At 61.2% G+C, this 44,474-nt stretch carries 41 protein-coding genes (1 of these 41 cut by a window edge); 20 read left to right on the forward strand and 21 right to left on the reverse strand.

What is annotated here, in order from left to right; translation table 11 throughout:
- Positions 1-137 carry the beginning of a DUF1501 domain-containing protein gene (locus ACILSE_RS08640; protein ID WP_395716973.1) on the reverse strand. 1,318 nt of this gene lie to the left of the window's left edge, so 137 of the gene's 1,455 nt are visible here — the first part of the coding sequence; its start codon is at positions 135-137; the stop codon falls past the left edge of the window.
- 59 nt (positions 138-196) lie between these two features.
- Here ACILSE_RS08640 and ACILSE_RS08645 point away from each other — a divergent pair, with 59 nt between their 5' ends.
- The 3 genes from ACILSE_RS08645 to ACILSE_RS08655 all read left to right on the forward strand — a co-directional run bounded on the left by ACILSE_RS08645 (position 197) and on the right by ACILSE_RS08655 (position 3,385).
- Positions 197-1,036 carry an alpha/beta hydrolase gene (locus ACILSE_RS08645; RefSeq protein WP_395716974.1) on the forward strand — a complete coding sequence of 280 codons (840 nt, stop codon included), beginning with the start codon at positions 197-199 and terminating at the stop codon, positions 1,034-1,036.
- Between the two features lie 145 nt (positions 1,037-1,181).
- Positions 1,182-2,081 carry an FAD:protein FMN transferase gene (locus tag ACILSE_RS08650; RefSeq protein ID WP_395717013.1) on the forward strand — a complete coding sequence of 300 codons (900 nt, stop codon included), beginning with the start codon at positions 1,182-1,184 and terminating at the stop codon, positions 2,079-2,081.
- Positions 2,082-2,086: 5 nt separating this feature from the next.
- A complete protein-coding gene (locus ACILSE_RS08655) occupies positions 2,087-3,385 on the forward strand; it encodes a M20 family metallopeptidase (protein ID WP_395716975.1) in 1,299 nt (432 codons plus the stop codon).
- Between the two features lie 3 nt (positions 3,386-3,388).
- On the opposite strand, the gene ACILSE_RS08660 is transcribed toward ACILSE_RS08655, so the two are convergent.
- From ACILSE_RS08660 to argC, 7 genes are all read right to left on the reverse strand, one after another.
- Positions 3,389-4,525, reverse strand: a complete 1,137-nt coding sequence (locus ACILSE_RS08660) for an LptF/LptG family permease (protein WP_395716976.1) — start codon at positions 4,523-4,525, stop codon at positions 3,389-3,391.
- Positions 4,526-4,596: 71 nt separating this feature from the next.
- A complete protein-coding gene (gene murI / locus ACILSE_RS08665; protein ID WP_395716977.1) occupies positions 4,597-5,409 on the reverse strand; it encodes a glutamate racemase in 813 nt (270 codons plus the stop codon).
- A gap of 75 nt (positions 5,410-5,484) precedes the next feature.
- Positions 5,485-6,384, reverse strand: coding sequence for an ornithine carbamoyltransferase (argF, locus tag ACILSE_RS08670; protein WP_395716978.1), 900 nt, complete (start codon positions 6,382-6,384; stop codon positions 5,485-5,487).
- A gap of 90 nt (positions 6,385-6,474) precedes the next feature.
- Positions 6,475-7,716, reverse strand: a complete 1,242-nt coding sequence (locus ACILSE_RS08675) for an aspartate aminotransferase family protein (protein WP_395716979.1) — start codon at positions 7,714-7,716, stop codon at positions 6,475-6,477.
- Positions 7,717-7,755: 39 nt separating this feature from the next.
- Entirely contained in the window at positions 7,756-8,604 is an 849-nt protein-coding gene (gene argB / locus ACILSE_RS08680) for an acetylglutamate kinase (protein ID WP_395716980.1), read from the reverse strand.
- Positions 8,601-9,890 carry a bifunctional glutamate N-acetyltransferase/amino-acid acetyltransferase ArgJ gene (gene argJ / locus ACILSE_RS08685; protein ID WP_395716981.1) on the reverse strand — a complete coding sequence of 430 codons (1,290 nt, stop codon included), beginning with the start codon at positions 9,888-9,890 and terminating at the stop codon, positions 8,601-8,603. The genes argB and argJ overlap by 4 nt, the downstream gene beginning before the upstream one ends.
- 5 nt (positions 9,891-9,895) lie before the next feature.
- A complete protein-coding gene (gene argC, locus ACILSE_RS08690) occupies positions 9,896-10,945 on the reverse strand; it encodes an N-acetyl-gamma-glutamyl-phosphate reductase (protein ID WP_395716982.1) in 1,050 nt (349 codons plus the stop codon).
- 138 nt (positions 10,946-11,083) lie between these two features.
- Between argC and ACILSE_RS08695 the strand changes: the two genes are divergently transcribed.
- Genes ACILSE_RS08695 through ACILSE_RS08710 form a run of 4 tightly spaced genes read left to right on the forward strand, consistent with a single transcriptional unit; the run spans position 11,084 to position 15,404 of the window.
- Entirely contained in the window at positions 11,084-12,769 is a 1,686-nt protein-coding gene (locus ACILSE_RS08695; RefSeq protein ID WP_395716983.1) for an AAA family ATPase, read from the forward strand.
- Positions 12,759-14,045: an adenylate/guanylate cyclase domain-containing protein gene (locus ACILSE_RS08700; RefSeq protein WP_395716984.1), complete on the forward strand. Its 1,287-nt coding sequence runs from the start codon at positions 12,759-12,761 to the stop codon at positions 14,043-14,045. The genes ACILSE_RS08695 and ACILSE_RS08700 overlap by 11 nt, the downstream gene beginning before the upstream one ends.
- 11 nt (positions 14,046-14,056) lie before the next feature.
- Positions 14,057-14,665: a recombination mediator RecR gene (gene recR, locus ACILSE_RS08705; protein ID WP_395716985.1), complete on the forward strand. Its 609-nt coding sequence runs from the start codon at positions 14,057-14,059 to the stop codon at positions 14,663-14,665.
- Between the two features lie 19 nt (positions 14,666-14,684).
- On the forward strand, positions 14,685-15,404 hold the full coding sequence (locus ACILSE_RS08710) for an RDD family protein (RefSeq protein WP_395716986.1): 720 nt from the start codon (positions 14,685-14,687) through the stop codon (positions 15,402-15,404).
- Between the two features lies 1 nt (position 15,405).
- Here the strand turns inward: ACILSE_RS08710 and ACILSE_RS08715 are convergent, their stop codons facing one another.
- Entirely contained in the window at positions 15,406-15,777 is a 372-nt protein-coding gene (locus ACILSE_RS08715) for a metallopeptidase family protein (protein WP_395716987.1), read from the reverse strand.
- 5 nt (positions 15,778-15,782) lie between these two features.
- Positions 15,783-18,374, reverse strand: a complete 2,592-nt coding sequence (locus tag ACILSE_RS08720) for a M1 family aminopeptidase (RefSeq protein ID WP_395716988.1) — start codon at positions 18,372-18,374, stop codon at positions 15,783-15,785.
- Positions 18,375-18,459: 85 nt separating this feature from the next.
- On the opposite strand from ACILSE_RS08720, the gene ACILSE_RS08725 reads away from it, so the two are divergent.
- Entirely contained in the window at positions 18,460-19,848 is a 1,389-nt protein-coding gene (locus ACILSE_RS08725) for a DUF1501 domain-containing protein (RefSeq protein ID WP_395716989.1), read from the forward strand.
- A 6-nt stretch (positions 19,849-19,854) separates the two neighbouring features.
- Positions 19,855-20,379: a heavy-metal-associated domain-containing protein gene (locus ACILSE_RS08730; RefSeq protein WP_395716990.1), complete on the forward strand. Its 525-nt coding sequence runs from the start codon at positions 19,855-19,857 to the stop codon at positions 20,377-20,379.
- Positions 20,380-20,388: 9 nt separating this feature from the next.
- On the opposite strand, the gene ACILSE_RS08735 is transcribed toward ACILSE_RS08730, so the two are convergent.
- Entirely contained in the window at positions 20,389-21,789 is a 1,401-nt protein-coding gene (locus tag ACILSE_RS08735) for a sulfatase (RefSeq protein WP_395716991.1), read from the reverse strand.
- 72 nt (positions 21,790-21,861) lie between these two features.
- On the opposite strand from ACILSE_RS08735, the gene ACILSE_RS08740 reads away from it, so the two are divergent.
- From ACILSE_RS08740 to ACILSE_RS08750, 3 genes are all read left to right on the forward strand, one after another.
- Positions 21,862-22,602 carry a fatty acid desaturase CarF family protein gene (locus tag ACILSE_RS08740; protein WP_395716992.1) on the forward strand — a complete coding sequence of 247 codons (741 nt, stop codon included), beginning with the start codon at positions 21,862-21,864 and terminating at the stop codon, positions 22,600-22,602.
- A 48-nt stretch (positions 22,603-22,650) separates the two neighbouring features.
- Positions 22,651-23,241: a hypothetical protein gene (locus ACILSE_RS08745; RefSeq protein WP_395716993.1), complete on the forward strand. Its 591-nt coding sequence runs from the start codon at positions 22,651-22,653 to the stop codon at positions 23,239-23,241.
- 101 nt (positions 23,242-23,342) lie between these two features.
- Complete coding sequence (locus ACILSE_RS08750; protein WP_395716994.1) at positions 23,343-25,325, forward strand: amidophosphoribosyltransferase; 1,983 nt, start codon at positions 23,343-23,345, stop codon at positions 25,323-25,325.
- A 57-nt stretch (positions 25,326-25,382) separates the two neighbouring features.
- On the opposite strand, the gene ACILSE_RS08755 is transcribed toward ACILSE_RS08750, so the two are convergent.
- The 4 genes from ACILSE_RS08755 to ACILSE_RS08770 are packed head-to-tail and all read right to left on the reverse strand — an operon-like array spanning position 25,383 to position 28,905.
- Positions 25,383-26,420, reverse strand: coding sequence for an SAM-dependent methyltransferase (locus ACILSE_RS08755; protein WP_395716995.1), 1,038 nt, complete (start codon positions 26,418-26,420; stop codon positions 25,383-25,385).
- A 15-nt stretch (positions 26,421-26,435) separates the two neighbouring features.
- The gene (locus ACILSE_RS08760; RefSeq protein ID WP_395716996.1) at positions 26,436-28,049 is read right to left on the reverse strand and encodes a sialate O-acetylesterase; all 1,614 of its coding nucleotides are present in this window, start codon (positions 28,047-28,049) and stop codon (positions 26,436-26,438) included.
- A 46-nt stretch (positions 28,050-28,095) separates the two neighbouring features.
- The gene (locus ACILSE_RS08765) at positions 28,096-28,308 is read right to left on the reverse strand and encodes a hypothetical protein (RefSeq protein WP_322280786.1); all 213 of its coding nucleotides are present in this window, start codon (positions 28,306-28,308) and stop codon (positions 28,096-28,098) included.
- Between the two features lie 42 nt (positions 28,309-28,350).
- A complete protein-coding gene (locus ACILSE_RS08770; RefSeq protein ID WP_395716997.1) occupies positions 28,351-28,905 on the reverse strand; it encodes an ion channel in 555 nt (184 codons plus the stop codon).
- 84 nt (positions 28,906-28,989) lie between these two features.
- On the opposite strand from ACILSE_RS08770, the gene ACILSE_RS08775 reads away from it, so the two are divergent.
- Positions 28,990-29,937 carry an efflux RND transporter periplasmic adaptor subunit gene (locus ACILSE_RS08775; protein WP_395716998.1) on the forward strand — a complete coding sequence of 316 codons (948 nt, stop codon included), beginning with the start codon at positions 28,990-28,992 and terminating at the stop codon, positions 29,935-29,937.
- Positions 29,938-29,958: 21 nt separating this feature from the next.
- On the opposite strand, the gene ACILSE_RS08780 is transcribed toward ACILSE_RS08775, so the two are convergent.
- On the reverse strand, positions 29,959-31,089 hold the full coding sequence (locus ACILSE_RS08780; protein WP_395716999.1) for a hypothetical protein: 1,131 nt from the start codon (positions 31,087-31,089) through the stop codon (positions 29,959-29,961).
- Positions 31,090-31,278: 189 nt separating this feature from the next.
- On the opposite strand from ACILSE_RS08780, the gene thrC reads away from it, so the two are divergent.
- Together thrC and ACILSE_RS08790 are read left to right on the forward strand one after the other, a co-directional pair.
- Complete coding sequence (thrC, locus tag ACILSE_RS08785; RefSeq protein WP_395717000.1) at positions 31,279-32,649, forward strand: threonine synthase; 1,371 nt, start codon at positions 31,279-31,281, stop codon at positions 32,647-32,649.
- Positions 32,650-32,687: 38 nt separating this feature from the next.
- Positions 32,688-33,257, forward strand: coding sequence for a hypothetical protein (locus ACILSE_RS08790; protein ID WP_395717001.1), 570 nt, complete (start codon positions 32,688-32,690; stop codon positions 33,255-33,257).
- Between the two features lies 1 nt (position 33,258).
- Here ACILSE_RS08790 and argA read toward each other — a convergent pair whose 3' ends face one another.
- The 3 genes from argA to ACILSE_RS08805 form a co-directional block, all read right to left on the reverse strand.
- On the reverse strand, positions 33,259-34,587 hold the full coding sequence (argA, locus tag ACILSE_RS08795) for an amino-acid N-acetyltransferase (RefSeq protein WP_395717002.1): 1,329 nt from the start codon (positions 34,585-34,587) through the stop codon (positions 33,259-33,261).
- Positions 34,584-34,862: a hypothetical protein gene (locus ACILSE_RS08800; protein ID WP_395717003.1), complete on the reverse strand. Its 279-nt coding sequence runs from the start codon at positions 34,860-34,862 to the stop codon at positions 34,584-34,586. Before ACILSE_RS08800 ends, argA begins: the two co-directional genes overlap by 4 nt.
- Positions 34,863-34,955: 93 nt before the next feature.
- Positions 34,956-36,329 carry an MFS transporter gene (locus tag ACILSE_RS08805; protein WP_395717004.1) on the reverse strand — a complete coding sequence of 458 codons (1,374 nt, stop codon included), beginning with the start codon at positions 36,327-36,329 and terminating at the stop codon, positions 34,956-34,958.
- Positions 36,330-36,398: 69 nt separating this feature from the next.
- On the opposite strand from ACILSE_RS08805, the gene ACILSE_RS08810 reads away from it, so the two are divergent.
- From ACILSE_RS08810 to ACILSE_RS08825, 4 genes are read left to right on the forward strand one after another with little or no spacing between them, the layout of a single operon-like run.
- Positions 36,399-37,214, forward strand: coding sequence for a carbohydrate kinase family protein (locus ACILSE_RS08810; protein WP_395717005.1), 816 nt, complete (start codon positions 36,399-36,401; stop codon positions 37,212-37,214).
- A 22-nt stretch (positions 37,215-37,236) separates the two neighbouring features.
- Positions 37,237-37,965 carry an N-acetylmuramoyl-L-alanine amidase family protein gene (locus ACILSE_RS08815; protein ID WP_395717006.1) on the forward strand — a complete coding sequence of 243 codons (729 nt, stop codon included), beginning with the start codon at positions 37,237-37,239 and terminating at the stop codon, positions 37,963-37,965.
- Between the two features lie 3 nt (positions 37,966-37,968).
- Entirely contained in the window at positions 37,969-38,883 is a 915-nt protein-coding gene (locus tag ACILSE_RS08820; protein ID WP_395717007.1) for a hypothetical protein, read from the forward strand.
- Positions 38,884-38,923: 40 nt separating this feature from the next.
- Complete coding sequence (locus ACILSE_RS08825) at positions 38,924-40,237, forward strand: PQQ-binding-like beta-propeller repeat protein (protein ID WP_395717008.1); 1,314 nt, start codon at positions 38,924-38,926, stop codon at positions 40,235-40,237.
- Positions 40,238-40,241: 4 nt separating this feature from the next.
- On the opposite strand, the gene ACILSE_RS08830 is transcribed toward ACILSE_RS08825, so the two are convergent.
- Positions 40,242-42,428 carry a M60 family metallopeptidase gene (locus ACILSE_RS08830; protein WP_395717009.1) on the reverse strand — a complete coding sequence of 729 codons (2,187 nt, stop codon included), beginning with the start codon at positions 42,426-42,428 and terminating at the stop codon, positions 40,242-40,244.
- A gap of 19 nt (positions 42,429-42,447) precedes the next feature.
- Positions 42,448-43,047, reverse strand: coding sequence for a helix-turn-helix domain-containing protein (locus ACILSE_RS08835; protein WP_395717010.1), 600 nt, complete (start codon positions 43,045-43,047; stop codon positions 42,448-42,450).
- A gap of 115 nt (positions 43,048-43,162) precedes the next feature.
- Here ACILSE_RS08835 and ACILSE_RS08840 point away from each other — a divergent pair.
- Positions 43,163-44,474, forward strand: a 1,312-nt coding sequence (locus ACILSE_RS08840) for a homocysteine S-methyltransferase family protein (protein ID WP_395717011.1), incomplete at its 3' end; no start/stop codon positions are given.

The raw sequence follows: 44,474 nt of genomic DNA on the forward strand, positions 1-44,474 counted from the left end.
ATCGCATCCGCCATCTGCGCCGCGAAACCGCCCCGCGTCAGCAGCGATCCCAGCGCCGCGCCACCAAGACCCAGCGCCGTCTTGCCGAACAGGGCGCGGCGGGTCAGGTGCAGGCGGTTGGCGTCGATTGGATGCATCAGCATTGATCTCTACGAGTGACAAATCACCGCCTTTCCTTCATCATGCCGCTGTCTCCATGAAACCGCTGCTTTTCATCCTCTTCCTTGCCGCAGGTCTGCGGGCCGCCGAGCCGCTTGAACTCAAGCTCTGGCCTGATGGTGCTCCGGGAGCCATGCTGCCGCATTCCAAGGCCACCGAGGACTTCATCCGCACCAAGGCCGGCAAAAGCACCATCACGGACATCCACGAACCGACAATCGCGATCTACCGTCCCGAAAAGCCGAACGGCACCAGCGTCATCGTCGCCCCAGGCGGCGGCTACGTTTTCCTCTCCGCCGTTCATGAGGGCACCCAGGTCTGCGAATGGCTCAACACCCTCGGCGTCACCGGCATTCTCCTCAAATACCGCACGCCCACCCGCGACGAGGTCGCACCGCATGAAAAACCCGTCCAAGATGCCGCTCAGGCGATCTTGCTCGTCCGAAAGCACTCGGAAGAGTGGGGACTCAATCCGGCTCGCGTCGGCCTCCTCGGCTTCAGCGCAGGCGGGAACTTGCTCGCGCACATCGCCTGCGATCGCGTCACCAAAAGCGAGCAGCCGAACTTTGGTGTCATGATCTACGGCGGAGGTTTCGTGGATTTCAAAGAGCCCACCAAGCTCAAAGAAGGCTTCACTGTGCCTGCGGATGCTCCACCCATGTTCCTCGCCTGCGCCCACGACGACGGCCAGAATCCGCTTGCGGCGACAGTTCTCTACCTCGAATACAAGAAACACAGTATCCCCTGCGAGCTCCACCTCTTCGCCAAAGGCGGTCATGGCTTCGGCATGCGAAAGTCTGGAAACCCTATCAACGACTGGCCGCAACGCTGCGCGGATTGGATGAAGGCGATGGGTTGGCTTGCGCCCGAGTCATGATACTAAGGGGTCATTTTCTCAAAATCTTCGCTCATGTGCTGTGTTTTGGCGGCACCAATTTCATACTATGAATGCATCAGCCTTCCGTCCCGCCCAAAGCCGCCGTCGCTTCTTCGCCCTCGCAGCCGGGACATGCGGAGCGTGGATGACCAATTGTTCCCGCCAAGGCGGTGTGCGTAGGTTCTCCCAGTCCTCGAAAGCGCTTGGGGCGACAGTGACGATGACGGTCCTGCATGGGGATGAACGAGCAGCCGGCGCGGCGTTCGACGCGGCCTTCGCGGAATTGGAGCGCATTGAGTCTGTGATGAGCCTCTACAGACCGGAGAGCCAGATTTCGCGTTTGAATCGCGAAGGCGTGCTCGAAACGCCAGATGCCTCGTTCGTCGAGGTGCTGCGTTTTGCCGCTGAGGTCGCCGGGAAATCCGCCGGAGCCTTTGATGTGACGGTGCAGCCGCTGTGGGCGCTCAAAGGCGCAAAACCGGACGCGGCCACGCTCGCGCTCGTGGAATGGCGGAAGATCGAATTCAGTGAAAAGCGCATCAAACTCGCTCCCGGCATGGCGATCACGCTGAATGGCATCGCGCAAGGATTTGCCGCGGACGCGGCGATGCGCGTGATACGTGCTCATGGAGTGGAGAATGCCCTGATTGACGCGGGTGAGTTCAGCGCGCGCGGCTTGAACGCGGAGAACGCCCCGTGGCGCATCGGTATTCAACATCCACGACAGCGCGATGCCTTTGCCGCGCTCACGCAGCTCGAAAACCGCTGCCTGGCCACCTCGGGCGACTACGAAACGGCTTTCAGCGATGATTTCAGACGCCATCACATCCTCGATCCTCACACGGGCGAGTCGCCTGGCGAACTGGCGAGCGTTTCGGTGCTGGCACCGACGGCGATGACCGCCGATGCGCTCTCCACGGCGCTTTTCGTGCTCGGTGCTGAACGTGGACTGGATTTCCTCCGCCATTATCCGGACACCGACGCTTTCTTGATCCTCAAAGACGGTCATGAGTTGCGGACAAAGAACTTTCCCGTCTGCGTTTAAGCCTCATGAAATCCATCGTTTCCGCTCTTTTCGTCGCTTCCTCGCTCTTTGCCGCCGACGTGGCCTCGCTCACGAAAGCGGAGCTGCCGTCCCTGGTGTCGCTCTACAAGGAGTTGCATGCCAATCCCGAGCTTTCGATGCACGAGGTCGAAACGGCGGCGCGCATCGCCAAAGAACTGCGCGCGGTCGGATTGGAAGTCACGGAGAAGGTTGGTGGGAATGGCATCGTCGGCGTTTTGAAGAATGGCGACGGGCCGGTGATCCTTGTGCGCACGGATTTGGACGCGCTGCCGGTCAAGGAGCAGACTGGCGCGCCTTATGCGAGCACGAAGGTGGTGAAGGACGATCTTGGCCGTGAGGTGAATGTGATGCACGCCTGCGGGCACGACATCCACATGACCAGTTTCGTCGGCACGGCGCGCGTCCTGGCAAAGACACGCGACCAATGGAAAGGCACGGTCGTCATGATCGGACAGCATGCCGAGGAGCGTGTGCTCGGCGCGCGTCTCATGCTGCGCGCGGGGCTTTTTTCCAAGTTTCCAAAGCCGGACAAGGCCCTCGCGCTGCATTGCGCCTCCGACATGGCGCATGGACAGGTCGGCATCGTCGAAGGCTATGCGCTGGCGAATGTGGATAGCGTCGAGATTGTCGTCAAAGGCGTCGGCGGCCACGGCTCCATGCCGCATCTGTGCAAGGACCCCATTGTGCTGGCCTCCCAGATCGTGCTGGCCTTGCAGACCATCGTCAGCCGCGAGGTCAAGCCTGGTGATCCGGCCGTCGTCACCGTCGGCAGCATCCATGGCGGAACAAAGAGCAACATCATTTCCGACGAAGTCCGCCTCCAGCTCACGCTGCGCAGTTACAAGACCGAAACGCGCAAGCACCTCATCTATTCCATCAAACGCATCGTGAAAGCCCAGGCCGAGTCGGCCAACATGCCGGCCGAAAAGATGCCGGAGGTCATCGTCTCCGATGATCAAGCCCCGGCGCTCTACAACCAACCTGCTCTCTGTGCCGAGGTGCGCCAGCACATCGGCGCGGTGCTCGGCGCGGAGAACGTCCTCGCCCGCGAACCCGTGATGGGAGCCGAGGATTTCGCCGAATATGGCCTGACCAAAGAAAAGGTGCCGCTGTGCATGTTCTGGCTCGGTACCCAGCCGCCTGAGGCCGTGGCCGAGGCCAAAGCGAAGGGCACCACGCTTCCCTCGCTGCATTCTCCGTTCTTCAAACCGATCCCCGGACCCAGCATCGAAACCGGCGTGAAGGCGATGGCCTCGGCGGTGATCGGATTGATGAAGCCGTAGCCGCTACTTCCGGCTCAGTTTGTAGAATAACCAGCCGCCGATGCCCAGGAAGAGGACGTTCGGCACCCACATGATGAGATGGGGCATCGCTGCGGGCGTGTCATTCAAGGTGTCGGCCAGAATGATGAACACGAGGTAAACCGTCGCCGTGGCAAGGCTGAGCGCGAAACCAGAGGAGGTCTCACGTCTTTGGGCGGTCACACCGAGCGGGACGCCCACCAGCGCGAAGGTGAAACACGCGAGCGAAAAACTGTAGCGCTTGCTCAGCTCCGTCAGCGAAAGCGAGCGCGTCACATCCGTGAGATGCTCGCCGGTAAACGTGTCCTTCCATGTCCGCACCTCCTCAGCGAGCGCGGAGGTGGACTTCATGCTCGCGTTCACGCGCACCGCGTCCTTCTGCATGTCGGAGAGAGGAAACTCGATGGGGAACTCTGCAAGGGTGAGGGGTTTTGGCGCGACAGGCTGACCTTCCGCAGGCTGCGGCGGGAGGTGCTCAATTCCCACGTTTTTGAGCAGCATCGTGAAGTCCAGCTTTCCTTCGACCGTCTGGATGGTTCCGCCTTCGGCGCGGATGTAGCTGGCCGCGTTGCCATTGTTCTCGAGCTTGATGATGTGCAGATCCTTGAGCTCCTTGTTGTCGCGTTTGCCGGTGTAGATGCGATAGCCTGGCACACGTTCCAGCACCTGGCCCTCCTGGAACAAGGTTTCAGGATTCTTGACCGCCACCTGGTAAAACAGCCGCTTCATGTGGTCCTTCGCGGCGGGCGCGAGACTGACATTCACCCAAAGGCAGACGGCGCTGAGCGCGATCGCCAGCGCAAACACCGGCGCGCAGATGCGTGCCATCGACATGCCGGTCATGCGCAGCGACACCAGTTCGTTGTCGGCGGAAAGACGGCCAAAAACCAGCAGGATCGCCGTCAGAAAAGCCCATGGGATCGTGAAGATGAGTGAGAACGGGATCACCATTGCCACGAACTCCAGGATGACCGAAATCGGCAGCTCCGTGTTGCCGAGCAGCTCGTCGAGCTTCTTGTAAACATTTCCCAGCACCATCACGCCACTGAGCAGCGCCACGCCGATCAGCGTGGCGGAGCCAACCTGGCGGCCGAGGTAGCGGTCAAAGATGCGGGGAAACATGTGCGCGCGAGGCTAGCGAGATGTCAGCACACGGCAAGTAGAGCGGGCATCGCTGCCAGCATTTATGCACGCTATACCACGGCCTTCCGAACCTTGCCGAAGTCGGTGCCGAGGAAGCGCTTCGCGAGGTTCTCGGCCTGCTCGGAGTGGTCGGTTAGATAAATCTCGAGCGAGGGCTTGGATTTCGTCGTCCGCAGCAGGACGGACTGTTCGAGCTTCGCCTTCACATGCGCGGCGCAGGTGCTGGCGGAGTCCACGAGGCGCACTTTCTGCCCAAGCATGCGCTTCAGCACCGGCACGAGTAGCGGGTAGTGCGTGCAGCCGAGCACGAGGGTGTCGATGCCCTTGTCGAGCATCGGTTTCAAATACTCCCGCAGCACGGACTTGAGCGCCGGATGATCCGTCCAGCCCTCTTCGACAAACGGCACTAGCAACGGCGTCGCCCGCGCCTCGATCATGATGTCCGGCCGCCGCATGGCGATCTCGTGCTGATACGCATGACTCCGAATTGTCCCCGCCGTGCCGATGATGCCGACGCGTTCGCAATTCGGCTCCGAAAGGGTCGCCTCGACCCCTGGCCCAAGCACGCCAATCACTGGCACGCGAAACGTGGCCTGCAAAACCGGCAGCGCATGTGCCGTGGCCGTGTTGCACGCCACCACGACCACCTTCACACCGTGCGAGACGAGAAACTGCGTATCCTCCATCGAGAATCGCCGGATCGTGTCCGGCGATTTCGAGCCGTAAGGCACGCGAGCGGTGTCGCCAAGATAGATGATGGACTCGTTCGGCAACAGGTCCCGCAACGCCCGGACGACTGTCAATCCACCCACTCCGGAGTCAAAGACGCCGAGAGGGCTGTTGGCAGTGACGGGAGTGCTCATGAAATGACGAATGATGAATGATGAAGGGCGAATCAATGACGAAATCCAAATTCATCATTCCTCATTCTGGTTTCGTCATTTTCTCGTGATCTGCACGATCACCGCCTTCTGCGCATGCAGGCGGTTTTCGGCTTGGTCGAAGATGACGTCGGCGTTGGCTTCCATGACTTCGTCGGTGATTTCCTTGCCGCGGTAGGCGGGGAGGCAGTGCATGACGATGGCGTTCGGTTTGGCGTGCTTCAGCAGCGCGCCGTTGATCTGCCAGGGCTTCAAAATTTCGATACGGTCGGCGCTTTCGGCTTCTTTGCCCATGCTGACCCACACGTCGGTGTAGAGCACGTCGCACCCTTTCACGGCCTCGGCGGGATCATCGACGATGCGGATGGTTCCAGCGGGCACGTTGCGCATGAAGCTCTCCTGCGGCTGGAAAGCCTTCGGAGCGCCGATGACGAGCTCAAAGCCGAGTCGGGCCGATGCCCAGATCCACGAGCGGGCCACGTTGCAATCGCCATCGCCGAGGAAGCAAACGCGTTTGCCGGCCCAGCCGCCGAGGCGTTCCTGGATGGTCTGCAAATCGGCCAAAATCTGGCAGGGATGCTCGTCATCGGTCAAAGCGTTGATCGTGGGAATGCCGCTGAGTTTGGCGAAATCGACCACGTCCTGCTGGGCAAAGGTGCGGATGACCGCGCCGTGAATCATGCGGCCCAACACGCGAGCGGTGTCCTTAATGGGCTCACCGCGACCGAGCTGGATGTCCGCACCGGAGAGGAACATGACCTGCCCGCCGAGCTCGCGAATGCCCACCTCGAAGCTCACGCGGGTGCGTGTGGATGATTTCGTGAAGATCAGCGCCCACTGCTGCCCCGTGAGCACCTGCGGCGACGACGTGCGGTCCTTTTTCAGCACGCAGGCAAGGTCGGCGATCTTTTCGATCTGCTCCTTGGAGAGTTCTTCGATGGACAAAAGATGATTCATAAAGCGGGGGGGGCGTAGTGCGAAGAGCCAAGGGTCAAGAGTCGGAGTCACTTCCGTCCTTTTCGTCCCTTTTGTCCTTCGCGGGAGGGTTCACAAAAGCGCATCCAGCACACTTTTGAAAATGGAAAGTCCTTCTTCGGCGTGCGCGGCCGTGATGTTCAGCGGCGAGAGCCAGCGCACAACGTTCGGGCCGGCGGGGGTGACCATCATGCCAGCATCGAGGAGCTTTTGCGCGAGGAAGATGGAGGCAGGTTTGTTACCGGCCGTGGCTTTGAAGGCCTCCGCGTTGAGTTCCCAGCCAATGAAGAGGCCGAGCTGGCGCACTTCTTTGATGAGCGGGTGATTCCACGCGCGTCCGGCAGCGGCAATGGCCGCGCCACGGGTCTTGGCGTTGTCGCAGAGTTTTTCGTCGAGGATCGTCCGCAGCGTGGCAATGCCGACGGCGCAGGCGAGCGGCGAGCCGCCGTAGGTCGTGCCATGCGTGCCGGGGCCGAGCACTTTGCCCGGTTCGCGGCGGTCATTGATCCAGAACGAGCCGAGCGGGAAGCCGCTGCCGATCGCTTTGGCCCAACTGATGCCATCGGGCTGAATTTCATCGCCGGGGATGATGCTGCGCCAGCCAGCCATCTCGCCCGCACGACCAAAACCGACCTGCACTTCGTCCAAAAGCAGCAGCAGATCCTTTTCGCGGCACAAGGCCTGCGCTCCGCGCAAAAACTCGGCAGTGACTGCATTCACGCCGCTCTCGCCCTGCACGGGCTCGACGAGGATGGCGACCGTTTTGTCCGTGATCGCGGCTTTGAGAGCTTCGAGATCATTGAACGGCACATAAACGAATCCGGGCGGCAGCGGGCCAAAGCCGCCGTGGATCTTTTCCTGCGCCGTGGCGGTCATCGCGCCGAAGGTGCGACCATGGAAGCTGCCGGTGAAGGTGATGATCTCAAAGCGACCGCCGGTCTGCTGACCGTATTTGCGGGCGAATTTGATGAGGCCCTCGTTCGCCTCCGCGCCGCTGTTGCAGAAGAAGCACTTCCCGGGAATCTGAACGCATTCCTCGACGATGAGACGCGCCAGCTCGGCCTGCTTGTCGATGCAATACCAGTTCGACACATGGATCAGCGTGCTCGCCTGCTCGGCGAGCGCCTTCACCACCGGCGGCGGGCAATGCCCCAGCGGGCACACGGCCACACCGCCCGCAAAATCGAGATACTTCTTCCCATCGCGATCCCAAACATACGCGCCCTCACCTCGCACCGGCCACACGTCATAACGGCCGTAGTTGCCGAGCACGTATTGCGAGAGCCATTGGGTTTCAGGGGGCGTCGTGGACATGGAAGTATGGAGTCGTGGAGTGATGTTTGAAGGTGGCGGCTACAGATGAATCTCCGTGCCGATGCCGCCATCGGTGAAGATTTCGAGGATCAAGGCATGGGGCAGACGGCCGTCGATGAGGTGCACTTTGCCGACGCCGCCGCGCAAGGAATCGAGGGAGCTGTCCACTTTCGGAATCATGCCGCCGCTGATGACTTTTTCGGCTTTCAGCTTGGCGATGCTGGCCTCGTCGAGGCTCGGAATGAGCGTGCTGTCGTCTTTCGGATCGCGCATGACGCCGCGCACGTCGCTGAGGAAGATGAGCTTGGTGGCTTTGAGGCGTTTGGCGAGGGCGCAGGCGGCGAGATCGGCGTTCACGTTGAGCGTTTTGCCGCTGGCGAGTTCACGGGCGACGGGTGACACGACGGGAACGAACTCGCCAGCCACCGCAGCCTGGATGAGGCCGAGTTTGCAATCGCTCACCTCGCCGACCCAGCCGAGGTCGCCCTTCATTTTCTCGCCGAGGAAGACTTCCGTGCCGGGAATGCCGACGGCTTTGCCGCCGAAGGCATTGATCTTGTTCACGATCTCCGGGTTGATCACACGGGCGAGTGTCTCCTCGACAATCTTGATCGTCTCATCATCCGTGACGCGCATTCCATTGATGAATTTGGCCTCGAGGCCGGATTCGATCATCGCTTTCGAGATCGCCTTGCCGCCGCCGTGCACGATGACGGGATTGATGCCCACGGCTTCGAGGAAAACGACATCGCGCAGGAACGAATCGACCTGCACCGGGTCCTCCATGGCACTGCCGCCGACTTTGATGAGGAAGGTGCAGCCGCGGAAGGACTGCATGTAAGGCAGTGCTTCGAGCAGCACCGCGGATTTTTGGATTTGGTCGGTCATGCCAGTCCTTTTTGGCGTTTCGCGTGAATGGCGGCGGAGTATTCGGCGCTGTTGAAGTCCACGTATTCCTCGGAGAGGTCGCTGGTGTAAACGGTGTAGCCGCTGGTGCCGCTGTTGAGGTCGATGGTGACGGTGAACTTCGGCTCCTTCACGACCTTCTCCATCTCGGTGACAGGCGTTTTGGTGGCAAGGCCGCCTTTGCAGGCCAGCAGGCCGCCGAAGTAGATGTCGATGAGCTCCTCGCGGATCTTCGCGCCGCTGTAACCGACAGCGTGAATGATGCGGCCCCAGTTGGGATCGCAGCCGTGGAAGCTGCATTTCACGAGCAAGCTCTTCGCGACGGTTTCGGCGACCTTGCGGGCATCGCCGAGGGTGCGGGCATTGCGGACGCGGATCTCGACGAACTTCGTCACGCGTTCGCCATCGCACACGATCATCTTGGCGAGCTCGAGCATGACTTTGTGCAAAGCGCAGCGGAAGAGCTCGGCCTCGGGCGTGTTGCGCTTGATGGTGGGCACGTTGCTCTGGCCGTTGCTCATCACGATGACGGTGTCGTTCGTGGAGGTGTCGCCGTCGATGGTGATGCAGTTGAAGCTCTTCTCGACCGCGTAGCGCATGCTGCGCTTCATCTCGTCCTTGGCTACTTTGGCATCGGTGGTGATGAAGCAGAGCATGGTGGCCATGTTCGGGCAGATCATGCCGGCACCTTTGCAGATGCCGCCGATGCGGAAGCTGCCATTTTTGCCCACGGGCACCTCGACGGCGAAGGTCTTCGGCCGCGTGTCGCTCGTCATGATGGCACGCATGGCGTCGTCGCTGCCCTTGTCGTTCAGCTTGGCGACGGCGTCGGGCACTTTGGGAAGGATGCGCTCAATCGGCAGCGGCATGCCGATGATACCCGTGGAGCAAACAAGCACCTGGCGCATCTTCACACCGATCTCCTCAGCCACAGCCTTGGTCATGGCCTTGGCATCCTGGATGCCTTGGATGCCTGTGCAGGCGTTCGCATTGCCGCTGTTGGCGATGATGGCACGTGTGTCGCTCTCCTTGATGTGCTGCTGGCACACGCGGACGCAACCAGCGCGGACCTTGTTCGTCGTGAAGACGGCGTCGGTGACAGTCGGGCTGTCGGAAACAATGAGCGCGAGGTCGAGACGGGTCGCCTCGGGATTTTTGATGCCGCAGGTCACGGCGGAGGCGCGGAAGCCCTTCGCGGCGGTGACACCGCCTTCGACGATTTTAAATGGCACGCGGCATTCGCGCTCTTCGGTGACTTTGGCAGGCATAAGGATCAGATGTTGAGAAGTCCGGCGGTCGTTTCAAACCCGCAAATGAGGTTCATGTTTTGCACAGCCTGTCCGGAGGCACCTTTGCCGATGTTGTCCTCGGTGCTCATCAGGATGAGCTGACCGGCACGGGCGTCGTAGGCCCAGCCGATATCGACGAAGTTGGTGCCGGTGACGTTTTTGGTGTCTGGAGACTGGTTCACCCCCAGCAAACGCACGAAGGGCTGCGAATCATAGGCGGCATGCAAGGCCGCGCCGACCTGCTCGATCGTCGCGCCGGGCTTGAGCTGCGCAAAGGTCGTGGTGCAGATGCCGGAGTGCGTGGGCATGAGATGCGGGACAAAGGAAAGCTTCACTTCGCGACCTGCGGCGAGACCAAGTTCCTGGCCGATTTCGCTCAGGTGGCGATGCATCGGCACGGAGTAGCTGCGCACGCTGTTTTGAACCTCGCAGAATAGCAGCGGAATGCTTTCCTTCCGCCCGGCACCGCTCGCACCGCTCATGCTGGCGACAGCGAGAGGCGAATCGGCAAGCAATCCGGCCTTAAGCAGCGGAATGAGCGGCAAAAGAATGCTTGTCGGATAGCAGCCCGGGCAGGCGATGAGCCGTGCTGTCTTGATTTGATCCGCACGGACCTCAGGAAGCGCGTAAACCGCCTCGTCGAGAAACTCGGGCGCCGGATGCGCATGGCCGTAAAACTCCTCATACAACGCGGCGCTGCGCAGACGGAAGTCGGCGCTGAGGTCGATGACCTTCAAGCCGAGTTCGAGCAAGGGTTTCGCATACTCCGAGGCCACGCCATGCGGCACGGCGAGGAAGGCGATCTCTGCACCGGCGGCTTTGAGCGCATTCGCATCCGGGGCCGTGAAGGTGAGCGAATCTGCCACGCCGACACCGCGGAAGCGCGGGAACTCCTTCGACAGCGCCTTCGCCGCGAGCGAGCGCGAGGTGACGGCGACGAGCTCCACATTCGGGTGACGCAGCAGCAGGCGTAGCAGTTCTGCTCCAGAATAACCACTGGCTCCAACGACGGCGACTTTGACGGGTGCGGACATATTTGCGGGGGGGGGGGGCGGAGTATGGGATGTCACCCGTCCCGCGCAACCCTGAAAAAGGGCCGATTTCCATGCTGCCAGGGCATGCATCGTGCCGCTTGTCAGCGGGCCTCGCCTCGCGCACTGTCGGCACCCCCAATGAGCGACTCAACGCCTGAAAATCCCGAAGCCGACAAGCCGAAGACGCCCGCCACGCCGGAGGAGGTCACGCGCAAGCTGGAGGACTTCATCAAAAACACGCTGGGGGGGCAGGTGTTGTTCACTCGGGTCGAAGGTCCGGGGATTCGCCGCCCACAGGAAAGCGGAGATGAAAAAGACACCGAAGCACCCGAGGAGGACAACAGCGCCGCGTTTGAGTTCACCTACAAACCCGCCGACATCAAAGCGCACCTCGACCGCTTCGTGATCCGGCAGGACGAGGCGAAAAAAGTGCTCGCCACCGCGGTGTGTGATCACTACCACCATGCGCGCATGCTGCGCGAGGATCGCGAGTCCGACCGGCCCGGCCCGCGTCTCGAATTCTCGAAGCAGAACGTCATCATCATCGGCCCCACCGGCGTGGGAAAAACGTACCTCGTCAAACACATCGCCGATCTCATCGGCGTGCCGTTTGTGAAAGCCGACGCGACCAAATTCAGCGAAACCGGCTACGTCGGCGCGGATGTCGATGATCTGGTGCGTGACCTTGTGGCGAAGGCGAATGGCGACATCGAGCTGGCCGAGCACGGGATCATCTACCTCGACGAAATCGACAAGCTGAGCAGCGGCCCGGAGAAACTGGGCCGCGACGTGAGCGGCCGCGGCGTTCAAACCGCGCTGCTAAAGCTCATGGAGGAGACCGAGGTGCCGCTTTACGCCCCCAACGACATTCGCAGCCAGATGCAGATGATGTTCGACACACGCAAAGGCCGCACGGGCCGCGAGGTGGTGAACACGCGCAACATTCTCTTCATTGTCAGTGGTGCATTCAGCGGACTCGACAAGATCATCGAGAAGCGCACGAACCGGAAGTCCATCGGCTTTGTCGCCGCGGATACGAAAGCCACCGCGCCTGAGCACCTGTTCCGCGAAGTGCGCACAAAGGACTTCATCGACTACGGCTTCGAGGCGGAGTTCATCGGCCGCCTGCCGGTGCGCGTCGTGTGTGATCCGCTCAGCGCGGACGACATGTTCCAGATCATGAAAAACTCCGAGGGCAGCCTCATCCGCCAGTATGAGCGCGAGTTTGCTGCTTATGGAGTGAAGGCCGTCTTTGAAGACGACGCACTGCGCGAGATCGCCAGCCGTGCCGAGGAGGAAAAAACCGGCGCACGCGGCCTCGTGACCGCCTGGGAGCGTGTGCTGCGTGATTTCAAATTCGAAATGCCCAGCCTGGGTCTGCCGGAGCTGCGCATTGACGGCGAACTGGCGAAGGATCCCGAATCGGTGCTCGCCAGGTGCCGTAGTGATGCAGCGAGCCTCGCCGTCGAACTTGGCGTCGCGCATGCGGGCGAGATCAAAGCCTACACCGAACGTTTTCAGCGTGAGCATGGCTTTCTGCTGGATTTCGACGCCTCGGCCATCGCCGCAATCGCCGCCAGGGCGCAGCGCGAGGGCATGAGTGTCGAGACGATGTGCGCGAAGCTCTTCAAGGACTATCCCTTCGGTCTGAAGCTAGTCACCCGCAGCACAGAGGAAACGCGCTTCGCGATTTCTGCTGATGCGATCGCCAATCCCGACAAGTTTGTCAGCGAGCTTGTCGTCAGCGCCTGCCGCCAGCATCCTGAAGCCACGACTTCTAAAATCATCGACATCACCCCCGACTCTACTGCCCATGAATCGTAACCACGCTGCCGCCATGTTCATCGGCGTGCTCGTCTGCATCCCGCTGCTGGCCCTTTATCATTTCGGCTTCTTCAAAAGCACGGCCGAATGGTTCGCGGCGCTTTACGCTCGCGGGTTCATCCTGCCGCAGGGCGGTTTGAAGCAACTGGTCTGGCTTCAATACGGTTATTACACCGTGCTGGCCTTCGTCAGCGCCTGGGTGTGCATCGAGATGCTCTCGCAGTGGCGGCGCTTCGCGTTTTTGCTCGGCGGCACGTTCCTGACAGCGACGCTGGGCTGCATTCTGGCGATGAGCGGCGTTTTGTTCGAGCCTGTTTCGGGCTCGCTTGCGCTGTGGCTTGCCGGGATCGCCGGAATCGCGGTCGGAGGATCCGTGGATGGGTATCGCCGTCATGTGATGCGCGAGTATTTCGTCGGCAGACTGTCCACGCGGCTCTTTGAAGAGCTGGCTGACCAAAACACGCCCTCAAAGCTGACGGAGCGCCGGGAGATCACCGTGCTGACCTGCCGCCTGCTCAATCACGTCGAGATCGCCACCAGCGTGGAGCCAAGGTTCTTCGAGGAGCAGGCCACCTACTTCCAGCGCAGCGTGTCGGAGTTCCTCATCGCCCGTGGTGCCTACCTGGACGACTGCGACGCGCGTCAGGTGCGCGTGTTCTTTGGCTTCCCGCTCACGGACGAGCATCATGCGGTGCACGCCGTGCAGGTGGCCGCCGTGCTGCGGGCGCATCTGACAGCGCTGGCACGCGAGATGGAGATGCGTTTTGGCAAAAAAGCGCAGTTTGGCGTGGCCTTCGGCAGCGGACCTGCCGTCTGCGGTCTGTATGGCGCGAGCCATTTTGAAAGCTTCAGCGCCGTGGGCGACGTCATCGACTTCACCACACGACTCTGCAATCTGAACTCCGAATACGGCAGCAAGGTCCTGCTCAGCGCGCGCACCTATACGCTCGTCAAAGACACCGCCGAGGTGCGGCCGATGGAAATGGTCAGCGTCTCCGGCTCGAACCAGATGAGCGAGGTCTATGAACTGCTGGCCGAAAAAGGCACGCTCACCGAGCAGGAGACCCGTGCTCGCGACGCCTTCTGGCAGGGGGTGGTGCAGTATCGTAAAGGCGACCTGCAGCAGGCGCTCGAAAGCTTCAAGAACGCGGCCATCGAAGATCGGGAAGATCCGCCGCTCAAATACTTCATGGAGCGCGTGGAGGCGGCGATTCAAGAAAAGGCCGCGCCTGAGAAGGAAACGCCCAAACATTCCCGCAAGCTCGCCGCCATCTGATATCACCCGCCGTGCGCATCGATTATCCGCCTGCCATCCAGCGCCTCGTGGCCCAGCTCAAGGCGTTGCCCGGCCTCGGCCCCCGCAGCGCGGAGCGCCTGATGCTCTGGCTGCTTCAGATGCGTGAGGAAAGAATCTCCTTGCTCATCCAATCGCTGGGGGAGGCGAAGGAGCGCATCGTCGCATGCGGCGACTGTGGGTTTTTCATCGAGAATGACAGTGCCTGCCTTCTTTGCCACGATCCGCGCCGCCAGCGGAAGCTGCTCTGTGTTGTCGAACAGGCCGCGGACGTTTTGAGGCTGGAGCGCAGCGGCGCGTTTCAGGGGCTGTATCACGTCCTTGGTGGCCGTCTCTCACCACTCGACAATGTCACGCCCGAAGACTTGCGCATGGACTCGCTGCTGCGGCGAGTGGACGAACTCGGGGCGGAGGAGGTCATTCTCGCGCTCGGTTCCGATGTCGAGGGCGAGGCGACGGCCAGTTACATCGCTGATTTGCTGCGTCCTTCCGGAATTGCAGTCACCAGGCTCGCGCAGGGCATGCCTGCGGGTGGCGGGCTCGACCATGTGGACGAGCTGACACTGTATCAAGCCTTGCACGGCCGGCGGAGGCTGGGCTAATTACCGTTTATTCGCTCTCATGAACCACCACATCGCACGCAACGGCCAGCAGCTCGGCGTCTTTGCCGAGGAGGAAATCCAGCCGGGCCTCGTCACCGGCCGCTTTTTCCCGGACGACCTCTTTTGGACCGAGGGAATGGCCGACTGGCAGCCGCTGGGCTCGAAGTTCAGTGCTCCGGCCGCGGCTTCCACGCCAGTGTTCTCGGCCGCCGCTGCCGCGCCATTCAATCCTTACACCGCGCCGCAGGCGAACATCGTCACGCCGGCGATGATGCCGCGGCTCAAGCTCGCTTCCCGCGGAGCGCGACTCGGCGCGGCCATCATTGACACGCTCATTGTCATGTTTGCCATCGCGGTGCCTGTGGTGATCGGCGTGATGCTGATGGGGCAGGCGGAAAAGTCCGGCGGAGATGATGTGCCGGTGGCCGCGATTTCCTTCTTCGTGCTCGCAGGCGTGGTCATGCTCGGCCTGCTCGTCTGGAATGCCGTGTGGCTGACGAAATACGGCCAAACCATCGCCAAACGCATGCTGAAGATCCGCGTCGTCTCGTTTCCAGACGGCCAGAACGCCGGTTTTGTGAAGGCGTTCCTGCTGCGCGCCGTGGTCAACGCCATCATCAACCAGTTCGTGCCGCTCTACGGCATCGTCGATGCGTGCTTCATCTTCCGTGAGGACCAGCGCTGCCTGCACGACCTCATCGCCGACACCACGGTGGTCGAGTGCGAGCCAGGCACCTGATTCACTCCAGCCCCAGCGCCGCCACCTGGTCCTCGTCGAGGCCCAGGTAGTGTCCCAGCTCGTGGAGGAGCGTGATGCGCACCTCTTCGCGGAACGTCTTCAAATTGCCGCCGCAGTCATCCCACAGATTGTCGAGGAACAGTCGGATGCGCGGCATCTCGTCCGGCGCGGAGGGCAGGGGATCGCAGCGCGCGTTGCCCTCGAACAAGCCGAGAAGATCGGGGTCTAGATCCGTCTCGATGTCGAGCAGCACGGCCATTTCCGCGAACTCAATCGTGCAATCCGCCGCCTCGTCACGAATCACCGGCGGCAACGAGGCGAGCGTGGACTTCACGACGCTGGCGGCGATGGATTCGAGACGTTCAAAGCGCATGCAGGTCACTTCTTCGCCGTCTGCGGCTTCTTTTTGAGGGCTTCGATCTCCTTCGCCTGGTCTTCGCTCTTCTTTTGGAGCTGCTGCACGCGGTCCCAGAGGTTTTTGAGGTCGGCCGGGCTTTCGAGGGAGGCGCGGATGTCTTGTGCGGCTTTCGCGGCGGCTTCGCGGACCGGGTCGATGCGGTCGCCGCCGCTGATGGCGAGAGTGAGGTCGAGCAGGCCGAGCGCTTTCGGATCACGCAGCGTGCCGAGCGCCTTCGCGGCGGCGATGCGCCAGTCGCGGCGTGGATCGCTGAGTTTTTCGCCGAGGAAATCACGCACGGCATCGCGGTTCGTGTTGGTGGGGCGGCGAGTCAGGAAGGCGAGTGCGTCGAAGGCGGTTCCGATGTCCCGACCGCGCAGGTCGTGAGGCTGTTGCAGTCGTGCGAGCACGAGCGGGGCGGCGGATTCGTCGTCATGAGCGCGCAGGGCCTTGATGGCGGCGAGTTCGAGCGTGCTTTGATAGCTGGTGCCAGCGAGATGCTTCTTCAGCGCCGCGCTGACTTCTGCTTCGCCCGGACGCGCGCCCCAGGTTTCGATGATGGCGGCGAGGATGTCGGGGTTTTTCTCGGTCTGGGCCATTTTCCACAGCGTTTCGCGGCTTTCGGGCGTGTGAAGGCTGGCAAGCGCGCGGACGACTTCGCGCCTCGCATGGGCGTGTTTTTGATTCGCGCTGCTTTGGATGAGTTCGGCTCGTGACTCGGGCTCTTCGAGCTTCGCGAGCATTTTGGCGGCCTCGGCGCGCACGGCGTGAAATGGGTCTTCACGGAGAATCTGGCCGAGTTTCGCGATGTGGGAGTGATTGAGGTTCCGCACGGCCAAAAGTCGGCCGATCATGTCGGAGGACAGTTGTTTTTCCAGCATCGGTCCCGGCGGCGTGAAGGCGATTTTCGCCAAAACGGTGTAATCCGGGTCGATGCGGACGAGTACCGGCTGCGCTGGCAGCGTGAAGTGAAAATCCTCGACCTCCTGGCTAACATCCATCGTGAAACGCAGCGGTTCCTTCTGGCCGGCCATGGCGAAACTCACCGGCAGCGGCACGCGGAAGAGGCGCACCTGCTCGCTGAGTTTCTGTGTCTGCCGCACGGTGATTTTCGCCATTTTGGCGGCGGAATCCCATGTGTAATCGACTTTGAACTCCGGCACACCGCCGTGGTGCAGCCACTGGTCGAAAAACTGGTCGAATGAGAGGCCGCTGACCTCCTCGATGACATCCTGAAGGTCGTCCGTGCTCACGATGCCGCTGCGATGGCGCTCGAGGTAGGTTTTCACGCACTTGCGGAACAAATCCGCGCCGAGCTGGCTGCGCAGCATGTGCAGGATCCACGCGCCCTTCGGGTAAACTCGGTTGTCGAACTGCTGCATCGGATCGCTGTAATCACGCCAGACGGTGGGGCGCATGTCATTCGCCCCGAAAACTTCCTGCGCTTCGAGCCAGAGCGAATACTTCATCGCGTCCGCGCCGAGCTTCTGTTCTTCGTAGAGGATGGTATAATAGCTGGCGAAGCCTTCGTTGAGCCACAGATGCGACCAGTCACGGCAGGTGACGAGATCACCGAACCACTGATGCGCCGTTTCGTGCGCGTCCAGGCGGTGCAGCGTGCGCAGTTCCTCCGTGTCGGAGTTGAAGAGCATTCCAGCGGCTTCGAACGTGCAGCTCGTGTTCTCCATGCCGCCGGCGATGAAGTCGAGGCAATAGACCTGCCAGTATTTGTCCCACGCGAAGGGCACACCGATCTCCTTCTCGTAGAAGTCGATGATCTTCCGCGTGTCGGCGAAGGCGTTCGCTGCCTGCTTTTCATGCGAAGGCGGCACCAGCAGCGCCAGCGGAAGTTTTCCGGCCTTGTCCTCGAGCTTGTGGAAGTGACCGGCGGCCAGCGCGATGAGGTAATTCACATGCGGCTTGTCCTGCAGCCAGTGAAAGGTCACGAGGCCGTTCGGGCCGGGCTTTTCACTTTGCAGCGTGCCGTTCGAGACGGCGGTCATGCCCTTTGGCACATGGCAGATGACCTCGCTGGTGAAGCGTTCGTTTGGGTAATCGTAGCTCGGAAACCAGAAGCGGTGCAGCTCCGCTTCCCCCTGGCTCCAGACCTGCGTGTCCCCCTGTTTGTAGCCCATTTCGGGCGTGCGGAAATAGAGACCGTGCTCCGGCTGCGCGGAATGCTTGATTATGAGCGTGACCTCCGCGTCGGGCGCGACGGCGGAGGCGAAGGTGATGACGAGTTTTTCATGCGTGACCTCGTGCTCGGCCACTTTCGCGCCCTCCGTCTTCACTTCCGCGATGTTCAAATCGACGGCATCGAGTTCCAGCTTCTCCAGCGGCAGCGCGATGGGTTTGAACTTCATCGTCGTCGTTCCCGCGACGGTGCGCTTCGCGAAATCCGGCGTCACATCGAGTTTGATGTGCATGATGTCAATTCGGCGGTCGCGCGCGTATTTGCGGCCTGCGACGAGCTTGATCGGCTGCGGCAGCAGATGCTTCTCACAGTGGCGGCAGTCGAAGGAATCGGCCGAGGCGAAGGAAATGACGGCGAGGAAGGCAAGAACAGGGCGCATGATGAGCACGAGCATCTTGAACGCTGCGTCGAAAGGCAAGCGCAAAGCGGAAGGAGAGGCGGTCCGGCGTCGTATTGGCCCCGTCATGCTTACTTTCTCCGACCAGGGCCACGGATCGTCACGCCTCCAGCGGCGTGACTTTCTGCGCATCGGTGGTCTGGGGCTGGGCGGGCTCGGGTTGGGCGATTTGATGGCGGCTTCGCAGAAAAAGCTGATCAAGGACAAGTCGGTCATCTTTCTCTTCATGCACGGCGGGCCGTCGCAGTTCGAGACTTTTGACCCGAAGATGGACGCGCCGTCGGAAATCCGCAGCGTGACGGGAGAGATCAAAACGGCGCTGCCGGGCATCACCTTCGGCGGCACTTTTGAGCGGCTGGCGAAGCTGGCAGACAAGTTCAGCATCGTGCGCTCCTTCGTCACCGGCGACGCGGTGCACGACATCAAGACCATCGTCGGCAAAGACACGCTCAAGGCCAACCTGGGATCGCTTTATTCGCGTATCGCCGGTCCGCTGCGTCAGGGCAGCGCGATGCCGACGAATGTGGCGCTCTTTCCGCAGGCCGTGGACGCGAAGACGGGGCCGGTGATCAAGCAGTTCGGCGATTTCACCTCCAGCGGCGAACTGGGTGCGACATTTCAGCCGTTTGTGCCCGGAGCGAGCGGCGGAGCGCAGGCGGACATGACGCTGAGCATGCCGATGGTCCGGCTCGACGACCGTCGCGCGCTGCTGGCCTCGCTGGATCAATGGAAACGAAAGATGGACGGCAGCGCGACAGTGGGAGGCATGTCGGAATTTCAAACGCAGGCCTTCGACGTGCTGCGCCGTGGTGTTTCGGACGCGTTTGACCTTTCGAAGGAAGATCCGCGCCTCATCGAGCGCTACGACACTGCCCCGCTGCTGCCCAAGGACCGCATCAGCACCGAGTGGAGAAACCGCGAGCACTACGCCGACAACGCGGCCACGCTCGGCAAGCTGCTTCTCCTTGCGCGCCGCCTTTGCGAGCGCGGCTGCGGCTTTGTCACCGTGACGACGAGCTTCGTGTGGGACATGCACGCGGACATCAACAACGCCCCGGTGCGCACTGGCATGGATTATGTCGGGCGTCCGTTCGATCATGCGGTGTCCGCATTGATCGAGGACATCGAGGCACGCGGACTGGGCGAAAAAATCATGCTGGTGTGCTGCGGCGAGATGGGCCGCTCGCCCAAGCTCAACGCCAAGGGCGGCCGCGATCACTGGGGCGGGCTCGCGCCGCTCATGATTTACGGCGGCGGGCTGAAAATGGGCCAGGTCATCGGTCAGAGCGCCCGCAACGGCGGCGAGCCGTCCTCCCAGCCGGTCACGATTCCTGATTTGATCGCCACGATCATGCACACGCTCGTGGATGTGGCCGAGGCGCGTGTCACGGACGGGCTGCCGGCGAACCTCCTGAACCTGCTGTCCCGGGGCGAGCCGATCCGCGGCCTTGTTTGATTTTCCATGCGTCACATCATTCCCGCTTTTTTCCTCTCCATTTCATGGCTGACGGCCGCAGAGCCGGTCACGCGCACGTTTTACGTCTCCGGCATTGAGTGCGGGAGCTGTGTTTACATGGTGCAGCAGTCCGTGGCGGAAACGAAAGGCGTGGAGGATGTCACCGTCGTGCAGATCATCGACAACTACGCGAACGTCACCTTCGATCCTGCGGTGGTCACCGACCACCAGATCGCGCAGGCTGTGCGCGAGGCGTATCCGCTGCATGGCATGCCGTATCTGGCGACGCTGAAGCTGCGAGTGGCGGATTACGCGAAAAACTCGGCAAAGGTGGACGGCTTGTTCGCGGCGTGGAAGGGCTTCTTGAAACTGGAAGTCATCGACAAGGCCAAGGGAGAGCTGGAGGTGCATTTTCTGCCGCTGGAGGCGGACGAGAAAAAGGCGGGGCCCCAGGGATGGAAGTTCACGCAATGGGCCGAGGCGGCCAAACGCGACGGCATTGAATTCACTTTGGAGCAGGAGGGGCGGTGAGCAGAGGGATCATTCCTCCGTCTTCTTTTTCTTCCCCTTGCCCTCGCCTTTCTTGTTACCGCCAGCGGTTGGTTTGACCTCTTCCTTTGGCAGGGCGGCACCGAGTTTTGACTTTATGTCGCTCATGCCAGCTTCACCAGCGAGGTTTGTCCACTCGTAAGGGTCCTTGGAGTGATCGTAGAGCTCCTCACTGCCGTCGGCGTAGCGAATGTAGCGCCATTGCGCGTCACGCACGGCATGGTTCCCCTTTCCGTGTGTGCAGACGGCCACGCCCTCCCATTTTGCCGTTGGATCCTTGAGCAGCGGCATCAGGCTCGCGCCTTTGACATGTTCCGGCACGGGCAGGCCGGTGAGTTCGCAGATCGTGGGGTAAATGTTCGTGTAATCGACCGGCGCTGCGGTCTTGCTGCCCGGTTTTGTCACGCCGGGAGCCACGATGGCCATGCTGGTGCGTGTGGCCTCCTCCCAGAGCGCAAACTTTCGCCAGTGCTCCTTCTCGCCGAGGTGCCAGCCGTGGTCCGTCCACCAGACAATGATCGTCTTGTCCTTGCGCGGGCTTTGATCGAGTCCGTCGAGCAAACGGCCCACCTGGTCGTCGAGGAATGAAATGGTCACGAGATAAGCCTGCACGCCTTTTTTCCACTGGTCGCCTTTGATGACGGCGGCGTGATCGCCCTCGGGGCCGGCCATTTTCACGCCTGCTTTTGGCACGTCATCGAGGTCATGCTCTTTAGTCACTGGCAGCTTGATGTCGGCGAGCGGGAAACGGTCAAAGTATTCCTTCGGCACATACCAGGGCAGATGCGGCTTGATGTAGCCGAGGGCGAGGAAGAGCGGTTTGTCGGTCGGAGCATTCTTGAGATGGTCGATGGCCCAATCAGTGGCCTTGTGATCGCCCATGTCGCTCGGTTTGGCATTCACCGGACCCCAGTCGAAATGACCGCGACCCAGGCCGGTCATGTTTTCCTCATGTTCCGGGATGCCTGGGAACAATCCGGCCCACTTTGTCCACGAATCAGCGCGGCCCTCGGCATTGAAGTTGTGGTAAATCTTCCCGCCGCCCAGGGTGGTGTAGCCGTTGGCGAGGAAATGACGGTTGATGGTGATCACATCCTTCAGCACGCCCTGTGCTGGATCGCCATTCGTGTAGATGCCGGTCTGCCACGGACGCAGGCCGCTCATCAGCGCCGCACGCGAGGGATTGCAGGCCGGCGCGGCGCAGTGCGAGTTCGTGAATGCCGTGCCGCGTGCCACAAGGCGGTCGATGTTCGGCGTTTTCGTCTGCGGATGGCCGCCGAGGTAGCTCGTCCAGTCGTTCAAATCATCGACGGCGATAAAAAGAACGTCCGGCTTCGAACCTGCGGCGCAAACCGGGATCGCAAGGAGCACGAGGGCGATTAGAGGCTTCATGGTGCGCGCTGGAACGTGAGGATGTGCAAGGTCTTGCACCCCTTCTATCAGTCTCCAAGACATGCGCTCAAGATGGCGGACGAACGCCATCTTGGATTGCTGCTGAAAGACGCCGGAGGCCTTCCCGGTCGATCACCCCAAAAAGTTGGTCGGGGTGTAACCTTCCCGACTGCTCTCCTGAATAAGGAGATGTTCACCATCTTACCCATGACCGAAACCATCTCCCTCATTCTGCAAGGCCTTGTTGTTCTCCTGGCTGTCGATTTTGCTGCTGGAATCGTTCATTGGGCCGAAGATGCCTACGTCAGAGAGAACACACCCTGGCTTGGTCGTTGGGTCGGAATTCCAAACATTTTGCATCATCACCTGCCCCGGCACATGACGCGAAACACCTGGTGGCAGAGCAACAAAGTGTTGATGATCGCGATGGGCATAATGTTGGTCATCGCCGGATTGCTGGACTGCCTCACATGGCATGCATGGCTTTTCGCGATCGTGGGTGGAAACGCGAACGAGGTCCACAAGTGGTCTCATCGCACACATAGAGAAAACGGAAAGATCATCACCTTTTTCCAACGCTTGCGTCTGCTGCAAACCGCCCAGCATCATGCGGTTCATCACACGAATCCCAAAGACGTTCGCTACTGCCCCGTCACCAACATGCTGAACCCCGTGCTCGATACATTGCGGTTCTGGAGCGTCCTCGAATGGCTGCTGGCCTGCATGTTTGGCCTGCGCCGCCAGCCTGACACGTCCATTCCCGGCCAGGGTGTCGTGCCTGAATGGATCAACGAGATCCGGTATGCTCGCTGAAGCATCGATTGAATGAGATGTCAGGCTGGCTTCCGCGTTTAAGCAAATGTGATCTCTCACCTCCTCCGCTCCACCCTGCATGGCTGTCTCGGCTTCGGCCTGGTCAGCGTCGCCGCTTACTCGATCTGGGCCTTCGTGCCACGCATCGCGGGCAGCGAGGCCGGCATGTATGCGCTGATCGCGCTGGTTTATCTCGGTGGTGCGGGCTTGGCGCTGTGCGGGCTGTTGCATGGGGAAGGCCGGCTGGGCCGCTTCTACCGCATGTTTTTGCCCGCGTTCTTCGGATATGCGCTGCTGTGGAGCTTGGCGTGGTTTTTGATCAAAGATCCGCCGGGAATGAAGTTGCGCGAGTGGCTTGGTGCGGCGGCTGGAACGCTGTTTTTCTCCTGGGTGTGCTGGAAATCGCTGAAAAAGCCAGCTGGCTTCTGGATCGCGGCGTTCATTTTGTTCGCGCTGCACACAGCGGGCTATTTTATCGGCGGGAAGTGGATGTATGGCGTTCTCGGCAGCGGGATCGAGGGCTGGACGAAGCCGCAGGTCGCCATCGCGGCAAAGCTGGGCTGGGGGCTGTTTCACGGCCTCGGTTTTGGCGCGGGGATCGGTTTTGCTCTGGGCTGGTGGCAGCGGAGGGCGCGCTGATGCGTTGTGAATAACAATCGATGCGAAAATCCGTGCAGAGAAAGTCATTCCGCCGGTTGCACTCCCCGCGTGACTAGCCATGTATGGGCGCTCCTTCCTGAATGAGCGATCCGATCCGGCACGAGTGCGGCATAGCCGTGGTGCGGCTGAAAAAGCCGCTGGGCTACTACTATCAAAAATACGGCAACGCGCTTTACGGCCTCGACGCCCTGCAGGCGCTCATGACAAAGCAGCGCAACCGCGGCCAGGACGGCTTCGGCATCGGCTGCTGCAAGCTCGGCATGCCGCCCGGCCTGCCCTACATGTTCCGCGAGCGCAGCACGGAAAGTGTGGAACGCATCGGCCAGGTGTTTGACGAGATGCGCAAAGACATGAAGCGCATAGCCCGCCGCATTGACAAGCAGCGCAAGGACGAGCGCGACCAGGAGGGCAAGGACTTCGTGCCCTTCGAAGAGGATCCCGAGGCCATCAAGCGCGAGTTTGAGATGGCCGGGGAGATTTATATCGGCCACCTGCGCTACGGCACCAGCGGTGACTTCGGCAAAGGCGCGCTGCATCCCTACATGCGCCGCACGACGTGGCCCACGCGCACGCTCATGGTGATGGGAAATTTTAACCTCACCAACACTCGCGAGCTCAACGAGATCATGATGAAGCGCGGGCAGCATCCCGTCTTCGGCACGGACACGCAGAGCGTGCTCGAGGAGATGGGCTTCCAGCTCGACGAGGCGCACACGCGGCTCTACCACTCCATCCGTGACGCGGGTGTGCCCGGGGTCGAGATCCCCGCGCACATCAGCCAGCAGCTCGATGTCACCCAGGTCGTCCGTGATTCCGCGAAGCTCTGGGACGGCGGCTATGCCATCATCGGCGTCATCGGCAACGGCGATCTCTTCGCCATGCGCGATCCCAGCGGCATCCGCCCCTGCTGCTACTACGAGAACGACGAGATCTTCGCCATCGCCTCGGAGCGCGTTGCTTTGATGTCCGTCTTCGGTGTGACCGAGGACGACGTCAAAAAACTGCCGCCTGCGCATGTGGCGGTGGTCAAGGCGGACGGCACGATGACCATCCAGCCCTTCACCGAGCCGCGTGAGTTCAAGCCCTGCTCCTTCGAGCGCATCTACTTCTCCCGTGGGAACGACTCCGTCATCTACAAGCAGCGCAAGTCGCTCGGAGAGCAACTCGTGCCCCAGGTCGTGAAGGCCATCGACAACGACTTCGAGCACACCGTGCTCAGCTTCATCCCGAACACCGCAGAGACGGCCTACTTCGGTTTCCTCGACGGTCTGCGCAAGGCGCGCCGCGTCATGGTGAAAGAGGCGCTCGTCGAGATGCTCAAGGACGGCAAGTTTGACGCAGAGGACGAGGCCCGTCTCGACGATCTCGTGCTGCGCAACTGGCCGCGGGCCGAGAAGATCGCGCTCAAGGACATCAAGATGCGCACTTTCATCGCGCAGGAGACCGGGCGCGACGCGCTCGTCTCCGGCAGCTACGACATCACCTACGGGGTCGTCACGCCGAAGGACAACCTCGTAGTGATCGACGACTCCATCGTCCGCGGCACCACGCTGAAGAAAAGCCTGCTGCGCATCCTCGCCCGCACCAATCCGAAACGCATCATCGTCTGCTCCACCGCGCCGCAGATCCGCTATCCCGACTGCTATGGCATCGACATGGCCGAACTGGGCAAGTTCATCGCCTTCCAGGCAGCCGTCGCCCTGCTCCGGGAGCGCGGCATGTCGCACATCGTGCAAAAGACCTACGACGCCTGCAAACTTGAGCTGAAAAAGCCGAAGGAGGAGATGCGCAACGCCGTGAAGGCCATTTACGCCCCGTTCACCGACGAGGAGATCTCCGCTAAGATCGCCCAGATGATCAGCCCTGAGGAAACCTCGTGGCATGGTGCGGTCGAGGTCATCTACCAGACCATTCCTGGACTCCATCAGGCCTTGGGAGCCGAGTTTGGCGATTGGTATTTCAGCGGCGACTATCCGACGCCCGGAGGCTATGCCGTTGTGAACAATTCGTTTGTTCTCTACTGCGAGGCCAAGGGTGGTCGTGCGCACGAGGCGCTGCTGTAAGCCGAAGGGCAGGGCTCCGGCGTTGCCCGATACGGCAAGGCGGCAGCCTTGCGCTTCTCAAACAACCCCGAACGCGCACACCTCGTTCTTGTTTGCGCACAGCCGCAGCAGATGAAACTCCGCGCACAGTGGAGGTGCCTCGCGTTTCAGCGTCTCCAGCAGCGCATACTCGTCTTGTCCTTTGAATTTGATCGTTACGATGAAGTTCCGCATGCGCCTCTCCCGCAGCCATTCGAGCAGGAGGTCGATGCTGCGCTGAGGCGCTGCGATGACATCGCACACCAGCCAGTTCACGGTCTGCGGCGGCTTGTATTTGAAGGCATCGGCCGTTTCAAAGCGCAGACGCGGATTGCGCATCAAATCCTCCCGCAATTCAGAGCGGTCCACGGCGATGACATGCGCCCCACGTTGAATCGCGACGTAGCTCCAGCTTCCGGGGGACGCGCCGAGATCAACGCAGGTCTGCCCGCGCTCGATGAAGCGGCCGAGGCGCTGCTCGGACTCGACGAGCTTGGTGAAAGCGCGCGAAGGAGCGCTTTTATCATCCGCCAGCGGCACTTCGCCGCGTGGAAACGATGAAATCAAATGGCGGTGCGCATGTGCCTGCGGCGCGATGCTTGCGGAGAGCCAGCCGGTTTCGGGGGAGGTGAGCAAGCACTGCAGGAGGGAGGTTTCGGGGTCGAACGGAGCGATGATGTCGGATGAGTCGTCATCTCTCACCAACGACCGCAGCAGATGTCTGCGCCGCTTCTTCAAGCGCTCGACCAAGCTCGCGCGAATCAGCTCGCACCGGTTCACACCCGCCTTTCCCTCGCCATACTGCGGCCAGAGATGCAGACGCCATGGTTGATCGTCTGGGAAATGACCGGCGATGGCGTCGATGATGCGGTCCGCCCACGCATTGATCGAAACGGCGGTCATTTCGACCGCATCCGGCAAAGTCTGCCGTGCAAACGCAAGCCAAAGGCCGTCGAGCTTTGCATCCGAGGCGATGCCGACGCTTTCGATCTCACGTTGCATCGCCTCCGGCGCGCCACGACGCAATTCATCCGCGAGGAACGGGATTGAATCGGGATCGGCGAGGAAAAGATGCACGCGTGGCTCGTTCGATCATGGTTTCGCAGGCACGTTTTCCTTGAAGGGCGAGACGACACCGAGCGTGGACGGCAGGAAGTCGTCCGTGCGGAAGCACGAGGCTGGCAGGCCTTCCGCGTTCATGAGATTCGCGCCTTCGGGCCAGCTCGCCCATGCGTAACGCACGCCGACGGGCTGCGGCACGGATTCGCTCCAGACGACAACTTCATTGCCTTCGATCTTTGCCTTGGCCCAGACCCATTTTTTGTCCGCGCCGGCGATCTGGAAGTGTTTCGGCTCGCCACCGTCGCGTGTTTTCAGTCCTGTGCCGGTGTGGGTGAACTGGATGCGCACCTTGTCGGCTTGGATGACAGAGGACTGGTAAAGCGGGCCGCAGTATTCGGCGCCTTCCTTGCCGTAGTCCTTCGCCAGCGCCCACAGCGCGAGCCGCCGGCCGACCTCCTGCTTGTTTTTCGGATGAATATCGTTTTGCTCGCCGATGTCGTTGATGATGGCGATGCCGCATTTGTCGAGCGTCTGCGCGGTGAGCGTCTGCGCCTCCTGAAGTTCGGCCCAGGTGTCGGCGACACCCGGATCCTTCGTCACCGGCTTGCCGTTGCCGAAATTCGCGAGCTGCACGATGTAGAATGAAAACGCGTCCGTCCATTGCTTGCGCCAGTCGTTGATCAGAGTGGGCAGCAGTTCCTGATATTGGAAGGCTCGCTTCTGGTTCGACTCGCCCTGATACCAGATCGCTCCCTTGATGCCGTAAGGCACGAGCGGGGCGACCATGCCGTTGAACAGCACGCTGGGATGATGCGGTGTCTTGGCCGGGTCATCGGGCGGACGCGGAGCCTGCGGCTTGGTCTTCTTTTTGTCGGCGGGCAGTTTGGCGTTTTCCTCGTCCATTTTCTTTACCAGCGCCTGCCAGTCGGTCTTGCGCTTCTCGAACGCGGCCTGCTCCTTCGCGGCGTCCCATTTGCCGACATGATCCTTCCAGTCGGCGAGCAAATCCTGCGCACATGGGCGCTCGGCGAGGGAATCATGGCTCGTCCACGCCTCGATGCGCGTGCCGCCCCAGGAGGTGTTGATCAGGCCAACAGGGACTTTGAGCACCTGATGCAGATGACGGCCGAAGAAGTAGCCGACGGCGGAGAAGTCGCCCACGTTCCCGCTTGTCGCCTCCTTCCATGCGCCTTTGCAATCGGCCTGCGGCGTCATGCTGGGACTGCGCTCGACATTGAACATGCGGATGTGCGGATGTTTCGCGGCGGCGATCTCGACCTCGGCGTTCCCGGCCTGTTTCACGGTCCATTGCATGTTTGACTGGCCGGAGCAGATCCACACCTCGCCGACGAGCACGTTCTTGATCGTGATGGTGTTTTTGCCCATGACAACGAGGTCGGCTGGAGTGGCGTTCGCGTTCATCGGGTTCAGCGTGATCGACCATTTGCCGTTCGGGTCGGTCACGCTGTTGTGTGACTGGTCGCCAAAGGTCACTTTCACGTCCTCGCCGACCTCGCCGGTCCCCCAGACGCGCACGAGCTGCTGTTGTTGCAGGACCATGCCGTCGGTGAAGATGGACGGCAGCTTGACCTCGGCCCGCAGGGTGGTGGCGGCGAGGAGGAGGCAGAGTAGGTGGCGGTTCATTTCAAAATGTCGTGTTCGGCCAGGTGTCGGGCAAGTAAGCCAAATGTCACAGAAGTGTGCTGTCGTCGGCTCGCTCGAGGCGGCCGATCTTCTTTTTGATTGTCTCCAGCAGCACGGTCATCTCGTGAACGCAGCGGAAGCATTCCTTCTGCGTCTCCTCGTCCGCCAGGCCGGGCACGGCGGGATGAATCTTCATGAACTGAAGGGCGATGTTTTTGCAGGCTTCGCGGATCTGGGCGATGGCGGCGGGGCGTTCCATGCCCGCAGCCTAAAGCGTGCCGCCGTCCGTGCAAGACGCTGATCAGTCCTCGTGGCGCTTCCGTACGCGGAGCGAGTCCTTCAGGCTCACAAAGTCGGACAGCAGGAAGATCACGGTGAAAAAGGCCAGCAAGATCTCCATCATCGTCACCAGCTTCGCAGGAATGGTCAGAGGCGTCACGTCACCGAAGCCGAAGAAGGAGAAGTTCAGCACGCTGAAGAAGAAAAACTCAAAGATCAGCTCCGCGCGGCCCCAGGTGGCCTCGATGGAGCTAAAACTCGCCGGTTCAGCCGTCTCCAGGCACCAGAAGTCCAGCGCAAAGCTCAGTGTGATCTGCGCCATGTTCACACCCATGAGCCCCAGCACCTTGTGGTAGGCCATGTTGTCCCGCGTGGCCATGAGGATGTGCGTGAGGTTCTCCACGAAGAAAAACACCGTCTTCGCAAACGCCACCGTCAGCACCACGAGGCAGAAGGCATGCGCGCCCAGCCAGTTCTGAAACCACAGTGCCTGCAAAAGCACTCCCACAATGATGATGACCGTGACCTCGCCGCCCTGGCGAATGATTTGCCCGATGATGCGCGGCTCGTTGCTCATGTCTTGGATTTGAAACGGTCCGCCGCCTTCCGTCGAGCGTAATTTCGTCGTTCGCCATTCCGCATTCGTCATTTACTCTCCTTCATGCCCGTCGTCTCCACCACGCTCCGCTACTCCACCTTCATCCTCGCCATCGCCGGTGTGCTGGCGATGGGCGTGGTGCTGCAAAAAATCCGCAGCCAGGAGTCGTCCATCCCGCCTCCGCCGGTGAGTCCCCCGAAAAAGGATGCCCCGGATGACATCGCCGCCACTGGCATTCTGGAGGCACGCGGCGAAAACGTCGCCATCGGCGTGCCGGTGCCAGGGCTGGTCGAATCCGTCAAAGTTGAGGTCAATCAAACCGTCAAGGCCGGCGATCCTCTGCTCATCCTCGATGATCGTGAGCTGCGCGCATCGCTGTTGAAGCAAAAAGCCGCCATCGCCGTTGCCGACGCGAACCTGGTCGTCGCGCAGGCCCAGCTCGCGAAGGTGCAGGACATGCTCGACCGCCTGAAATCGGTGCCCGACCAGCGTGCCATCAGCCAGGATGACCTGCGCAATCGCACCAACGACGTTCTCGTCGCCAAGGCGCAGCAGCAGGCCGCTTCGGCGCAACTCGCCGCCGCCAAGGCCGATGTGGAGCAAACGCAGCTCCTCATCGACCGCTTCACCGTCAAAGCGCCGCGTGACGGCACCATCCTCCAGGTGAACATCCGTGCTGGCGAATACGCCTCGCCGCAAAACAAGCAGCCCGCCCTCGTGCTGGGCGACATCCAGACACTGCACGTGCGCGCCGATGTCGATGAGCAGAACGCCATGAGAATCGCCCCCGGCAAGGACGCCAGCCTCTACCTCAAAAGCGACTCCACCAAAAAATACGCTATCAAGTTCGTCCGCGTGGAGCCCTACGTGATCCCCAAGGTCTCCCTCACCGGTGCCAGCACCGAACGCGTGGACACCCGCGTGCTCCAGGTGATCTACGAACTCGAAAAACCGAAGGGGGACAGCCTTTACGTCGGCCAGCAGGTGGATGTGTTTATCCCGAGAAAGTAGTCCTGCCTCGATAGGCCTTGCTTACGGTTTGTAGGGCGTGGTGAGGTAAAGCTTTGGCAGTTGAGTGAGGACATGTTTGTCATCAGGATCGTCACTCAAAAAGTTGTTCATCGTCGCATCCGAGCCCCATTGTGCGACGACCGTATCCTTGCCGTGAACTACCCGGATGACGGCTCCTCGATACTTTGTTTCAGTGGCAGCCCGTCGTTTGTCCTTGGGCGGGAGTTCGTCGAGATCATCGGCACGGTTGTTGTAGTGGGACTCTGGCTTCGGCGTGCGAAACTCGTGTTGCTGCACACCAGCACTGCGCAATTGCACCTTCTGTGCCCCTTCACCGAGAATGTAATAGAGGTTTTTGATCTCGGTGATGCCGAGGAGCGTCCATTCCACTGTGACCTCAGTTGGCAGCGCGGAGGTATTGCGGAGTTCGATGCCATAGCACCATGTGTATCCGTTGCGCTTCATCGGCGTCTCGACCAGTCGTCCCAAAAGGTTGAGACTGCGCGGTTGCTTCGCGGCCTCGCCGGCACGGTCCATGTCCAGCTTGAACAAGCGGGCCTGTTCCTCCGCGGTTTCGCCCATTTTATTTCGTGGCACCTCTTTTTTCACCGGCGCATCGGCTTCCATTTTCTTCAGCTCTTTCCGGCCCTCGATCTCATCTTCCACCATCTTGAGCTGTTGCAGGAACGCCAGGTCGTGATTTTTATCATCCCCCCCGTTTTCACGGCTTTTTGAGGGGGTGACCAGGCGCACATTCGCAATATCAAGTGACATGCGCGGCGCCAGCTCCAGGGGAACGATGTGCTCGAATACGGCCTGCTTGCCGCTGTCGCGACCGCGTGTGATGAAGCCTGTGAAGTTATGGTCTTCATCATAGCACCCCAATGCCGAGGCCTCTTTCCACATCTGCACCAGATTGCCGGTTAACGCGGCCCGGTGCGTGCCGCCGATATCCGGCAAAAAATCCAGAGCTCGTTTCACCAGTGCTCCGCCATCCGGGCCGCCGGTTTTATAGCTCCGCTGCATTGAGGTGAGAATGCGCATGAGTTGTCCGCGGGTTTTGGCCAGGCCCTGAGGGTCGGCCTTCGCAGTCAACCCCGGCGGTTTAAGCAATGCAGCCAGTGCCTTGGCCTGAGGATTGTTTACAGCCATGGTGGGACTTATTCCTCCAAACACAAGCAATGCCGCCATTGCGAAGGGAGCACTATTTTTCCGGCCAATAACACGCATTTCGAGACACTGACAGAGGGCAGAAATTCTAACAAGCCTAAATCATGCGGGACGGATTACTTGAGCAACGTCAAATCCATCACAGAATGCGCGCCCCGATTGATTCCGCCCATGCATTACATTTCCACCCGCGGCCAGACGAGGCCGCATACGTTCTCTGAAGCCGTTGAAGCCGGACTGGCGCCGGATGGCGGGCTGTTTTTGCCGGAGAAACTGCCGGGCATCGCCGACAAGCTGCCTGCATGGTCAAAGCTGACCTATCCGCAGCTCGCGGCGGAGTTTTTTACGCTCTTTGCGCCGGAGATCAGCAACGCGGAGTGGCATCAGCTCACGGCGGAGGCTTATCGGCGCTTCGATTCGCCGGATGTGGCCCCGCTGAGGAAGATCACGGACAAAACCTACATCCTGGAGTTGTTTCACGGCCCCACGCTCGCGTTCAAAGACTTCGCGCTCCAACTGCTGGGCCTGCTTTACAAGCGGCAGGTAGCCAAGAGCGGCAAACGCCTCGCCGTGCTCGGCGCGACCTCGGGTGACACCGGTTCGGCGGCGATTCATGGCTGCATGGGCCAGGATGGCATCACGATTTTCATTCTTTATCCGAACGGCCGCGTCGCACCGCTGCAGGAGCGGCAGATGGCCTGCACGGGCGCGGAAAACGTGTTCGCCATCCCGGTCCCCGGCACCTTCGACGACGCGCAGCGTGTGGTGAAGGACATCTTTGGCGACACTGAGTTCGCCAGTGCGGTGAATCTCTCCGCCGTAAACTCGATCAACATCGCCCGCGTGCTGGCGCAGTGCGTCTATTACATCTGGGCCTGCTTGAGACTGCCGGAAGAAGCGCGTGCGACGGCCGAATACGTCGTGCCCACTGGAAATTTTGGCAACGTCCTCGCCGGCTGGCTGGCGCAGCAGATGGGCATGCCCGCAGGCAGCTTCCGCGTGGCGACCAACCAGAACGACATTCTGCATCGGTTCTTCAGCAGCGGAGAATACCGCCAGGAGGACGTGCATCCCAGCCACGCGCCGAGCATGGACATCCAGGCCGCATCGAACTTCGAGCGCTTCCTCTATTACATCCTAGATCAAAGCCCGGAGCGCGTGCGCGAGGTGATGGTGAAGATCAAATCCGGCGCGCCGCTGCAAATCACGCTGCCAAAGACCAGCATGCACTCCACGCGCATGGACGACGCGCAGATCGAGCGCGTCATTGCCCAGATGTGGCAGGACTGGCAGTATGTTCTCGATCCGCACACCGCCTGCGCCTTCACCGACATGGCGCAGGATCGCATCAGCGTGGTGCTTTCCACCGCGAGTCCGGCGAAATTTCCCGACGTGGTCAAGCAGGCCACGGGTAACGAGCCGACGCACCCCACGCTGGAGGCCCTGAAATCAAAGCCGCTGAAGACTTGGCCGATGAACGCCGATCCAGCGGAGGTGAAGGCTTTCATCCGGCGGCACAAATGTGACGGAAGCGAGGCTTGACGGGCGTGTCACCGGCTTGGTTAAATCAATTAGCAGTCATGAATTCATCCCCGACGCTCCTCGCCGTCCTGCCCCTGCCGGACATCTCCCCGTTTCTCACCAAGGCGGCTGATTCGGGTGACGGGGTCACCTTGCTGATCGGGGACATGTACACCTGGGGCCTGCTCGGCGGCGGGCCTCTGCTGATCATCGCGGGAATCGCGATGGTGAAGATCATGTTCACCCGGGTGAAGTTTTTCGCGCTGGAATACGGCAACGGCAGTTTTTTTGGCCGCGTGAAGGTCATCGGGCCGTTCGTCGTTCTGGGCGCGTTGCTGCTGCTGGTCGGAGGCGCGGCCTCCTGGCTGGGATGGCAGGCGAAGGGCTATTCCGCCACGTTGAGCGCCGGCGGCGTGACCGAGGTGCTGTTTGGCGAAACACGACGCTACGAATGGGCCGACGTGAGCGGCAAGGCGGACCACATCAAATCAACAGACTTCTGGCTCGCTTTCTCGAAGGACGGGCGTCGCTGCCGCCTGCAGTTCCAGCAGCGCTACATCGGCGAAAAACTTCAGGACAAGGCCATCGCGATCGCGGAGGTCGGCATCAGCAACTCGCCGCTTCGCTGAGCTATTTCAGAGATTTGACCAGCACCTTCGAGTTCCGGCCGCTCTTGTCGTATTTTTCGCGGCGGCTCGCGGGCAGGGCGTCAGGATCGGCCACGGCATAGCCCATCTTTTCCTCAAAAAAGCGGAACGCCTGCGTGCTGAGGGCGAAAATCACCTCGCTGCCACGCTGCCTCGCGGTTTCCTCCGCGAAGGCGACCAGTTTGCGGCCATGATTCTTGTTCTTGTGCGAGCGGCGGACGAACAGGCAGGCCAGCTCGGCGATTTTCCTGCCGTCCTCCTCATACGAATGCACGGCGACTGAGCCGATCGGATTCCCGTCGAGCTCTAGCACGAAGAAGTCTTTGATCTTCGACTGGATCTGGTCGCGTGTGCGCGGCACGAGCGCGGCGTCGTCCACGCTCTGCTGCATCATGGAAAGCAGCGCGGGCACGTCGCTGGCGCGTGCCTTGCGGATCTGCTGGTAGTCATCGGCATGGATCATGGTGCCGACGCCTTCATTGGAGAACAATTCGGCCAGCAGCGCCTCGTCCTGCGTGCCATCGACGATGTGGACGCGCGGCACGCCCTCCTGGCAGGCTAGCGAGGCGTAGCGCAGCTTCGATAGCAGGCTCACATCGTATTTCCCGTCCTTCTTTTTGTACATCTCCTTCGCATCGGCGACGGACATTTGCGCGAGGCGCGTGCCATCCGCGGCGGTGATGCCGGATTCGGCCACAAAGATGACTTTCGCGGCCTGGAGGGCGATGGCGACCTCAACGGCGACCGCGTCAGAGTTCAGGCGCAAGGTCGCGCCTTTGCCGTCGTAACCGAGCGGCGGCAGAATCGGGATGATGTCGGCCTTGAGCAGCGCGCGCAGCGATTCCTCGTCCACCCGCTCGATCCGGCCGGTAAATTCGAGATCCACGCCGTCAATCACGCCCGCCGGGTGCACCGCGAGCGCGTTGGAAACGGCCACCGGCATCTCCAGCGCGGTCAGATCGGCCACGAGATCGCTGCATTGCCGCATGATGGCATCCTTGGCGATCTCGATGCCTGCCGCGTCCGTCCGGCCCATGCCGTCGTCATTGTAAAGAGTGATGCCGCGTTTTTCCGCGAGCGCGCGGACCTGGGCACGCGCGCCGAATACGAGGACGACCTCGATGTTCAGCGACTGAAGCACCGCCACGTCCTGCAAAAGGCTGGCAAAGCCCGGCTGAGTCATCAGCGCTCCATCGAACGCGATCACGAAGACGCGTTGACGGAACTGCGGCACATAGCGCAGGATGCCGCGGAGGTCTTCGAAGCGTTGCTGGGGCTTGGCGGGGTCGTTGTTCAAGGTGGTAAGCTTCAAGATAGCACAACACCGGCGATTTCGTCCCAAAGTTTGTCGATCTCCTTCGGTCCGTGCGAGGGTTTGCCTGCCTTGGCAAACCAGTAGTCCGCGTTCCATTGATCTCCCTCGATCACGTGCAGCAGCGCGTGAATCCACGAGCCCATTTTCGTGTGGATGTCCTGCGCGATGTTGTGCGCGGAATCCCAATCGCCATTTTTGATCTGCCACAGGGCATGGGCCTCTGGCGAGAGCGCGGACGGGTCTTTGAGGACGATGAGTTCGGCGGGAGACATGACGAAATGACGAGTGAAGAATGTCGAATGACGAATGAATGACGAAGCGATTCGGCCTTCGTCATTCTGGTTTCGTCATGACCGCGAAGCGGTTCAGTCTTCCGGCATCGGACGGCCTTTGGTCTCGGGGAGGAAGGCGAGAGCGACGAGGCCGAGGAGGAAGATGGCGCTCATGTAGGTGCAGGCGGTGCGGAAGGCTTCCAGCTTCGCTTCGGGCGTGGTGGCACCAGCTTTCAGAGCCGCCTGGAGGCTGCCAAGGGTGAAGGGACCGCTGGCGGCAACGAAGCGGCCGACGTTGTAGCAGAAGCTCGTGCCGGTGCTGCGCAGGCTGGTGGGGAAGAGCTCAGGAAGATAGATGGCGAAGCCCGCGAAGAGGGCGAGCTGGCAGGCACCCATCACGGCGCTCATCCAGATGTCGCCGCGACCATCGAAGAATTGGAAGAAACCAATGGTAGCGATCATGGCGGCGACGTAGGCCATCGCGAAGGCAGGCTTGCGGCCGCGGCCCTGGGCGATTTTTGTCATCAGCAGCATGCCAAAGAACGCGCCGAGGTTCTGCACGATCGAGTTCACACCGATCCAGTAGGTCTTTTCACCGGCGATCTTCTCCGGAGCCACGCCTTCAGCCTTCAGCGAGCGTTCCATCACATCGCCCACAAGCTCAGGACTGAAGAAACCGATGCCCCACAGGCCGATCACGCCCGCCACGCAGAGCACCATGCCAAGCAGGGCGGACTTCCGCCAGCGCACATCACCGAGCAGCGAGGAGTAGGAGCCAAACTTCACACCAGCCGCCTTACCAGCAGCGCGTGCCTTGACCCATTTCTCGGGTTCTTTGAGGCGGATCTGGATGAAGACGCAGAGGAAGGCGGGAAGGGCGCCGACGAGGAACATGTACTTCCACGCGGTTCCGGGCTCGATGGCCTTAGAGGCTTCCAAACTGCCCATGTACATGCTGGTAAGGCCCGCGGCGATGTTTCCGACCGCGGAGAGCGCTTGCAAGGTGCCGAGCGCACCCGCGCGGGCCGTATCCGGCAGCGTGTCTGCCACGAGAGCGACCGCGAGGCCGAAGACACCACCGACACCGAGACCGGTGAGAAAACGGTAGATCGCAAAGTCGATCCAGCCTTTGGAGAACGCCGAAAGCCCGGTGCACACCGAGTAAATGAGCACGGTGAGCGTGAGTGTCTTCGCGCGGCCGATACGGTCGCCGACGGAGCCGAAGATGAGACCGCCGGTGGCCCAGCCTGCGACGAAGATCGAGGTGGCATAGCCGCCATACTTGATCGGGTCCATATCCGGCGGCAACAGGGCCTTCATGGCCGAGTTGCGAGCCAGGAGGAAGAGCTGCTGGTCGAGGCAGTCAAACAACCACGCCAGCGAAGCCACGATGAAGACGAACCAGTGGTAGCTTGTCATCTGCTTGTACCAAGGGGCGGAGGCGTCGGAAGTGGCGGAGGTGCTCATGAGAAGCGCGGATGTTGAATGACTCGGAGGTGGATGACAATCGCGAAATCGCGGGAATCATGCCGCCGCATGGCATCAGGTTCTTTCAAGGTCGTCGGCATCGGCGCGGAGACGCGGGACGAGTTTTTCGTCGTGCCGGAATTCAGCGCGCAGGAGCAGGTGACGCAGGCGCTGGCCTCCTGCGTGGACGCCGGGGGGCCGGTGGCTACGGCGCTGGCCGTTTTGCGGGCGCATGGGCATGAATGTGTGCTACTGGACGGCGAACCGGCCCATGCGGTGATTCTGGTGCGCCAGCGGGACGGGGCGCGGCAGATCGTTTTCATGCCCGCATCGGCCCCGGAGCCGTTTTTTGAGCCGAAACTGCTCGCAGGAGCTCGCCTGCTCCACATCAACGGCCGTCATGAAAATGCCTGCCGAGCCGCGATCGAGGCCGCGAAGGCGCAAAACATCGGAATCTCGTTCGATGGCGGCGCGGGACGCTGGCGCGAGTCAATTCGTGATTTGTTCGAGGCGAGTCATGTGCGCGTTGTCTCGCGTGATTTCGCGGAAAAGTGCTCGGGGAAGACGGATCTGGCAGAAATGGCCGCCGCCTTGCTCCGATCACCGGCGCGGCTGCTGGTCATCACCGAAGGTATTGGTGGCAGTCATGGCTGGACACCTGACGGCGTGTATTTTCACAAGCCTGCCTTCAAAGCGGAGCCTTTGATCGACACAACGGGATGCGGGGATGTATTTCACGGCGCTTTTTTGCACGGCTGGATGTCTGGCTGGCCGCTGGAGCGGAGCATGGAACATGCGGCGCGGCTGGCGGCAAAAAACGCCGAAGGTCTCGGCGGCCGGCACGTCTTAAAGCGCGGTTTGGCCGCCTTGAACCTTGAACTTTGACCTCTGGAACGTAAAGAGAGCCATGCGCCGACACGTTGCCCTTGTCCTCCCAGTGATTCTTGCCGTGATGGTCGTGGCCTGCGCCACTTACGACGGGTCACGCATCGCCCGGTGGGAGTCGCGGTTCAACAACGGGCCGCCCGGCCCGGTCACGCCGGACCAGCTTCTCGCCGAGGCACGCGTCAAACTGGACCTCATCCCCGCCGGCACGGTGGGCCGTCGTTATTACCGGCCGATGAAGCCGCGCTACATCACGATTCACAGCACGCAGAATTACAGCGGTGACGCATATCAGCATGCGCTGGCGCTGAAGCGCGGCGCGTTGCGTGCCACAAAGCGCAAGGGCGGCAACCGCATCGGCTTCCTCACCTGGCACTTCACCGTGCAGGAAAATGTCGCCATCCAGCACCTGCCTTGCCGTGAGCAGGGCGAGCACGCCGACTTTGACGGACCGGGAAACAATTACAGCATCGGCATCGAGATGTGCGAGCACAGCGGCAACGACATCGGCGCGACGATCGACCGAACGGCGCGTCTCGCGGCTTATTTGATGCGCGCCTACGATATTCCATTGGGCAATGTGGTACCGCACTATCACTGGCCGCGCCGCGGCGTCAGCCCCGCGCACAAGGACTGCCCGCATTTCCTGCTCGAGCGCGGGCGTCCTGGCTACACTTGGCGCTGGTTCCTCAACCGGGTGAATTTTCACCACAGTCGCATGCTCTCGGGTCCCGCCACTCCGCTGGGTTGAGCCATGAAAGCTTTCTTTCTTCTCATCCTCTGCGCAGCGCATGCCTGCGCTCAGACCGCGTGGCCGGAGAAGCCCGTGCCGAGCACGAGCGAGCGCGTGGCCATCCTCGATGACAAGCGCATCAAGGAAAGCTCCGGCCTGTGCCTCAGCGGGCGTGATCCGTCCATTTTCTGGACGCTGAATGACTCCGGCGGCGAGCCGTGTGTGTTTGCGATTGATCGGAATGGCAAAACCCGCGCCAAGGTGCGCGTTCGCGACGCGGCGAATTTTGACTGGGAGGACATCGCCCTCGGCAAGGATGAGAAGGGCGGGCCTGCGTTGTTCATCGGCGACATCGGGGACAACTTCCAGATGCGGCCGACGATCCAGATTTATCAAATTCCCGAGCCGCAAATCAGCGAGCCGGGAAAGGTGGTCGAGGAGACGATCAGCGCCACGCCGGTCATCTGGCGCGTGAGTTATCCTGACGGCAAGCACAACGCCGAGAGCCTGTTGGTGCATCCGCTGACAAACAGGCTTCACATTCTCACGAAAAGCGAGGAAGGGCGGAGCGCCCTCTACATTTTCCCGCAGCTCATGCGGATGGACGCCAGCATGACGCTGGAGAAAGTCGCCGACATCACCTTCCCGAAGCTGATCCGCGCCGGGAAGCGCCCTCATGACAACTGCATGACCACCGCCGCCGGATTTTCGCCTGATGGCACCCGCATGGTTGTCGCCACCTATAGCAGCCTCTACGAGTGGAAACTCCCGCCCGAACAGCCGCTCGCGGATACCTTGAAGCAACCGCCTGCGCGCATCGAGCCGGAACTGCTGCGCCAGGTCGAGGGCGTCTGCTATGAAGGTGACAACCTCACTCTCTGGCTGACCAGCGAGCATCTGCCTGCGCCGCTGCTGCGGGTGAGGCGTGATGGATAATTTTTCGCAACATGGCGTGTTTGGGCGAGTTTTTTGACCCATGCGCCTCGGCTTCTTCTTTCTTCTCCTTGCCACCGTTCGTGCCGACGACTGGCCCCAGTGGCTCGGCCCTCAGCGGGATGCGGTGTGGCGAGAGACCGGCATCGTGGAAAAATTTCCCGAGGGCGGCCCGATAGTGCTGTGGCGTGCGAAGATCGGCGGAGGCTACACCGGACCCGCTGTGGCCGATGGCAAGGTCTTCGTGATGGACCGCCAGATTGCCGACAAAGCCAGCGTGCCCGCGAACGCCTTCGCCCGCGGCCTCATTCCGGGCAGTGAACGCGTGCTTTGTCTCGATGCTAAAAGTGGCGCCCAGCTTTGGGAGCATCGCTACGACTGCACCTACACCATGAGCTACTCCACCGGCCCGCGTGCCACGCCGCTGCTGCGTGATGGCAAGGTTTGGACGTATGGAGCTGAGGCGAATCTCCACTGCCTCGACGCCGCCACTGGCAAAGTGCTTTGGGCGCACGATTTGAAGCAGGAATACGAAGCCAAAACGCCGCAGTGGGGGTTCGCCGGTCAGTTACTGCTCGATGGCAACCGTCTCGTCTGCCTCTGCGGCGGACCGGGCAGCATCGTGGTGGCCTTTGACAAGGATTCGGGCAAGGAACTCTGGCGCGCGCTCGATGCCCGAGAACCGGGTTACGGCGTTCCGACATTGATCGAAAACGGCGGAGCGAAACAACTCCTCATCTGGCATCCGCAGTCCGTGAACTTGCTCGATCCGGCCACCGGGAAGGTGTTTTGGTCCTATCCATGGGAGGTGCGCTTCGGGCTGACGATTCCGACGCCTCGTGTCGCGGGCGACCTGCTGTTCCTGACCTCCTTCTACACCAGCTCGAAGTGCTTCAAGCTTGATACCGCCAAACCTGCCGCCGAGCTGATGTGGGAAGGAAAAAGCATCAGCGAAAAGAATTCGGACACGCTGCACAGCATCATGAGCACGCCCTTCATCGAGGACGGCCATATCTACGGTGTGTGCAGCTACGGCCAGCTCCGCTGTCTGAAGCTTCAAACCGGCGAGCGTGTGTGGGAAACCTTCGCCGCGACGACTGGCGGTGGCGAAGTGCGCTGGGCGAACGCTTTCATCATCAAACACGAGGACCGCTTCTTTCTCGCCAACGAACTCGGCGATCTCATCATCGCGAAGATGACGCCAAAAGGCTACGAGGAGATCAGCCGTGCTCATCTCCTGAAGCCGACCACCACTGACCCCCGCCGCGCCGTTGTGTGGTCACACCCGGCTTTCGCGAATCAATGCGTCTTCATGCGCAACGACGAGGAGATCGTGTGCGTGTCTTTGGCGAAGTAGCCGCTCACAGCCCCTTCGGCATCCACGCTTCCAGTTTGCTCACTTCCGTCTTCGCGGAGCTGCTGACGGGGATGCCCCAGAAGTCGAAGAAGGGGCCGAGGTTCTTGTTGGCGATCTTGGAGTAGCGGATGAGGAACTGGTCGCGGGCTTCGTCGTCGCCTTTGGGCTCGGGGCCGAATTCGGTGCCGTCGAAGCTGTGCAGATACTTGCGCCAGCTTTCCCAGCCGAACTCCTGGATGAGCTGGATGTAGGTCGTCAAAGCGAGGAAGGGATCGCTCTTCCACGTCTGCCATTTGTCCTTCGCGGCCTTGATCTTCTTGATGTGGTCCTTGCGCGATTCCTCGGTGATGCCGCCGTGGCCGATGAGCCAGTCTTTCTTCAAGACGGCGTCGTAGCAATACATGCCGATGACGTTGTTCGTGACCTCGCCGGTGCCATCGAAGGTGAAGGTGCCGCGCTGGTGGTTGTGGCCGATTTCGTGGTAGAAGCCCCAGCCGGGAAATTTCAAACGCGTGAGCGTAGTCATCTCCGGCGCGGCGCTCGTGGGGATCATGATGGGATAGCCGCTGTGCATGTAACCGGCGCTGATCTGCACATCAGCAACGATGCGCTCGGGCCGTTTCCGCTCGGTGGCCTGGTTGGTGATCTCATCCTGGGCCTCGACAACGGCTTTCCAGAACTGCATGAGCTCGGTGGGATTGTTGATGGCCTGCGCGACTTCGCGCGGGAAGCTGATGATCATCTTGTCGCAGGCCATTTCCGCCCACGGCGCTGGGCGCTGGCGGATTGCCTTCCAACTCGCATCGTCATCTTTGCCGAGGACGAAGAGCGGCGCGGCGATGGCGTCTTTGATGGCGGCGGTGAAGGGTTCGTCGTCCTTCGCTCGTCCTGGCACCTCGATGTAGATGAGTCCGCCGAAGGCGGAGGTCGTTTTCGTCGTGGTGGTGGCCAAGGTGTCGCTGCGGGTGATGTCGGGAGCGCGTTCCCATTTGTCGAGATGGTAAAGCGTGTCGCTGTGGCAGCCGATGCGCACGGCGTAGCCTTTGTCGGCGTATTTTTCGGGAATGGTCACCGTGATGGGCTCGCCCGCGACCGCGTAAAGGCCGGTGCTGTGCCAGCCGGAGATGCTCGGTGTGATGGCGATCTCCGCGCCGGTGCGCGGGGCGTTCTCAGGGGCCTTGCCGGGGAATTCGATGTGCGCGGGATGCGCCTTGATGCCTTCCGCGCTCATGAGGCGGAGCATGCGTGTCTCCATGCCGAGACGCAGCCGTGCGGCGGCGTGCTGCGTGTCATTGAGCGGAGCTTTGGCGGTCGGGATGGGAGCGTCGGAGCCGGCGTTGCCGAGCGCGGCGGCGACGGCGTTCTTCAAATTGCTGCGGTCCGGCGGTTGCGCGGCCATGGCGATCTGAATGGCATTCATGCCCTGCTTCATCTGCTCAGGCGTGAGCGCCGGGCCGCCTTCGCGTTGTTTTTTGATCGCGGTGATGGCCTCGGAGGCATTCATCATCGCTGGAAGCTCCACGCGGGCCTCAAACGAGCGCAATTGGTCAAAGGCACTCATGTCTGTGTTCGCCACGCCTGCGGCCATGATAGCCTGATTCACGCCGTGGGAGGTGGTGAGGTCCTTTCCGCCGCTGGTTTGACCATAAGCCCAGCCCGTCATGCCGCCGATGAAGCCGCCACCGCCTTTGATGTAGTCGATGAGTGCCTCGCCCTCTTCTTTGCCGACGACGCCCTGTGTATTGATGATGACCACGTCGAAGTCCGTGAGGTTTTTCTTCTCCACTGTGTCGAACTCCTTCGCATCGATGCCTGCGAGGCCGCGCACGCCTTTCACGCCGACGCGAGGCTTCGCTTTGTTGCCGGTCCACTTCACGCAGTTCTCGATGAGCTTTGCGTGATCCCCGCCACCTGCTCCATTGAGGTAGGAATTCTGGCCGAAAAGGATCACGCGGCCTTTCCCAAACGCCGCAGCCGCCGCGACGGCGATTTCCACGCCGTCTTTGTCCGGCGCCGAAAGGATCGGAAACGCGATCTGGCCCCAAATCCCCACCGGACCGGGTGCGCCGAGCTTTGGCACCGATTTGACGCCTTCGAGGATTTTGGCGCGTTCCGCATTCACGAGCGCGGGAGGCATCTGCGCTTGGGCGACGGCGCAAAACAGGAGGGACAGGAGGATGGTTGGCTTCATGGTTGGTTGGAAAAAATGCTCAGCGATAAATCACGACGAGAAATACCAGCGCATCGGCCTTGCCGGTGTTCACGATGGCGTGCGGTACATCGGCGCGGTAGGTGCCCGAGTCGCCTTTGGTGAGTTCGTCGGTGTCCTGGTCGGATTCGATGCGGACACTGCCTTCCTCGACGGTGAGGAACTCGCGCGTGCCTTCAAAGTGCGGCTGTGAGCGAAGTGCTCCGCCGGGGCGAAGGCGGACTTCGTAAAACTCGACATCCTTCTCCAGATTCAGCGGCGAAAGCGTGCGGATCTCATGCTGCTTGTCACTGCGGAAGACCTGGGCGCGGTCGCTGGCGCGGATGACTTGGATTTTCGATGCGCTGGCCTCCGCGCTCTCGATCAGCTCCTGCAAAGTGAGCCCAAAAGCTCGCGCGATGCGGAAGGTGACGGTCAGCGTGGGATTCGCCTTCTCGCGCTCGATTTCGCTGAGCATGCTGCGACTCACCCCGCTGGCATTCGCCAGTTCCTCCAGAGACCAGCCGCGATCCGCGCGGAGCTTCTTCACGCGCTTGCCGAGGTTCTCATTGAGGGCCTCAGGGCTGGCTTCGGGCATGCTGGTTTTGCGTTTGGCGGACATGTGCGCCGATATAACGGATTGCTGTCCTGTAAATTAGAATCGTGATCACATCCTCAAATCATGATGCGTTGATGCGAAGGGTTGACCCTTCGCGGCCTTTGGGTAGTCTTTGACCATGCCCGCACGTCCTAACTGCCGCCCTGAACTCGAAGCCGCCATGCGCCAGCGTATCCTGGTGATCGACGGGGCCATGGGCACGACGATTCGCGAGTACAAAGCCAAAGGCGTGCTCGACGAGGCCTCGGCACGCGGCGAGCGCTTCCGCGACAACGAGAAGGACATCCTGAACAACGGCGACATCCTCTCGATCACGCGCCCCGATATTATTGAGGACATCCACAAGCGCTTCCTCGAAGCCGGGGCGGACATCATCGAGACGAACACGTTTTCCGGCACGAGCATCGCGCAGGCGGAATTCTTCCGGGAAGGCAAAAAGTGCCCGGAATTCTTCCAAGGCATCATTGAGGACACGTTTTTGAATGACCTCGCGTGGGAGATCAATTTCGAGTCCGCCCGTCAGTGCCGCAAATGGGCGGACATCATCGGCGAGCAGACGGGACGGAAGCGCTACGTCGCTGGAGCCATCGGGCCGATGACGGTGTCGCTCTCGCAGTTCCCGGATTTGACCGATTTGAGCTTCCGCTACGTCACCTTCGATCAGGTGAAGGCCGCGTATAAGCATCAAATCCGCGCCTTGATCGCCGGTGGAGTCGATACGCTGCTCGTGGAGACGATTTTCGATTCGTTGAACGCGAAGACGGCCCTCGTGGCGATCCGCGAGGTGTTTGAAGAGGACAAAATCGAGCTGCCGGTGCAGATCAGCGCCGCCGTCGGCCCCGGTGGCGAGACGATGATCTCCGGGCAGATCACGGAGGCGTATTTGAATGCCATGCGGCATGTGAAGCCGCTGTCCATCGGTCTGAATTGCTCGCTCGGCCCGGACAAGATGCGCCCCTTCCTCGAAGAACTCGCCGCGAAGGCGGATTGCTTCGTTTCCGCGTATCCGAATGCCGGGATGCCGAACCCGCTGGCACCGACGGGCTTCGATTTGCTGCCGCCGGACATGGCGGGCTACGCGAAGGATTTCGCCGGCAGCGGCTTCGTGAACATCATGGGCGGTTGCTGCGGCAACACGCCTGCGCACATCGCCGCCATCGCAAAGGCCGTGGAAGGTCTCGCGCCGCGTGAAGTGCCCGCCGATCCACACACGATGCGCCTCAGCGGCTCGCAGCCGTATGTGCTCAGCCCCGGCTCGAACTACCTCATGATCGGCGAGCGCACGAACGTGGCCGGCTCGCCGAAATTCGCGAAGCTCATCAAGGAAAACAAACTCGAGGAAGCCGTCGCCATCGCGCGTCAGCAGGTCGAGAGCGGCGCGAACGTCATCGACGTCTGCATGGACGAGGGCCTCATCGACGGCGTGCCGA

The sequence above is a fragment of the Prosthecobacter sp. genome (assembly GCF_044236155.1).
In the GTDB taxonomy this organism is placed as follows: domain Bacteria; phylum Verrucomicrobiota; class Verrucomicrobiia; order Verrucomicrobiales; family Verrucomicrobiaceae; genus Prosthecobacter.

What these genes read in the sequence shown, in the direction of transcription:
- argJ (WP_395716981.1), bottom strand. Translation starts at nt 9,890, where the DNA reads ATGCCTGCCAAAGTCACCGAAGAGCGCGAATGCCGCGTGCCATTTAAA.
- ACILSE_RS08810 (WP_395717005.1), top strand. Translation starts at nt 36,399, where the DNA reads ATGGCATCAGGTTCTTTCAAGGTCGTCGGCATCGGCGCGGAGACGCGG.
- ACILSE_RS08780 (WP_395716999.1), bottom strand. Translation starts at nt 31,089, where the DNA reads ATGGCTGTAAACAATCCTCAGGCCAAGGCACTGGCTGCATTGCTTAAA.
- argF (WP_395716978.1), bottom strand. Translation starts at nt 6,384, where the DNA reads ATGAATCATCTTTTGTCCATCGAAGAACTCTCCAAGGAGCAGATCGAA.
- argC (WP_395716982.1), bottom strand. Translation starts at nt 10,945, where the DNA reads ATGTCCGCACCCGTCAAAGTCGCCGTCGTTGGAGCCAGTGGTTATTCT.
- ACILSE_RS08835 (WP_395717010.1), bottom strand. Translation starts at nt 43,047, where the DNA reads ATGTCCGCCAAACGCAAAACCAGCATGCCCGAAGCCAGCCCTGAGGCC.
- ACILSE_RS08695 (WP_395716983.1), top strand. Translation starts at nt 11,084, where the DNA reads ATGAGCGACTCAACGCCTGAAAATCCCGAAGCCGACAAGCCGAAGACG.
- ACILSE_RS08800 (WP_395717003.1), bottom strand. Translation starts at nt 34,862, where the DNA reads ATGTCTCCCGCCGAACTCATCGTCCTCAAAGACCCGTCCGCGCTCTCG.
- murI (WP_395716977.1), bottom strand. Translation starts at nt 5,409, where the DNA reads ATGAGCACTCCCGTCACTGCCAACAGCCCTCTCGGCGTCTTTGACTCC.
- ACILSE_RS08710 (WP_395716986.1), top strand. Translation starts at nt 14,685, where the DNA reads ATGAACCACCACATCGCACGCAACGGCCAGCAGCTCGGCGTCTTTGCC.
- ACILSE_RS08805 (WP_395717004.1), bottom strand. Translation starts at nt 36,329, where the DNA reads ATGAGCACCTCCGCCACTTCCGACGCCTCCGCCCCTTGGTACAAGCAG.
- ACILSE_RS08815 (WP_395717006.1), top strand. Translation starts at nt 37,237, where the DNA reads ATGCGCCGACACGTTGCCCTTGTCCTCCCAGTGATTCTTGCCGTGATG.
- ACILSE_RS08700 (WP_395716984.1), top strand. Translation starts at nt 12,759, where the DNA reads ATGAATCGTAACCACGCTGCCGCCATGTTCATCGGCGTGCTCGTCTGC.
- ACILSE_RS08675 (WP_395716979.1), bottom strand. Translation starts at nt 7,716, where the DNA reads ATGTCCACGACGCCCCCTGAAACCCAATGGCTCTCGCAATACGTGCTC.
- ACILSE_RS08770 (WP_395716997.1), bottom strand. Translation starts at nt 28,905, where the DNA reads ATGAGCAACGAGCCGCGCATCATCGGGCAAATCATTCGCCAGGGCGGC.
- ACILSE_RS08660 (WP_395716976.1), bottom strand. Translation starts at nt 4,525, where the DNA reads ATGTTTCCCCGCATCTTTGACCGCTACCTCGGCCGCCAGGTTGGCTCC.
- ACILSE_RS08820 (WP_395717007.1), top strand. Translation starts at nt 37,969, where the DNA reads ATGAAAGCTTTCTTTCTTCTCATCCTCTGCGCAGCGCATGCCTGCGCT.
- ACILSE_RS08720 (WP_395716988.1), bottom strand. Translation starts at nt 18,374, where the DNA reads ATGCGCCCTGTTCTTGCCTTCCTCGCCGTCATTTCCTTCGCCTCGGCC.
- ACILSE_RS08725 (WP_395716989.1), top strand. Translation starts at nt 18,460, where the DNA reads ATGCTTACTTTCTCCGACCAGGGCCACGGATCGTCACGCCTCCAGCGG.
- ACILSE_RS08730 (WP_395716990.1), top strand. Translation starts at nt 19,855, where the DNA reads ATGCGTCACATCATTCCCGCTTTTTTCCTCTCCATTTCATGGCTGACG.
- argB (WP_395716980.1), bottom strand. Translation starts at nt 8,604, where the DNA reads ATGACCGACCAAATCCAAAAATCCGCGGTGCTGCTCGAAGCACTGCCT.
- thrC (WP_395717000.1), top strand. Translation starts at nt 31,279, where the DNA reads ATGCATTACATTTCCACCCGCGGCCAGACGAGGCCGCATACGTTCTCT.
- ACILSE_RS08775 (WP_395716998.1), top strand. Translation starts at nt 28,990, where the DNA reads ATGCCCGTCGTCTCCACCACGCTCCGCTACTCCACCTTCATCCTCGCC.
- ACILSE_RS08825 (WP_395717008.1), top strand. Translation starts at nt 38,924, where the DNA reads ATGCGCCTCGGCTTCTTCTTTCTTCTCCTTGCCACCGTTCGTGCCGAC.
- ACILSE_RS08740 (WP_395716992.1), top strand. Translation starts at nt 21,862, where the DNA reads ATGGCGGACGAACGCCATCTTGGATTGCTGCTGAAAGACGCCGGAGGC.
- ACILSE_RS08655 (WP_395716975.1), top strand. Translation starts at nt 2,087, where the DNA reads ATGAAATCCATCGTTTCCGCTCTTTTCGTCGCTTCCTCGCTCTTTGCC.
- ACILSE_RS08830 (WP_395717009.1), bottom strand. Translation starts at nt 42,428, where the DNA reads ATGAAGCCAACCATCCTCCTGTCCCTCCTGTTTTGCGCCGTCGCCCAA.
- ACILSE_RS08650 (WP_395717013.1), top strand. Translation starts at nt 1,182, where the DNA reads ATGACCAATTGTTCCCGCCAAGGCGGTGTGCGTAGGTTCTCCCAGTCC.
- ACILSE_RS08645 (WP_395716974.1), top strand. Translation starts at nt 197, where the DNA reads ATGAAACCGCTGCTTTTCATCCTCTTCCTTGCCGCAGGTCTGCGGGCC.
- ACILSE_RS08715 (WP_395716987.1), bottom strand. Translation starts at nt 15,777, where the DNA reads ATGCGCTTTGAACGTCTCGAATCCATCGCCGCCAGCGTCGTGAAGTCC.
- ACILSE_RS08760 (WP_395716996.1), bottom strand. Translation starts at nt 28,049, where the DNA reads ATGAACCGCCACCTACTCTGCCTCCTCCTCGCCGCCACCACCCTGCGG.
- ACILSE_RS08750 (WP_395716994.1), top strand. Translation starts at nt 23,343, where the DNA reads ATGAGCGATCCGATCCGGCACGAGTGCGGCATAGCCGTGGTGCGGCTG.
- ACILSE_RS08765 (WP_322280786.1), bottom strand. Translation starts at nt 28,308, where the DNA reads ATGGAACGCCCCGCCGCCATCGCCCAGATCCGCGAAGCCTGCAAAAAC.
- ACILSE_RS08790 (WP_395717001.1), top strand. Translation starts at nt 32,688, where the DNA reads ATGAATTCATCCCCGACGCTCCTCGCCGTCCTGCCCCTGCCGGACATC.
- ACILSE_RS08735 (WP_395716991.1), bottom strand. Translation starts at nt 21,789, where the DNA reads ATGAAGCCTCTAATCGCCCTCGTGCTCCTTGCGATCCCGGTTTGCGCC.